This window comes from Kitasatospora sp. NPDC087315, from assembly GCF_044744345.1.
Classification (GTDB): domain Bacteria; phylum Actinomycetota; class Actinomycetes; order Streptomycetales; family Streptomycetaceae; genus Kitasatospora.
In genome coordinates this window covers 41,972-99,642 of the sequence record NZ_JBIUYD010000027.1, presented here as the reverse complement: position 1 = coordinate 99,642, position 57,671 = coordinate 41,972, and the positions used below count along the sequence as shown (strand labels likewise).

Genomic DNA, 57,671 nt, shown 5'->3' with positions numbered 1-57,671 from the left:
GCACCGGCGAGGAGGCCGGCACGATCAGCTGGAAATAGTCGTCGTAGAGCCGGGCGATGGCCCGCAGCCGCTCCTTGCCGGGGCCGGAGTACTGGGCGACGGCGTCGGCGGTGGCGATGGCGAAGTCGTCCTGGCCACCGGTCACCCGGGCGAGGTTGTCGAGCGAGCCCTGCGAGTTGTCCAGCCGCAGCCGTACCCCCGGCATCGCCTTGGCGATGTGCGTCTGCAACAGCTGCCCGTACCGGTCGTACACGCCGCGCTGCACCCCGGTGGCGAAGCCCGTCTCGCCGCGCGGATAGGAGGGCGAGCGGCCGGTCGAGAGCCACCAGCCGCCGAGCCCCGCGGCCACCAGCACCAGGACCAGCACGGTCCGCCAGAGCGGGCTGTGCGCCGCCGCGCGGACGGCGGTGCCGAGTCGGTGCGGAGAGCTGGGGGCCATGCAGGGATAGTGCCAGTCCGCCGGGGCGAACGGGAGGGGCGACCGGCGGGGAAAGCGTTTCGCGGCTGCCCGTACCCTGGTCTGGTGAGCGGTGAGAGCGGATTGAAGAGCTACAAGGTCGTCACGTACGGCTGCCAGATGAACGTCCACGACTCCGAGCGCCTGTCCGGGCTGCTGGAGGACGCCGGGTACGTGAAGGCCGGGCAGGACGGCGACCCCGACCTGGTCGTGTTCAACACCTGCGCGGTGCGCGAGAACGCCGACAACAAGCTGTACGGCAACCTCGGGCAGCTGGCGCCGGTCAAGAGCCGCCACAAGGGCATGCAGATCGCCGTCGGCGGCTGCCTGGCACAGAAGGACCGCGACACCATCGTCCGCAAGGCCCCCTGGGTGGACGTGGTGTTCGGCACCCACAACATCGGGCACCTGCCCGCGCTGCTGGAGCGGGCCGCGATCGAGCGGAAGGCCCAGGTCGAGATCCTGGAGTCGCTGGAGACCTTCCCCTCCACCCTGCCCACCCGCCGCGAGTCCGCGTACGCCGCGTGGGTCGCCATCTCGGTCGGCTGCAACAACACCTGCACCTTCTGCATCGTGCCCGCGCTGCGCGGCAAGGAGGAGGACCGCCGCCCCGGCGACGTCCTCGCCGAGATCGAGGCGCTGGTCGGCGAGGGCGTCATCGAGGTGACCCTGCTCGGCCAGAACGTCAACGCCTACGGCTCAGACCTGGGCGACCGCGAGGCCTTCTCCAAGCTGCTGCGCGCCGCCGGGCAGATCGAGGGCCTGGAGCGGATCCGCTTCACCTCGCCGCACCCGCGCGACTTCACCGACGACGTGATCGCCGCGATGGCCGAGACCCCGAACGTGATGCACCAGCTGCACATGCCGCTGCAGTCCGGCTCGGACACCGTGCTCAAGGCGATGCGCCGCTCCTACCGGCAGGAGCGCTTCCTCGGCATCATCCGGAAGGTGCGCGAGGCGATGCCGGACGCGGCCATCTCCACCGACATCATCGTGGGCTTCCCCGGCGAGACCGAGGAGGACTTCGAGCAGACCCTGCACACGGTCCGCGAGGCCCGCTTCACCAACGCCTTCACCTTCCAGTACTCCAAGCGCCCCGGCACCCCGGCCGCCGAGATGGCCGACCAGGTGCCGAAGGCCGTCGTGCAGGCCCGCTACGACCGGCTGATCGCGCTCCAGGAGGAGATCTCCTGGGAGGAGAACAAGAAGCAGGTCGGCCGCACCCTGGAGATCCTGGTCGCCGAGGGCGAGGGCAAGAAGGACGACCGGACCGACCGGCTCTCCGGCCGCGCGCCCGACAACCGGCTGGTCCACTTCACCCGGCCCGCCGAGCCGGTGCGCCCCGGCGACATGGTGACCGTCGAGATCACCTACGCCGCCCCGCACCACCTGCTCGCCGAGGGCCCGACGCTCGCGGTGCGCCGCACCCGGGCGGGGGACGCCTGGGAGAAGCGCCAGGCGGCACCCGCCGCCAAGCCCGCGGGAGTGATGCTCGGCCTGCCGACCATCGGCGCCCCCGCGGCGCCGGCCGCCGCCCCGGCGGGCGGCTGCTGCGGCGACTGACCATGGCCCAGGGCGGCCCGGCGGGATCGGTGATCCCGCCGGGCCGCTTTCGTTAGAGTGATCCGCATGCTGGTAGCCGCCGCCGTTTGCCCCTGTCCGCCGCTGCTCGTCCCGGAGGTCGCCGCCGGGGCGGCCGCCGAACTGGAGCCGCTGCGCGCCGCCTGCGACGAGGCGGTGGCGGCACTGCTCGGGGCCGGGCCGGACCTGGTCGTGGTGGTCGGCACCGGGCCGGAGGCCGAGGTGTGGACGGAGGGCGGGGCCGGCTCCTTCCACCGCTACGGGGTGCCGCTGGTGGCCAGGCTGCCGTCCGGCCGGGTCGAGGGGCCGGAGCTGGCGCCCTCGCTGACCGTCGGCGCCTGGCTGCTGGAGCGGGCCGGGGCGGCCCTGCCGACGCACGCCTGCGCCGTGCCCGCCGACGCGCCCGCCGACCGGATGCTCGGGCTGGGCCAGGGCCTGGCCGGGCTGGCCGACCGGGTCGGGCTGCTGGTGATGGGGGACGGCAGCGCCTGCCGTTCGGTGAAGGCGCCGGGCTACCTGGACGAGCGCGCCGAGGGCTTCGACGCGGCGCTCGCGGAGGCGCTGGGCTCGGCCGACCTGGCCGCGCTGGCCGCCGTGGACCAGGGGCTGGCCGCCGAGCTGCGGGCCGAGGGCCGGGCTCCCTGGCAGGTGCTGGCCGGCGCCGCGGAGGGCGCCGGCCTCAAGGCACGGCTGGGCTACCAGGACGCGCCGTACGGCGTCGGGTACGTCGTGGCGTCCTGGGGCTGAGCCGTTCCGGCCGGGCACGACCGGCCGGAACGGGGTGACCGGAACGCGGGTCAGGCCGACGGGCCGCCGTTGCCCGGCTGCGGCTTGTGGGCGAAGTCGTCCACCGCGCCCTTGGCCTTGCTGGTGCCGGTCTCGATCTTCTCCGTGTACTTGCCCTTGGTGGCTTTGTCGATCGCGCCGCCGGCCTTGTCCACCACGTTGTCGATCTGCTCGCTGTGCTTGCCCGCCAGCTCGCTCGCCTTCTCCTTGAGCTCTCCGGCCTTGCCCTTGAGGTTGTCCATCAGACCCATGGCGTTCTCACCGTTCCTTTCTGTCTTCTGCTCAACGTCCGTCGCGGTCGAACCGTTCTCAACCGCAGACCTGGCCTTAACCAGGCATATCGTCACCCAATAGGACCAGTCGGGCGGGGAGGTCAACGGCGCGGCGGCGGTTTTGCGAGACTGGTGCCGTGAGCAGCTCCCGTACCGTTCAGCCCCGTGTCGTCTCCGTGGTGGGCGCGACCGCCGCCGGCAAGTCCGACCTGGCCGTCGCCATCGCCCGCAGTCTCGACGGCGAAGTGATCAACACCGACTCGATGCAGCTCTACCGGGGCATGGACATCGGCACCGCCAAGCTCACCCGGGCCGAGCGCGATGGCGTCCCGCACCACCTGCTGGACATCTGGGACGTCACCGAGGCCGCCAGCGTCGCCGAGTACCAGCGGCTCGCCCGCGCCGAGATCGACCGGCTGCTCGCGGCCGGCCGCACCCCCGTCCTGGTCGGCGGTTCCGGGCTGTACGTCCGGGCGGCGATCGACGAGATGGACTTCCCCGGTACCGACCCGGCCGTCCGGGCCCGGCTGGAGGCCGAGCTGGAGCAGGCCGGCCCGTACGCGCTGCACCGGCGGCTGGCCGAGCTGGACCCGGCCGCCGCCGAGGCCATCCTGACCGGCAACGGCCGGCGGATCGTCCGGGCGCTGGAGGTCATCGAGATCACCGGGCAGCCGTTCACCGCCAACCTGCCGAGCAACACCGCCGTCTACGACGCGGTGCAGATCGGTGTCGCGGTGCCGCGGCCCGAACTGGACGAGCGGATCACCCTGCGGGTGGACCGGATGTGGGAGGCCGGACTGCTGGACGAGGTGCGGGCACTGGAGCGGCTCGGCCTGCGCGAGGGGCGCACGGCCTCCCGGGCGCTCGGGTACCAGCAGGTGCTGGACCACTTCGCCGGAGAGTGCACCGAGGACGAGGCCCGCGCCGAGACCGTCCGGGCGACCAAGCGGTTCGCCCGCCGCCAGGAGTCCTGGTTCCGCAGGGACGGCCGGATCCACTGGCTCTCCCGCCCGGCCGGTGCCGACCCGGCCGAGCTGCTGGCGGATTCGCTGGAGCTGATCGAACGTCAGGAAAAGGACGGCGCGTAGGCGGTATCCGGCCAATCCGGCGGTGCACCTGCGCGCGCAGGCGGGCGTGCAGAACGAACCGGCGGTTACGGCCCGATCACGTGATGGCCACGGATCACCCGATGGCCCCGGTCAGGCCCGGAACGCTCCCCTGGACATGCCATCATCGATGCCATAAGGGCCGGTCCGCGAGGGCCGGTCGCGTCCGGCCGCGAGTCCGCACTCGTGTCGAACTGTCAGGGGAGGCCGCGTGTCGACGGGTACCGGCCCCGAATCCGGGCAGAGCGGGAGCGCCACCGCCGAGGCCGACGGCCCCGACGCCTCGACCCTGCCGGACCTGCCCGTGCTGGCGGGCCTCGACGCCCCCACCTCCTACGCGGTCGCGCTGCCCGCGCTGGACACCCGCACCCCCTCCGGCGCGGTGCACGAGCGGGAGATCCGCCCGCGCCGCCGGCTGCGCTGGTGGCAGACGCTGCCGATCGCGCTGCTGGCCACCGTCGGCTCGCTGATGTTCGCCTTCCCGCTCGCCTTCGGCTCCGGCGGAACCGGCTCCGCGATGGTCGGGATGCTCGGGATGCTGCTCACCGCCGCCTCGGTCGGCTGGGGGGCGATGGCCGCCCGGCACGCCGGGTACAAGTGGCCGGGCCTGCCGCGCCGCGGCTCCGGCGAACGGGCCGGATGGAAGGCGATCGTGATCTACACCCTGATCGCGCTGGCCGCCTGCGCGCTCGCCCTGTGGCGGGTCGTCCACCTGCGCTGAGGCCTGCCGGGGCCGTCCGGCCGGTCGTCCGGTCCGCCCTACGGGCCCGGCCGGTGCCCTGCGCGGTGGCTCAGTACCATCGGGAGGGTGAGCGAATCCTCCCAGCAGCCCGTTGGCCTCCTCTTTCTCAAGGGGCACGGCACCCAGAACGACTTCGTCATCCTCCCGGACCCGGACGGCCGGCTGGCGATCGGCCCCGAGGCCGTCGCCGCGCTCTGCGACCGCCGGGCCGGTATCGGCGGTGACGGGCTGCTGCGGGTGGTGCGCTCCGCCGCCGACCCGGCCGCCGCGGACCAGGCCGACCGGGCCGAGTGGTTCATGGACTACCGCAACTCCGACGGCAGCATCGCCGAGATGTGCGGCAACGGCGTGCGGGTCTTCGCCCGCTACCTGGTCGAGGCCGGGCTGGCCGAGCCGGGCGAACTGACGGTGGCGACCCGGGCCGGCGTGCGGCGGGTCAGGGTGGCCGAGGCCGCCGAGGACGGTACGCCCGGCGACGTCACCGTGGAGATGGGGCGCGCGGTGCTGCCCGGACCGGACGGGATCGAGGTCGCGGTCGGCGAGCGGCGCTGGCCGGCCCGCAACGTCAACATGGGCAACCCGCACGCGGTGGCCTTCGTGGCGAGCCTGGACCACGCCGGCGACCTGCTGACCGCGCCGCTGACCAGCCCCGAGGGGGTCTACCCGGAGGGCGTCAACGTCGAGTTCGTGGTGGACCGCGGACCGCGCCACGTCGCGATGCGGGTGCACGAGCGCGGCTCCGGCGAGACCCGCTCGTGCGGCACCGGCGCCTGTGCCGTCGCGGTGGCCGCGGCCCGTCGGGACGGCGCCGACCCGGCGGTCACCGGAGAGACCGTCAGCTACACGGTGGATGTGCCGGGCGGCCGGCTGGTGATCGCCGAACACCCGGACGGCCGGGTGGAGATGACCGGCCCCGCGGTGATCGTGGCCAGCGGCCGGCTCGACCCGGGGTGGCTCGGCGTGCTCCGGGGCTGAGCCCTTTGGGGGCGGGCGTTTTGCCCAATTCGGGCGGTGCTGAATCCCCCCGTTCGGGTGATCCGGCTGACGGACAGGAAGCAGCGCACCGCGGAACGTGCTCTGCTCGGTAGCATGGACCACCGGGTCGGCCAAGGCTCCGGTGACCGCTGCCGGAGGTGCCGATGACCATCGAAGCCGGGCAGCCCCTGGCGGGGCAGCCGACATCCGCACGGCAGGCCGGGCCCAAGCGGCCCCTCGGCGGACTCGGCCGGGCCGCACTCGGCCGGGCCGGGCGCGCCGCCCTGCTGGCCACCGACCGCCCGCCCGTCCCCGATGCGCTCGAACCGCTGGTGCAGGCACACCGGCGCCACCATCCGCAGGCCGACCTCGGCCTGCTCGGCCGGGCCTACCGGCTCGCCGAGGCGAGCCACCGCGGCCAGAAGCGCAAGAGCGGCGAGCCGTACATCACCCACCCGCTGGCCGTCACCATGATCCTGGCCCAACTCGGCGCCGGGACAACCACCTTGGTCGCCTCGCTGCTCCACGACACGGTAGAGGACACCGAGTTGACGCTCGACCAGGTGAGCGAAGGCTTCGGCCCCGAAGTCGCCTATCTGGTCGACGGGGTGACGAAACTGGAGAAGGTCGACTTCGGTGCGGCGGCCGAGGCCGAGACCTTCCGCAAGATGCTGGTCGCCACCGGGGACGACGTCCGGGTGATGGTCGTCAAGCTCGCCGACCGGCTGCACAACATGCGCACCATCCGGCACATGAAGCCGGCCAGCCAGGTGCGGATCGCCAAGGTCACCCGGGACGTGCTGATCCCGCTGGCCGAACGGCTCGGCATCCAGGTGCTCAAGGCCGAGCTGGAGGACATCGTCTTCGCCACCCTGCACCCCGAGGAGTACGCCCGGGCCCGGGCCCTGGTGGCCGGCCACGAGGCCGAACCGGACGCCCTGCTCGCCCCGTTCGCCCGTACGCTGGCCCGTCAGCTCGCCGAGACCGGGGTGGCCGCCGAGGTCACCGTGCGCCCCCGGCACCTGGTCTCGCTGCACCGGGTGCTGCTCAAGCGGGCCGCCGCGCGGGGCCGGGACGGGCGGCCGCAGGGGGCGCAGCCCGCCGACTTCGGGCGGCTGCTGGTGGTGGTCGAGGAGAACGCGGACTGCTACGCGGTGCTCGGCGAGCTGCACACCTGCTGGACGCCGCTGCCGGGCGAGTTCAAGGACTTCGTGGCGGCGCCCAAGTTCAACCTGTACCAGTCGCTGCACACCGCCGTGGCGCTCGACGGCGGTGCGGTGGTCGAGGTGCTGGTCCGCACCCGGCGGATGCACGAGGTCGCGGAGACCGGGGTGGTGGCCCTCGGCGACCCCAAGCAGCCCGGCGCGGCGGCGGTCGGCGGGGGGCCGTCCGCTGCCGGGGCGTCCGGTGCCGGGGCGTCCGGCGTGAGGCCGTCCGGCGCCGGGGCCGGGAGCGATGAGCTGGACCGCACCGATCCGGCCCGGCCCGGCTGGCTCAGCCGGCTGCTCGAGTGGCAGCAGGAGACGCCCGACCCGGACGCCTTCTGGTCGGCGCTCACCGCCGACCTCGCCGGCGACCGCGAGATCACCGTGGTCACCGAGACCGGCGAAACGCTTCAGCTGAGGGCCGGCGCCAGCTGTGTGGACGCCGCCTACCTGCTCGGCGAGGAGACCGGCCACCGGTGCATCGGCGCCCGGGTCAACGGGCGGCTCACCGCGCTGTCCACCGTGCTGCAGGACGGCGACCTGCTCGCCGTGCTCACCGAGAACGGCCCGCGGGCCGCCGAGCCGTCCGGACCGGCGCCCGAGTGGCTGGCGCACGCCCGGACCCCCGCCGCCCGGCTGGCCATCGAACGCTGGCTGGCCGGCCACCCCACGCGCCTGCCGGTGGTGCGCACCGGGCCCTCCGCCGGGCAGCCCGCGCCGCCCGCGCACCGGGTCGCCGAGCGCGGCACCGCCCCGGTGGCGGTGGAGGGCCGGCCCGGGGCGCCGGTCCGGCTGGCCCGCTGCTGCACGCCCGTTCCGCCGGACGAGGTCAGCGGCTTCCCGATCCGGGGCGGCGCGGTCGCCGTCCACCGCACCGGCTGCCCGGCGGGGGAGCGGATGCGGGCGGCCGGGCGGGGCGTCCTGGAGATCCACTGGCAGCCCGGCGGAACCCCGGCCTCCGGGTACCGGGTCACCCTGCGGGCCGAGGCGCTGAACCGGCCCCGGCTGCTCGCCGACCTCACCGCGGCGATCTCCGGCGAGGGCGTCGGAATCGTCTCGGCCGAGGTCGAGCCGCCGCAGGAGCTGCGGGTCCGGCACACCTACACCGTCGAGCTGCCCGAGCCGGCCGTGCTGCCCGCCGTGATGCGGGCGATGCTGAGGGTCTCCGGGGTGTACGACGTCAGCCGCCCGCACGCACCCGAGGGGGGAGGCGCCGTACGTGCCCCGGCGCGCGCGCCGGAGTCGGCCAGGGCGCGTGAGGCGGGAAATAAGGATGACCCGCCCGCACCGGGCGTGCGACCATCATGGGGAATGCACGGCCGGTCCGCGGCGTTGACTGGGCACACGAGCCCCAGTGCCACCCGCGGCCCTGAGGGGTAGCTCACACCTCGCCCGAGCGGTAGACGGGGCGGCAGCTGGGCAGACTCCGAGTGCGACCGTTGCCCGCGGTCGTGCACAGGCCATCCGTACCAGCAGCCAAAGGACAGAATGACCTCCACGTTCGACACCCGCGACCACGCCGACGCCCCGCGCCGCCTGGACGGTATGCGGGCGGAAGCCCTCATGGACGAGGACCTCGCGGCCATCGACGAGGACCGCGGCCACCACTACGACGGCGACCAGTACGACCGCAGCGAGCGAGCCGCGCTGCGCCGCGTCGCCGGCCTCTCCACCGAACTCGAGGACGTCACCGAGGTCGAGTACCGCCAGCTCCGCCTGGAGCGCGTGGTGCTCGTCGGCGTCTGGACCGACGGCACGGCCGAGGAGGCGGAGAACTCGCTGGCCGAGCTCGCCGCCCTCGCCGAGACGGCCGGCTCCCAGGTGCTGGACGGCGTCATCCAGCGACGCGACAAGCCCGACGCGGCCACCTACATCGGCTCCGGCAAGGCCAAGGAGCTGCGCGACATCGTCGCGGCGACCGGCGCCGACACCGTGGTCTGCGACGGTGAGCTCACCCCGGGCCAGCTGATCCACCTGGAGGACGTGGTCAAGGTCAAGGTCGTCGACCGTACGGCCCTGATCCTGGACATCTTCGCCCAGCACGCCAAGTCCCGTGAGGGCAAGGCACAGGTCTCGCTCGCCCAGATGCAGTACATGCTGCCGAGGCTGCGTGGCTGGGGCCAGTCGCTCTCCCGGCAGATGGGTGGTGGCGGCTCCGGCTCCTCCGGCGGCGGTATGGCCACCCGCGGTCCCGGTGAGACGAAGATCGAGACCGACCGGCGCCGGATCCGCGAGAAGATGGCGAAGCTCCGCAGGGAGATCGCCGAGATGAAGAAGGGCCGCGACACCAAGCGCCAGGAGCGCAAGCGCCACCAGGTGCCGTCCGTGGCCATCGCCGGCTACACCAACGCCGGCAAGTCCTCGCTGCTCAACCGGCTCACCGGAGCGGGCGTACTGGTGGAGAACGCGCTGTTCGCCACCCTCGACCCGACCGTGCGCCGGGCCCAGACCCCGAGCGGCCGGCTCTACACCCTGGCCGACACCGTCGGCTTCGTCCGGCATCTGCCGCACCACCTGGTCGAGGCGTTCCGCTCGACCATGGAGGAGGTCGCCGACGCCGACCTCATCCTGCACGTGGTGGACGGCTCGCACCCCGAGCCGGAGACGCAGCTGGCCGCCGTCCGCGAGGTCATCGTCTCGGTCGACGCGCAGAACGTGCCGGAGATCGTGGTGATCAACAAGGCGGACGCCGCCGACCCGCACGTGCTGCAGCGCCTGCTGCGCCGCGAGCCGCACGCCATCGTGGTGTCGGCCCGCAGCGGCCAGGGCATCGACGAGCTGCTGAAGCTCATCGACGACGAGCTGCCGCGCCCCGCCATCGAGCTGCAGGCCCTGGTCCCGTACACCCGGGGGGACCTGGTCTCGCGGGTGCACGCCGAGGGCGAGCTGATCTCCACCGAGCACACCGGCGAGGGCACCCTGCTGCGCGCCAAGGTGGCGGCGGAGCTGGCCGCCGAGCTGGAGCGCTACACGGTGGCGCTGACCCAGAGCTGACCCAGGGCTGACCCAGGGCTGACCCAGGGCTGACCCAGGGCTGAGCCAGGGCTGAGCCCGGACGACACCGGACGGGCCCCGGTCTCCTTCACGGAGACCGGGGCCCGTCGGCGTTCCCGGGCTACTTCGCGTTCTTGCTGAAGTAGTCGAAGGCCTGCTTGGCCTGGTCCTGGAGGGACGGCCCGGCCAGGTACTCGGACGGGTTGCGGTTGCCGATCGCGTTGACGCTGACCAGGTTCGGCTTGCCGTCCTTGTTGATGAACCAGCCGCCGCCGCTGGAGCCCCCGGTCATCGTGCAGCCGATCACGTACATCGGCGGGTGGGCCGGGCCGAAGGACAGCCTGGCGGGCCTGGCCGCGGCGTCGCAGTGGTGGAGCTCCATGCCGTCGAACGGCCGCTCGGCGGGGTAGCCGTAGGAGAACACCGAGGTGATCTGGGACCGCGGGGCGTTGAACCAGACCGGGACGGAGCTGCCGACCGTCTCCTCCAGCGACCGGCCGGAGCCGCTCTCGTCGCGGACCCGGACGATCCCGTAGTCGTACGGGGAGCCGGGGCCGACGCCGCTCTCCTTCACCCAGGCCGGCGAGACCAGCGCGCGCACCGCCGTCCACCGCCCGTACGGGGCGACCTGCTGCTCGGTGTACGGCCTGCCCCGGACGGCCTGGCCGTCGCGGTTGTAGCCCGGCACGAAGACGATGTTCTTCAGCCAGCCGCCGCCCTTGCCGTCGTGCAGGCAGTGCGCGGCGGTGTAGACCAGGTTGCTCCGGCCCGGCTGGGCCGGATCGGAGACCACGGTGCCCGAGCACGTCGAGTCGCCCCCGGACGCCGTCATGAAGATCTTGCCGACCACGGCCGTCGCCTGGCTGTACGGGTGCGGCTGCGGGGTGGCCGGGACGGCGGCCGGCGGATCGTCCCGCTCGACGTCGCCGCCGGCCGTCCGGTACGAGAACTGCGGCGTGGCCCGGCCCTTGGCCTTCTCCATCCTGGCGGTGGACCAGAAGCCCTGGGTCACCTCGTTGCTGAAGGCGTTCTCGCGGGCGAACCTCGTCCAGTCGTCGACCTTCCAGTTCGCCGGCTCCTGCGGGCCGCCGGGCAGCGCGGCGCCCGGCAGGCCCGCGGCGACCGTCGCCGCGGGCCGGCCGGTGCCCGCCGCGCCGTCCGGCCCGCAGGCCGTCGCGGTGAACGGCAGCGCGACGAGCGACACGGCGCCGGCCAGGGCGGCCCGGCGCCGCGGCGCGCCGGCCCGGCTGGTCTTCGGCATGGTGGATCGGTTCCCGTGGACGTGGTGGAGGTAGGGGCGGCTACTGCTTCTTGGAGATCCAGTCCAGGGCCTGCTTGGCGACCGCCTCCAGATACGGGCCGCTCAGCGAGGTGTGGTCCTGGGTGCCGACCGAGGTGTTGCTGACCAGCGCCGTCTTCCCGTCCGGCATGGTGGCGAACCAGCCGCCGCCACTGGAGCCCTGGGTCATGGTGCAGCCGATGGTGAGCATCGGCGGCCGCTTCGGGTCGAACGAGAGCCGGGTCGGCCGGCCGCCCTCGCACTTGTACAGCTCCTGGCCGTCGAACGGCTTGTAGAGCGGGTAGCCGACGGCCGAGACGGCGAGCTTGTCGCGCGGCGCGTCGAACCAGACCGGGACGGCCGCGCCGACCGCCTCCTCCAGCGACTTGCCGCTGTCGTTCTGGTTGTGCACCCGCATGATGGCGAAGTCGTACTGGTTGGCGGCATCGCCGCTACCGCCGCCCTCGACCATCCACTGCGGCGAGGTCGTCACCTGGTCCGCCCACCAGGTGCCGAGCGGGGCCAGCTCGGAGAGCGGGGCCTTCTTGCCGCCGCTGGAGGCACCGGAGTTGTTGTAGGCGGGCACGAACACCAGGTCCTTGAAGAAGTTCCCGCCCTTGCCCTCGTGCACGCAGTGCCCGGCCGTCCAGACCAGGTTGCTCTTGCCCGGGTGCGCCGGGTCGGTGACCACCGTCGCCGAGCAGTTGCCCCGGCCGCCCTGGGCGCTGAAGAACACCTTCCCGGAAGGCTGCTTGGTGTACGGGCGGGCCACCGGCACCGCCTTGACCGGCGCCGGCTCGGGATCGGTGACCGCGGCGCCGTCGGCCGGCTTCGCGGTCGGCGGCGCCGGGTCGGCGGGCTTGGAGTCGCCCATCTTGTCCGGGTTCCAGAAGTCCTTCACGACCGGGTTGTTGAAGACGTGCTTGGACGCCCAGTTGTCCCAGTCCTGGAAGTTCCACTTCTTCAGGTCGTCCCAGCTCTTCGGCAGGCCCTCCAGCAGACTGGTCGGGATGCCCGAGGGCAGGGTGAGCCCGCCGATCACCCCGCCGCTCCCGGCGGCGGCCGTGGTCGCGGCGCTCGCCGAGGCGGGTGGCGGAGCGGCGGTGCCCCCGCCCGAGGGGCCGTCCGGCCCGCAGGCGCTCACGGCGAGCAACGTCCCCGCGGCCAGTGCCGCGGCCAGGGCCGACCGGTGGATCAATGGCATGGTGTTCGCTTCCCCCTGGTAGTCCGGTGCGCCGGCGGCTCGCCGCCTTGGAGTCTCCCACTGGCCACCAGGACGACACGGGCCGACCCCCGGGTTGCGGCCCCGGTCGGAGGTCATCAATCTGTGACGAACTCCCGGCGGCGTCGTTGGAACAACAGGGACTCCCCGCCGAGTGGTGAACAATCACCGCTCTTCACCCGGACGAGTGAGCCGTCCTTGTGATCACCCGTCAGGGATAGGTAACCCTTACCTGACGCGACGATGAGAGCGCCCGCCACATCCTCTCCAGCACCCCTGCGCGTCCGCACCCCCACGCGCCCCAAGGAGCAGCCTTGACCACCGCCCTCACCGGAGCCCCGCCCCACATCCCGGCCTGCCGGACCTCCCCCGACCGCCCGGCGCAGCCCGACCTGCTGCTGCACCCCGACCCCGCCGTCGCCGCCGAACAGGCCGCCCTGGAGGCGCTGTTGCGCTGCTGGACCCGCGAGACCGGCGCCGCCCCCGGCCCGGACGGGAAGCTGCGGGTCGCCGTCCTCGGCGGCGCGGCCCTGCTCTCCGCGCCCGTCCGCTACTGGTCGCCGGGTGGCTGGCACCGTTTCGGCGCCGCCACCCTCTCGGCCGGCGAGGGTACCGCCGACGCCCCCGTGGACGCCGTCACCACCGCCGCGCTGCTCGCCACCGCGGCCGCCGAGCGCCCCGACCCCGGCCAGGTCGCCGACCTCGCCGCCCGGGTCGCCGACTCGGTGGTCCGCACCGCCGACATCCTGGCCCACCGCCGCACCGCCGCCGCCCCCGGGGGGCCGGAGGGCTCGCACTTCCTCGCCGCCGAACAGTCCCTGCTGCTCGGCCACCCGCTGCACCCCACCCCCAAGAGCCGCGACGGCCTCGGCCCCGCGCAGAGCGCCGCGTACTCCCCGGAACTCCACGGCTCCTTCCAGCTCCACTGGTACGCCGTCGACCGCGAGCTGCTCGCGGCCGGCTCCGCCGTCGCCGAGAGCGCCGACCGGATCACCGCCCGACTCCTCGGCGACCGGGCCCGGCTCCCGCGCGGAACCGCCGCGCTGCCCCTGCACCCCTGGCAGGCCCGCGAGCTGGCGCTGCGCCCGGCCGTCGCCGAGCTGCTCGCCGCCGGCCTGCTGCACGACCTCGGCCCGTCCGGCGAACCCTGGCACCCCACCTCCTCGGTGCGGACCGTCTACCGGCCCGGCACCCCCTGGATGCTGAAGCTCTCGCTCGGCCTGCGGATCACCAACTCCCGCCGGGAGAACCTCCGCAAGGAACTCCACCGCGGCCTGGAGGTGCACCGGCTGCTGGAGAGCGGCCTGGCCGCCGAGTGGCGGGCCGCCCACCCCGGCTTCGACGTCGTCCGCGACCCGGCCTGGATCGGCGTGGACCACCCCGGCCTCGGCGACCCGGGCGGCCTGGACACCGTGCTGCGCGCCCAGCCCTTCGGCCCCACCGAGCGCGCCCTCTGCGTCGCCGGGCTGGTCGCCGAACAGCCGCTCGGCACCGGCTCCGTCGTGCCGTCCCGGCTCGGCGACACCCTGCGCGCGCTCGCCGCCCGCTGCGGCCGCCCGCTGCGCACGGTGGCCGCCGAATGGTTCCTGCGTTACCTGGAGACCGTCGTGCTGCCCGTCCTCTGGCTGGACGGTCAGGCCGGCATCGCGCTGGAGGCCCACCAGCAGAACAGCCTCGTCCTGCTCGACGCCGACGGCTGGCCGAACGGCGGCCGTTACCGCGACAACCAGGGCTTCTACTACCGGGAGAGCGCGGCCGAGCGGCTCGCCGCCCGGCTGCCCGGCCTCGGCGCCCGGAGCGACACCTTCCTCGCCGACGAGGTGATCGACCATCACTTCGCCTACTACCTCGGCATCAACCACATCCTCGGACTGATCGGCGCCTTCGGCTCCCAGCGGCTCGCCGGCGAGAGCGTGCTGCTGGCCGCCCTGCGCGGCTTCCTGTCCGGTCCGCGGGTCACCGCCACCGGCTCCGCGCTGCCCGGCCTGCTGCTGGACGCGCCCACCCTGCCCTGCAAGGCCAACCTGCTCACCCGGATCAACGGCATGGACGAACTCGTCGGCCCGGTCGCCACCCAGTCCGTCTACGTGGACATCCCCAACCCGGTGGCCGGCGCGTGACGCCTCCCGCCTGCCCGCTCGACGGCGTGCCCGGCCGGGGCGGCATGACCACCGCCGCCGGTGAGTTCCGGCTCCGGCCGGTCCGGCTTCCCGCCGATCTGGACCTGCTCGCCGGGTGGATGAACGACCCCGAGGTGGCCGCCTTCTGGGAGCTCGACGGCCCGCCCGCCGCCACCGAACGGCACCTGCGGGCCCAACTCGACGGCGACGGCCGCAGCGTGCCCTGTCTCGGGCTGCTGGACGGCGCCCCGATGAGCTACTGGGAGATCTACCGCGCGGACCTCGACCCGCTCGCCCGGCACTACCCGGCCCGGCCCCACGACACCGGTGTCCACCTGCTGCTCGGCCCCGCCGACCGCCGCGGCCGCGGCCTCGGCGCCACCCTGCTCGCCGCCCTCGCCGACCGGATCCTGCGGGAACGGCCGCGCTGCGAGCGGGTGGTCGCCGAACCCGACGTCCGGAACCGGCGCTCGGTGCGGGCCTTCGAACGGGCCGGCTTCGCCCATGCCGCGGACCTCGACCTGCCCGCCAAACGCGCCGCCCTGATGGTCCGCGCGCGCCGCCCTCACGCCTCCTAGGACACCCCCCACCCCATGGACACCCCCGCACCCCAGGCCGGGCCCTACGACCTGCTCGGCGTCGGCATCGGCCCGTTCAACCTCTCGCTCGCCGCGCTCGCCGAGCCCGTGCCGGGCCTGCGCACGCTCTTCTGCGACCAGCGCCCGGAGTTCCGCTGGCACCCCGGGATGCTGGTGGACGGGGCCCGGATGCAGGTGCCGTTCCTCGCCGACCTGGTCTCCCTGGTCGACCCGACCAGCCCCTGGTCCTTCCTCAACTACCTGCGCGACCAGGACCGGCTCTTCCCGTTCTACTTCGCCGAGCGCTTCCAGCTGCCCCGCCGGGAGTACGACCACTACTGCCGCTGGGCCGCCGAACGGCTCGGCAACTGCCGCTTCGGCACCGAGGTCACCGCCCTGCACTGGGTGGCCGAGGCCGGCGGCGGCCACTTCCGGGTCGAGCTGCGGTCCACCGCCACCGGCCGGCGCACCGAGGTGCAGGCCCGCAACCTCGCGCTCGGCGTCGGCACCCGGCCGGTCCGGCCCGAGGCCTTCGCCGCCCTCGACGGACACCCGCGCGTCTTCCACTCCGCCGACTACCTCGACCGCCGGGACGCCCTGGACGGCGCCCGTGACATCACCGTCGTCGGCAGCGGTCAGTCCGGTGCCGAGGTCTTCCTGGACCTGCTCCGCCGGTACGGCGATGCTCATGACGGTGCCTTCCACGGTGGTGCCGCTCGCGGCGCGGCGCCCCACGGCGACGAGGGGACCGGGCTGCGCTGGCTGACCCGGACCAGGGCGCTCGCCCCCATGGAGTACTCCAAGCTCGGCCTGGAGCACTTCACCCCCGACTACACCCGCTACTTCCACAGCCTGCCCGCGAGCGTCCGCGATCCCCTGGTCGAGGCCCAGTGGCAGCTGCACAAGGCCGCCAGCGCCGAGACCCTCGCCGAGATCCACGACCACCTGTACGAGCGGACCATCGGCCGCCCGATCGACAGCACCCCGGTCGAGATCACCCCGGGCACCGCCGTCACCGCCGCCCGGCCCGGCCCCGGCGGCGCCCTCGAACTGCACTGCCGGCACCTCGACTCCGGCACCGAGCACGTGCTGCGCACCGACGCCGTCGTCCTCGCCACCGGCTACCGCGCCGCCCGCCCCGCCGCCCTGGAACCGCTCTCCCACCTGATCGAGTGGGACGCCGCCGGCCGCTACCAGGTCGACCTCGAACACCGTGTCGCGACCCTCCCCGAACTCACCGGAGGCCTGTACGTTCAGAACGCCGAACTGCACACCCACGGCGTCGGCACCCCCGACCTGGGCCTCGGCGCCCACCGGGCCGCCGTGATCCTCAACGCCGTCACCGGCCGGACCGTCCACCGGCTGCCCACCCGTACCGCCTGGACCGGCTTCGCCCCGCCCGCACCACCCGCCCCCGCCCCCGCCCCGGGCTTCCCGCGACCCCAGGAGTGGACCCGTGCCGCAGCCGCCGGCCGCTGAACCGCAGCTGTACCTGCCACCACAGCTCACCGCCGGGCACTGGCGGCGGGCCGGCCGCACGCTGCTGGCCAAGATGCTCGGCGAGTTCGCCTACGAGGAGCTGATCACCCCGGCCCCCGACGGTCCCGTCGGCGGCTACCTGCTGCGGCTGCCCGAGGCCGAGTACCGGTTCACCGCCCGCCGCGGGGCGTACGGCGGCTGGCAGGTCGACGAGGACTCGGTGCGCTGTTCGAAGACCGACGGCCTCGACCCGCTGCGGTTCCTCCCGTACGCCCGGCACGCCCTCGGCCTGCGCGGCGACACCACCGGGCACCTGATCCGCGAACTCACCGCCACCCTGACCGCCGACGCCCACCAGCTCGCCACCGCGCTCACCGCCGCCGAACTCGCCGACCTCGGCCACACCGAGCTGGAGGGCCGGCAGGGCGGCCACCCCTGGATCGTCCCCAACAAGGGCCGGATCGGCTTCTCCGCCACCGACGCCGCCCGCTGGACCCCGGAGGCCCGTACCCCGCTGCCGCTGCCCTGGATCGCCGTCCACAAGCGCCTCGCCCAGTACCGCGGCGTTCCCGGACTCGACCGCCCCGAGCTGCTCTACCGGCGTGAACTCGACGACCCCGGCGCGCTGCTCGCGGCCCTCGGCCCGGACGCCGGGGACTACCTGCTGCTGCCCGTCCACCCCTGGCAGTGGGACGAGACCGTCGTCCCGCTGTTCGCCCCCTGGATCGCCACCGGCGAGATCGTCCCGCTGCCCTCCGACGGCGACCTACGGCTGCCCCAGCAGTCCATCCGCTCCTTCTTCAACGCCGACCACCCCGAACGCTGCACCGTCAAACTGCCGCTCGCCATCCTCAACACCCTGGTCTGGCGCGGCCTGCCCACCGAGCGCACGCTGGCCGCACCCGCCGTCACCGCCTGGATCCACGGCCTCCGGCAGGCCGACCGATTCCTGCGCGAGGAGTGCCGGGTCGTGCTGCTCGGCGAGATCGCCTCGGTCACCGTCGACCACCCGCTCTACCGCGAGCTGCCCGAGGCGCCGTACCAGTACAAGGAGCTCCTCGGCGCGATCTGGCGCGAACCGCTCGGCCCGTTCCTCGACCCCGGCGAGCGGGCCCGCACCCTGGCCGCGCTGCTGCAGACCGGCTCCGACGGCCGGGCGCTCGCCGCCGAGCTGATCGCCCGCTCCGGGCTCACCCCCGCCGCATGGACCGCCCGGCTGTTCGCCGCCATGCTGCCGCCGCTGCTGCACTTCCTCTACCACTACGGCCTGGTCTTCTCCCCGCACGGCGAGAACGCCATCCTGGTCTTCGACGAGCACGACGCCCCGGTCCGCCTCGCGGTCAAGGACTTCGTCGACGACGTCAACCTGAGCGACCAGGACCTGCCCGAACTGCGCGGCCTGCCCGCCGAGGTGGACGAGGTACTGCTGCGCGAGGACCCGCAGGGCCTCTGCCAGTTCCTCCACTCCGGCCTCTTCGTCGGCGTCTACCGCTACCTCGCCCCGCTGCTGGAGACGCAGACCGGGCTGCCCGAGGCCGAGTTCTGGGCCCTGCTGCGCGCCGAGATCCTCCGCTACCAGGCACGCTTCCCCGAGCTGGGCGAGCGCTTCGCGCTCTTCGACCTGTTCCGCCCGCGGATCGAACGGCTCTGCCTCAACCGCAACCGGCTGCTGCTCGACGGCTACGGGGACCGCCCGCACCGCCCGCACGCGGCCCGGCACGGCACCGTCCCCAACGCGCTCACCGCGGAGGCCGCGACCGTGCTGCCCGGTCAACGGGACCGGATTGTCACCCCCGCCCCGTAGGCTGGGAGGGTCATGACGAACGACTCCGAATCCCAGCTTCCCGCCGACGCCGACGACGCCGCTGACGACGTCGTCGAGGTCGCCGAGGACTCCGCCGACGGCCCGGGGGACGACTCCGGCGCCGTCCCCCGGGCCCGTATCCCCGAGCTGCTGCACGCCGCCGTCGAGGCCGTCGGCGGCGTGGAACGCCCCGGCCAGGCCAGGATGGCCGCAGCCGTCGCCGACGCCGTCGACCACGGCGAGCACCTGTTGGTACAGGCGGGCACCGGCACCGGGAAGTCCCTCGCCTACCTGGTGCCCGCCCTCGCCCACGGGGACCGCGTGGTGGTCGCCACCGCCACCCTGGCGCTCCAACGCCAGCTGGTCGAGCGGGACTTGCCGCGCACCGTCGAGGCGCTGCACCCGGTGCTGCGCCGCCGGCCGCTGTTCGCGATGCTCAAGGGCCGCTCCAACTACCTCTGCCTGCACCGGGCGAACGAGGGCACCCCGAGCGAGGAGGGCGAGGGACTGTTCGATCCGGTGGACGCGCTCGGCGGCCCCACCGGCAAGCTCGGGCAGGACGTGCTGCGGCTGCGCGACTGGGCGGACGAGACCGAGACGGGGGACCGGGACGACCTCAGCCCGGGCGTCTCCGACAAGGCCTGGGCCCAGCTGTCCGTCACCTCCAAGGAGTGCCTGGGCGCCACCCGGTGCGCCTACGGGCAGGAGTGCTTCGCGGAGAAGGCGCGCGAGCGGGCCAAGCTCGCGGACGTCGTGGTGACCAACCACGCGATGCTGGCGATCGACGCGATCGAGGGCGCGCCGGTGCTGCCCGAGCACGGGCTGCTGATCGTGGACGAGGCGCACGAGCTGGTCAACCGGGTCACCGGCGCGGCCACCGCCGAGCTGACCGTGGGCGCCGTCAACCGGGCCGTGAAGCGGGCCGCCCGGCTCGCCAACGAGAAGGCCGTGGACGCCCTGCAGGCCGCCGCGGAGAACTTCCACGGCCTGATGGAGACGGCCCAGCCCGGCCGGGTCGAGGAGCTGCCCGAGTACCTGGCGTACGCGGTCACCGCGATCCGGGACGCCAGCCGGCAGGTGATCACCTCACTGGGCGAGACCAGGGACAAGGCGCTCACCGACGAGGACGCGGTCCGCAAGCAGGCGATGGCCTCCGCCGAGGCGCTGCACGAGACGGCGGACCGGCTGCTGGAGGACTCCGAGTACGACGTGGTCTGGATCGAGCGCAGCGACCGCTTCGGGATGGGCACCGCCTCGCTGCGGGTCGCCCCGCTGAGCGTCTCCGGGCTGCTGCGCGAGGGCCTGTACAAGGAGCGCTCGGTGGTGCTCACCTCCGCCACGCTCAAGCTCGGCGGGGACTTCAACGGCGTCGCCGCCTCGGTCGGCCTGCCCTCGGAGGCCCGGCTGCCGGACGAGCGCGGGCCCGCCGACGCCCCCGAGCCGGCCTTCGGCGAGGACCCGGTGCCGCACTGGCGCGGCATCGACGTCGGCTCGCCGTTCAAGTACCCCAAGCAGGGCATCCTCTACGTGGCCCGGCACCTCGCCGACCCGGGGCGCGACCCCGAGCGGCCCGACATGCTGGACGAGCTGGCCGAGTTGATCGGTGCGTCCGGCGGGCGGACGCTGGGCCTGTTCTCCTCGATGCGCGGCGCCCAGACGGCCGCCGAGGCGATGCGCGAGCGGCTGGACAACCGGATCCTGCTCCAGGGGGAGGACACCCTGGGCGAGCTGATCCGCGAGTTCGCGTCGGACGCGTCCACCTGCCTGTTCGGCACGCTCTCGCTCTGGCAGGGCGTCGATGTGCCGGGCTCGGCCTGTCAGTTGGTGGTGATGGACCGGATCCCGTTCCCGCGTCCGGACGACCCGCTGATGAGCGCCCGGCAGAAGGACGTCGAACAGCGCGGCGGGAACGGCTTCATGGCCGTGGCGGCCACCCATGCCGCGCTGCTGATGGCGCAGGGCGCGGGCCGGCTGGTGCGCGCGGCGGACGACCGGGGCGTGGTGGCGGTCCTCGACCCGCGGGTGGAGACCAAGCGGTACGGGAGCTTCTTCCGGTCCTCGATGCCGGAGTTCTGGTACACCACCGACCGCAACCAGGTGCGCCGGTCGCTGGCGGCGATCGACGCCTCGGCGGCGCCGGTCCGCCCGGTGGTCAAGCGGGGCTGACCGGCGGCCCAGGACAGGCCGGAGGGGCTCCGCGCGGTGGTGCGTGGAGCCCCTTCCCGTCCCGGTGTCTCCGGCCCCGGGTTTCCTCGGCCCTCGGGTTTCTTCGGCCTCGGCGTTTCGGGACCCTCCGTTTTCCGGCCCCAGCGTTTCGGGCCCTCGGCGCCTTCGTTCCGGCGCCGAGGCGGCCTCTCCCGGCCCGTGCTCAGAGGCGGCGCAGGACGGCGACCACCTTGCCCAGGATGGTCGCGTTGTCGCCGTTGATCGGCTCGTACGCGGGGTTGTGCGGCATCAGCCAGATCCGGCCGTCCTCGCGCTTGAGGCGCTTCACGGTGGCCTCGCCGTCGATCATCGCGGCCACGATGTCGCCGTTCTCGGCGACCGGCTGGCGGCGGACCGTCACCCAGTCGCCGTCGCAGATGGCCGCGTCGATCATCGAGTCACCGCGCACGGTGAGCGCGAACAGCTCGCCCTCGCCCACCAGTTGGCGCGGCAGCGGGAAGACGTCCTCGACCGTCTGCTCGGCCAGGATCGGCCCGCCCGCGGCGATCCGGCCGACCAGCGGCACATACGAGGTGGACGGCCGCCCGGCCGTCTCGGCGGTGTTGGGGCGGGCCACCTCGACGCCGCGGACCTCGTAGGCGCGCGGGCGGTGCGGGTCGCGGCGGAGGAAGCCCTTGCGCTCCAGGGCCATCAGCTGGTGGGCGACCGAGGAGGTGCTGGACAGGCCGACGGCCTGGCCGATCTCGCGCATGGACGGCGGATAGCCGCGGCGCTGGACCGAATCCCGGATGACCTCGATCACCCGGCGCTGGCGCTCGGTCAGACCGGCCTCGTCGGTGCGGATCCCGGGGGGGCGCCCCGGCATCGCCCGCGTGGGGGCGGGGTGGGCCTCGTCCAGCACGGGGGCATGCTCGATCGGCTGGTCGGGAACGCGGCTCGTGCTGGAAACAGCAGGGCCGGAGAGGCGGTGTTCTTCGCTACGGTCCATGCTGACATCCACACTCTGCTGATTCGTGGTGCGCAGCCCCACCTTGAGCTGGGAGTGTTCCTGCACCGGGATGGTGTTGCTTTCGATGGTGTTCACGGCGGCCCCTCTCGACGGCTGTCCTCTCCCTTTTCCAGCCCAACGGCACCTCCTATCGAAAGGTTGCGCCAAACACACGTTCGAGTGAATTATTCGGGAGTTGGCTGACTCGATCAAGGCTTTGTTGTACATCGATTAAATGTTCGATCGATCATCGGCTCCGGCAGTCTAATCCGCGTCGACACGCCAGGGGTGTCACTTCCCCCGAAGACCTACATGTAGTGGCTACAGTCCTCACCGTGCCCAGTACTAGTGGTCACGCCTCATGATCAGCTTGCCGAGGCCCGGTCCGCATCGCATAGACTCAACCGGTCCGCACGTCCTGCCAGGGAGGGATCCTCAGGTGCACTGCCCCTTCTGCCGGCACTCCGACAGCCGCGTCGTCGACAGCCGGACCACCGAGGACGGCAGTTCGATCCGCCGTCGTCGGCAGTGCCCGGACTGCGGCCGCCGTTTCACCACGGTGGAGACGGCCGCGCTGATGGTCATCAAGCGCAGTGGCGTCACCGAGCCGTTCTCCCGGGAGAAGGTCATCTCCGGAGTCCGCAAGGCCTGTCAGGGCCGCCCGGTCACCGAGGACGCCCTCGCCCAGCTCGGCCAGCGGGTCGAGGAGTGCGTGCGGGCCACCGGCAACGCCGAGCTCACCACCCACGACGTCGGGCTGGCCATACTCGGACCGCTCAAGGAGCTCGACGTGGTCGCCTACCTGCGCTTCGCCAGCGTGTACCAGGCGTACGACGGACTGGAAGACTTCGAGGCCGCCATCGCGGAACTCCGCGCCGAACGGCCCGTCCCCGAGGCGGACGGCACCTGCGTGCCCGTCCCCGCCGCCGCGCCCTAGGAGGCCCGGCTCCAAGCACCACCGGCCCCCCGGGGCCACCAGCCACAGCGGCCCTTCGGGGCCGACGTATGCCCGAAAAAAGGGCACAGAACACCACAAACCGTGCATCGGCAGGCGAGGGCCTCGGCTGCCCGCACACCAGGAGAAGCGAACCAGCGGTGCCCGGATTTTTCGGGGCACTTTGGGCGTTTGCCCAGGAGGAGGAGCGAGAAGTGACAGACACCACGAGCGGTTCCGCACGCGGGTCGAAGTCCGACAAGGCCGCGGCCAAGGGAGCCGGCAAGGCGCCCAAGGGCGGTCTGCGGATGGAGCGCATCTACACCACCCCTGGCGTCCACCCCTATGACGAGGTCCGCTGGGAGCGCCGCGACGTCGTCATGACCAACTGGCGCGACGGCTCGATCAACTTCGAGCAGCGCGGCGTCGAGTTCCCCGACTTCTGGTCGGTCAACGCGGTGAACATCGTCACGTCCAAGTACTTCCGCGGCGCCGTCGGCACCCCGCAGCGCGAGTGGAGCCTCAAGCAGATCATCGACCGCGTGGTGCTCACCTACCGCGCCGCCGGTGAGAAGAACGGCTACTTCGCCACCCCCGGTGACGCCGAGATCTTCGAGCACGAGCTGACCCACGCCCTCCTCCACCAGGTGTTCAGCTTCAACTCGCCGGTCTGGTTCAACGTCGGCACCAAGCAGCCCCAGCAGGTCAGCGCCTGCTTCATCCTGGCCGTCGACGACTCCATGGAGTCGATCCTCGACTGGTACAAGGAAGAGGGCATGATCTTCAAGGGCGGCTCCGGCGCCGGCCTCAACCTCTCCCGGATCCGTTCCTCCAAGGAACTGCTCTCCTCCGGCGGCAACGCCTCCGGCCCGGTCTCCTTCATGCGCGGCGCCGACGCCTCCGCCGGCACCATCAAGTCCGGCGGCGCCACCCGCCGCGCGGCCAAGATGGTCGTCCTGGACGTCGACCACCCGGACGTCGAGGCCTTCATCGAGACCAAGGTGAAGGAGGAGGAGAAGATCCGCGCCCTGCGCGACGCGGGCTTCGACATGGACCTCGGCGGGGACGACATCACCTCCGTCCAGTACCAGAACGCCAACAACTCCGTCCGCGTCTCCGACGAATTCATGACCGCCGTCGAGAACGGCACCGAATTCGGTCTGCGCGCCCGGATGACCGGCGAGGTCATCGAGACCGTCGACGCGAAGAAGCTCTTCCGCAAGATGGCCGAGGCCGCCTGGGCCTGCGCCGACCCCGGTATCCAGTACGACTCCACCATCAACCACTGGCACACCTGCCCGGAGTCCGGCCGGATCAACGCGTCCAACCCGTGCAGCGAGTACATGCACCTGGACAACTCCAGCTGCAACCTCGCCTCGCTCAACCTGATGAAGTTCCTGCGCGAGGACGACTCCTTCGACGCCGTCACCTTCGCCAAGGTCGTCGAGCTGGTCATCACCGCGATGGACATCTCCATCTGCTTCGCCGACTTCCCGACCGAGAAGATCGGCGAGACCACCCGCGCCTACCGCCAGCTCGGCATCGGCTACGCCAACCTCGGCGCCCTGCTGATGGCCACCGGCCACGCCTACGACAGCGAGGGCGGCCGCGCCCTGGCCGGTGCCATCACCTCCCTGATGACCGGCACCGCCTACCGCCGCGGCGCCGAACTCGCCGGTGTCGTCGGCCCGTACGACGGCTACGCCCGCAACGCCGCCCCGCACCAGCGGGTCATGAAGCAGCACGCGGACGCCTCGCTCGCCGCCGTGTCGCTCGACGACCTGGACGCCCCGGTCTGGGCCGCCGCCACCGAGACCTGGCAGGACGTGCTGCGCCTGGGGGCGCAGAACGGCTTCCGCAACGCCCAGGCGTCGGTGCTCGCCCCGACCGGCACCATCGGCCTGATGATGGACTGCGACACCACCGGCGTCGAGCCCGACCTGGCCCTGGTCAAGTTCAAGAAGCTCGTCGGCGGCGGCTCGATGCAGATCGTCAACGGCACCGTGCCGCGCGCCCTGAAGCGCCTCGGCTACCAGGACGAGCAGATCGAGGCGGTCGTCGCCCACATCGCCGAGCACGGCAACGTGGTGGACGCGCCCGGCCTGAAGACCGAGCACTACGAGGTGTTCGACTGCGCGATGGGCGAGCGGGTCATCTCGGCCATGGGCCACGTGCGGATGATGGCGGCCATCCAGCCGTGGATCTCCGGTGCCATCTCCAAGACGGTGAACATGCCGGAGACCGCCACCGTCGAGGAGATCGAGGAGATCTACTTCGAGGCGTGGAAGATGGGCGTCAAGGCCCTGGCCATCTACCGCGACAACTGCAAGGTGGGCCAGCCCCTTTCGGCCAAGAAGAAGGACGCCGCGCCGAAGGCCGAGGAGGCCCCGGCCGCCGCGGTGGAGAAGGTCGTCGAGTACCGCCCGGTCCGCAAGCGCCTGCCCAAGGGCCGTCCGGGCATCACCACCTCCTTCACGGTCGGTGGCGCCGAGGGCTACATGACCGCCAACTCCTACCCGGACGACGGCCTCGGCGAGGTCTTCCTCAAGATGTCCAAGCAGGGCTCGACCCTCGCGGGCATGATGGACGCCTTCTCCATCGCCGTCTCGGTCGGCCTCCAGTACGGCGTGCCGCTGGAGACCTACGTCGCGAAGTTCACCAACATGCGCTTCGAGCCGGCCGGTCTGACCGACGACCCGGACGTGCGGATGGCGCAGTCGATCGTCGACTACATCTTCCGCCGGCTGGCGCTGGACTTCCTGCCGTTCGAGACCCGCTCGGCGCTCGGCATCCACTCCGTCGAGGAGCGCCAGCGTCACCTGGAGACGGGCTCCTACGAGCCGCTGGAGGCCGAGGAGCTCGACACCGAGACCCTCGCCCAGTCCGCGCCGCGCACCGCCGAGCCGGTCGTCCCGGCCAAGCCGGCCCCCGTCGCCGAGGCGCCGAAGGCCACCCCGGCCCAGGCCCACAACTCGACGGAGCTGATCGAGATCCAGCTCGGCCTCAACGCCGACGCTCCGCTCTGCTTCTCCTGCGGCACCAAGATGCGCCGCGCCGGCAGCTGCTACCTCTGCGAGGGCTGCGGCTCCACCAGCGGCTGCAGCTGACAGCGGGCGCTGAACCCCGGGGAGGTGGCCTCGCAGAGGTGACCTTCCGCTGAGGCGGGGCGAGGACTTCACGTCCTCGCCCCGCCTTTCGCGTTCCCCGGGAGACGGGGCGATGGCGTCAACCAGGGTTGACAGATGGAGGGTGTCAACCTAGGTTGACAGCATGAGCGAGAGCGGAGAACTCGCGGCGGCGGCGAGCAGTCGTGACCCCGCGGTGGGGCTTCGGGCGGTCCGTGCGCTGCGTGACCTGGCGGACCGGCTGGAGGGTCTGCAGGTGGGTGGCGCCCGTGAGCAGGGCTGGTCCTGGCAGGACATCGCGGTCTGCCTCGGGGTGACCAGGCAGGCGGTGCACAAGAAGTACGCCCGGCGCGGAGTCGGCAAGGACGAGGACGGAGGCTGAGCGATGTTCGAGCGTTTCACCGAGTCGGCGCGACAGGTGGTGGCCGGCGCGCAGCGGGAGGCGGCGGCGCTCCGGCACGGGTGCATCGGCACGGAGCACCTGCTGCTGGCGGTCCTGGCCGTGCCGGACGACCCGGCGGCGGCGGTGCTGGTCGACGCGGGGCTGGATCACGGCGCCGCGCAGCTGGCGGTCCGGCGGCTGCTGGGGCCAGGGGAGGACGCCCAGGCCCTGGCCGCGATCGGGGTGGACCTGGACGCCGTCCGGGAGGCCGTGGAGTCGGTGTTCGGGGAGGGGGCGCTGGATGCGCCGCCGGGGGAGGGGCCGCGTCGGCGTGGCTGGTTCCGGTCGGAGGCCAGGGGCGGGCGCACTCCGTTCACGGCCGGGGCGAAGAAGGCGCTGGAGCTGTCGTTGCGGGAGTCGCTGCGGCTGAAGTCCGGCCGGATCGCGGTCGGTCACCTGTTGCTCGGGGTGATCCGGGAGGGCGAGGGCGCCGGGGCCCGGGTGATCGCCGACCACGGTCTGGACCCGGCGGTGCTCCGGCGGGCGGTGGACGCCGTCCTGGGCTGAGTCCCGCGGCGGCCGGCCCGCCGCCGGTGACGCGGCGTCATGTAGCGGTCCCGTCCGGGCCGGACGGGGCCGCGGGCGTTTCCCCCGGCCCGGGGGATCGTGCCCGGACGCGCCGGGGTCACGAGTGGGGCACTTGCCGGTGAAGGTTGAACGCGGACCTTGGCGGCGGCTGGCAGCTGGGTTAACGTCTTCGAACCGGCCGTCGCCGGGTACATGTCGATCTCCGGTACAGCGCAATGTCGTTCGTCTTACTGCTGGCGTCCGCGCCCTGGCATGGAGGACCGCATTGACCCTCACCCCGACCGCATCGTCCACGAGTTCCCGCCGCCTGGCCGTCGTGCCCGCCCTGCTGGCGGCGCTGGCACTGACCGCGGCCTGTTCCAACAGTTCGAGCGGCTCGGGAGGCGGTTCGGGCGGAGGGGGCCAGAGCCTGGCCGGGGACTGTGCCAAGTACCAGTCGTACGCGGGGCATTCGGGCAAGACGGTGACGGTCTTCGCGTCGATCCTCAGCCCGGAGTCGGACAATCTGGAGAAGTCCTGGGCCGAGTTCAGCTCCTGCACCGGAATCAAGATCAGCTATGAGGGCTCCAACGACTTCGAGTCCCAGTTGCCGGTCCGGGTGACCGGCGGCAACGCGCCGGACTTCGCGATCATCCCGCAGCCCGGTCTGCTGGCCCAGATGGTCAAGAGCGGGAAGGTGGTCAAGCCGCCCGAGCAGACCGTCGCCAACCAGGACAAGTGGAGCCCGGTCTGGAAGACGTACGGTTCGGTCAACGGCACCTTCTACGCGGCGCCGATGAGCGCCAACATGAAGTCGCTGGTCTGGTACTCGCCGAAGGCCTTCAAGCAGGCCGGCTACGAGGTGCCCAGGACCTGGACCGATCTGATGGCGCTCAGCGATCGGATCGCCAAGGCCGGTGCGGGCAAGCCGTGGTGCGGCGGCATCGCCTCCGGGACGGCCACCGGCTGGCCGGCCACGGACTGGCTGGAGGAGGTGGTGCTCGGCTCGTACGGCGGCGAGGTGTACGACCAGTGGGTGAGTCACAAGGTGAAGTTCTCCGACGAGAAGATCACCACGGCGATGAAGACCCTCGCGGACTGGATGCAGAACCCGGCCTGGGTCAACGGCGGGTACGGCGACGTGAAGTCGATCGCCACCACCACCTTCCAGGACGCGGGCGCGCCGATCCTCACCGGCAAGTGCCTCATGCTCCAGCAGGCGTCGTTCTACAAGGCGCAGTGGCCCAAGGACACCAAGGTCGGCCCGGACGGTGACATCTTCGCCTTCCACCTGCCGGCCGTGAACCCGGCCGTGGCCAACCCGGTCGAGGGCGGCGGGGAGTTCCTGACGGCGTTCGCGAGCCGTCCCGAGGTGCAGGCGGTGCAGAACTACCTCTCCAGTTCGGACTGGGCGAGCAGCCGGGTGAAGACCGCCAGCGGCTGGGTCTCCGCCAACCAGGGCGTGGACAAGAGTCTGTACACCGACCCGATCGACCGGCTCTCCGCCGACGCGCTGACCGACCCGGCCGCGACCTTCAGGTTCGACGGTTCGGACCTGATGCCGGCCGCGATCGGCGCCGGGCAGGAGTGGAAGTCGCTGACCGCCTGGTTCGCCGAGGGCCAGTCCATCCAGAAGACCGCCGCCGACATCGACGCGGCCTGGCCGCAGTAACCGGCGGCCGGAGCCCGGCGGCCGGCCGCGGTGAGCGGCGGACGCCCTCCCCGCAGAACCACCTGATCAGGACCACCTGTCGAGGGCGGTGCGGGACCACCCACCCGCACTGCCCGCCCTTTCTTCTGATCGTCCGATCTTCCGATGGGAGGACGCGCAGTCATGTCCGTACCCGGCACCCTGTCGTCCGCTGCCTCGCTCGCCGACGGCGCCTGGGGCGACGCGGCCGTCAAGTTCGGCAACAGCTTCGGTGCCATCGCCGGCTTCCTCGGCATCCTGCTGCTGGTCTTCCTCGCCGCCGGCCGGGCCACCGGCCGGATCGCCCGCCCGCTGGCCGTCGCGGTCTTCCTCGGTCCGGCGGTGGTGCTGTTGCTCGTCGGCCTGGTCGCGCCGTTGGTCCGCACCGTCTATCTGAGCCTCTACAGCGACGACAGCAGCCGGTTCGTCGGCGGCGAGAACTTCGGCTGGGCGCTGACCACCGACTCGGTGCGGAAGGTGCTGGTCAACACGCTGCTCTGGCTGGTGATCGCGCCCCTGGCGGCCACCGCCCTCGGCCTGGTGCTGGCCCTGCTGGTGGACCGGATGCGCGGTCAGGCGGTGTACAAGTCACTGATCTTCATGCCGATGGCGATCTCGCTGGTCGGCGCCTCGATCATCTTCAAGTTCGTCTACGAGTCGCGCGACTCCTCGCAGCAGCAGATCGGGCTGCTCAGCCAGGTCGCCATCGCCCTGGGCTGGGAGCATCCGCCGAACTGGATGCTCTCCCAGCCGCTCAACACCTTCCTGCTGATGGCGGTGATGGTCTGGGTGCAGACCGGCTTCGCCATGGTGGTGCTCTCGGCGGCGATCAAGGCCATCCCGGACGAGGTCACCGAGGCCGCCCGGCTCGACGGCGCGGGCGGGGTACGGCTGTTCTGGTACGTCACCGTGCCGATGATCCGCACCACGGTGGTGGTGGTCCTCACCACCGTCATGATCACCACCCTCAAGGCCTTCGACATCGTCCGCACCATGACCGGCGGCAACTTCGGCACCCAGGTGCTGGCCAACGAGATGTACTCGCAGTCGTTCGTGCAGTTCAACACCGGGCGGGGCAGCGCGCTCGCGGTGATCCTCTTCCTGGCGGTGCTGCCGCTGGTGGCCTACAACATCGTCCAGCTGCGCAAGGAGCGTGGGGTCCGATGAGCGAGCGCCGCAATTCCGCCCGTGCGGTGCGGAAGACCTTCAGCAGCCCGATCGCCTCGGTCTTCGTGATCGCGGTGACGGTGCTCTGGACCATCCCCACCCTCGGCCTGCTCGCCACCTCGCTGCGTCCCAAACAGGACGTCACCGCGGACGGCTGGTGGAACGTCTTCCTCCACCCGGACCTCGGGCTCTCCAACTACCACACGGTGCTGTTCGAGGGCGGTTCCGGTGTCTCCACCGGCCTGCTGCCGTTCCTGGTGAACTCGCTGGCGATCAGCGTCCCGGCGACGCTCTTCCCGCTGGTCCTGGCGGCGATGGCCGCGTACGGGCTGGCCTGGGTGCGGTTCCGGGGCAGCGACACGGTGTTCTTCGTGGTCTTCGCCCTCCAGGTGGTGCCGATCCAGATGGCGCTGATCCCGCTGCTGCGGCTGTTCTCCGGCGGCGCGCACCTGGGCTCGGTGACGCTGATCCCGGCGGTGGACCTCAAGGGCACCTACGCGCCGGTCTGGCTGGCGCACACCATGTTCGCGCTGCCGCTGGCGATCTTCCTGCTGCACAACTTCATCGCCCAGCTGCCGCGCGACCTGATGGAGGCGGCGGTGGTGGACGGCGCCTCGCACTTCAAGATCTTCCGTTCGATCGTGCTGCCGCTCTGCACCCCGGCGCTGGCCTCGTTCGCCATCTTCCAGTTCCTCTGGGTCTGGAACGACCTGCTGGTCGCGCTGACCTTCGCGGGCGGCACCCCCGAGGTGGCGCCGATGACGGTACGGCTGGCGCAGCTGTCCGGCTCCTTCGGCGGGCGCTGGGAACTGCTCACCGCCGGGGCGTTCCTGTCGATCGTGATCCCGCTGGTCGTCTTCTTCAGCCTCCAGCGCTACTTCGTCCGCGGTCTGCTGGCCGGATCCGTCAAGGGGTAGGGCGTCTCCCGGCCGACCGCAGCGGAATGCGGCGGTTTCGTGGGCACGGTCGGCGCGGAACCTGTACACCGATAGGGGCAGCCGGCCGATGTGGCACAGGGGGCGGTCATGGCGGGTGCGGCATACGGGGGCGGAGAAGGCCGGCGGGCCTGCTGGCGGCCCTGACCACGGCGGCGGTCCTGGCGAGCAGCGCCTCCGCGACGCTCACCGCGAACAACTGGAACACCGTCCCGCTGACGGTCACCCTGGCCGCCAACACCCCGTACTGGCCGGCCTGCAACAGCAACGGCGCCGGCGCGACGGTGAACAACATGAACTACTCCACCGGCGCGACCGGGCAGGGCGCCCACAGCAACACGGTGGTGCCCTTCGGCAGCCGGCCGACGGACTTCGGACCGGCGGTGAGGGACTCGCCGGTGTACTCGCTGTACGGGTCCTACTGAGTCGACGGGCCGTCCGGGCGGTCGGGCTGCCTGGCACCCCGGGCGGCCGGCCCTTCCGGTCGCCCGGGGGCCCGGTCTCGCGAGTGCCGGGCCCGCCACGGCGTTTTTGAACCTGTTCAGAATGGTCTACAGTCGGCTCCAGTCGCGGCGCCATCGCGTCTGCCGGCGGACTGCCCCAGGGTGGCTTCCGCATGCCCACCGACCTCTGAGGGGGACTCATGTCCGGATTGTCCACGCCTGCTTCGGTCGACGCCCCGCCCGGGACCGACCCGTACCGCGCGCCGGCCGCGCCTGCCTGGCAGCCCATCGCGTGGCTGCGCCCCAGCGAGCCGGAGCGCAAGGCGGCCGCCGCCCCCCGGGCGCTCGCGGCGGCGGTGATCACCGGCCTTCTGGCGGCGTGGCTGCTGGCCGACGGGGTGGGCGTCAACCTGCTGCTCTGCGGTGTGGTGGCCGCCGTCGGCGCCGGGATCGCCGCCCGCTCGGCAGGCCGGCGGGTCCGGGTCTGGACGGTCCTGTGGAGCGTGCTCGCACTGGCCCTGCTCGCCGTGCCGGCCCTCTCCGAGGCGGGCTGGCCGGTGGCGCTGTCGACGCTCTGCGCGCTGGCCCTGGCCTCCCTCGCGCTGCACGGCGGCCGCCGCTGGGCGGGCGTCCTGCTCGCTCTGCCGGGCATCCTCTGGCAGCTCGCGCCCGGCCTGCTCTGGGCCCGGGACGGACTGCGCGGCCTCAGCCTGCCGGGCCGGGGCAAGGTGGTTCCGGTGCTCAAGGCGGTCGTGGTGGCGGCGGTGCTGCTGACCGTCTTCGGCTGGCTGTTCGCCAGCGCCGACGCGGCCATGGCGGACGTCCTGTCCGGCCTCACTCCCAGCCTGGACCTCAGCGAACTCCCGCTGCGCTTCGTGCTGTTCGTCCTCGGCCTGCTCACCGCACTGGGATTCGCCCACATCGCGGCCGGCCCGCGCCGCTGGGACCGTACGGCGGTCCGGCCGGGCCGCGAGCGCGGGCGGCTGGAATGGGCGCTGCCGCTGGTCGCGCTCAACCTGATGTTCGGCGCCTTCGCACTGATCCAGGCCGTGGTGGTGCTCGGCGGCCGGGACTCGATCACGAACACCGGGATGAGCCGCTCCGAGTACGCCCGGCAGGGCTTCTGGCAGCTGACGGCCGTCACCGTGCTGACCCTCGTCGTGGTCGCGGTGGCCAAGCGCTGGGCGCCGCGCGGCACCGCCGCCGACCGCCGGCTGGCCCGGATCCTGCTCGGTGTGCTCTGCCTGCTCACCCTGGTCGTGGTCGCCTCGGCGCTCGGCCGGATGTGGTTCTACGTCGACGCCTCCGGGCTGACCAGGCTGCGACTCTGGGTGCTGGTGGTCGAGGTCTGGCTCGGCGCCGTCTTCCTGCTGCTGATCGTGGCCGGACTGACCCGCTCGGCGGCCTGGCTCCCGCGCGCCGTGGTGCTCAGCGGCATGGTCACCGCCGCCGTGTACGGGCTGATGGGCCCGGACGCGATCATCGCGGAGCAGAACGTGGCCCGCTTCGAGCGGACCCAGCAGATCGACCTGCGCAACGTCCGCGACCTCTCGCCCGACGCCGTCCCGGCCCTGGACCGGCTGCCGGGGGACCAGCGGACCTGCGCGCTGGAGCTGATCCGGGCCGGCCTCGACGACTCCTCGCCCTGGTACGCCACCAGCCTGGCCGAGGCGCGGGCCCGGGAGATCCTGGCGGAGCGGCCGCTGTCCCAGAGCCTGTCGGCGGAGCAGAGCGCCTGTGACCGGGCGGGCCTGAGGGGCGACGACTACATCGGGCGGTACTGAGCGGCGGCGGACCGGGCGGTGACGTGGCGCGCGAGGGCCGGCGGCCGGTGACGCGCGCGGGCCGGCCGGGAGTGTGCGGCTCCCGGCCGGCCCGCGTCGTGCTTCCGGTGCCGGATCAGTGCACCGCGATGCCGGACGCGTCCGACGGCAGGTCGCCGGCCTTGGCCCTGATCACGAAGACCGCGATGAGCAGCGCGACCCCGGCGAGCACGGCGCCCACGATGAAGCCGTGCGAAATGCCCTGCGCGAGCACCTCGTTGGCCGCAACCGTGCCCTTGGGGAACTCGTGCTTCGTCAGGAACTCCGCCTGCTGCTCCGGTGTGGCCGTGGCCATGAAGCCGGGCGCCTGGAGCTTGGCCTCCGCCGTGGCGTAGTGCGCGAACACCGTGGTCAGGATCGACAGCCCCAGCGAGCCGCCGATCTGCTGCATCGAGTTGAGCAGCCCGGAGGCGGCGCCGGTGTCCTCCCCGGCGACGCCCGCGACGGCGAGCAGCATCACCGGGACGAAGATCAGGCCCATGCCGAAGCCGAACACCACCGTGGGGCCGAGCACCCCGTCCACGTACCCGCTGCCCGCGTCCATCCGGGTGAGCCAGGTGAGGCCGATGGTGACCAGCAGTGCGCCGGTGGCCATGAACGGCTTCGGGCCGTACTTGACCTGCAGTCTGGAGGCGATCTGCGCGGCGGTGATGATCGACGCGCTGATCGGCAGGAAGGCGAACCCGGCCCGCAGCGGGCTGTAGTCCAGCGGCCCCTGGATGAAGAGCGTGATGTAGAAGAAGATGCCGAACATGGCCGCGGTCAGGCAGAGCATCATCATCAGGCCGCCGGTGCGGTTGCGGTTGGCGAACAGGTGCAGCGGCGTGATCGGCTGGGCGGTGCGGTTCTCGACCACGAGGAAGGCGGCGATGAGCAGCACGCCGGCCGCGAACGAGCCCAGCGTCAGGCTGTCCGACCAACCGTCCGAGGCGGCCCGGATGAACCCGTAGACCAGGCTGATCAGACCGAGTGTGGAGGTGAACGCACCGGGCAGGTCGAAGCGGCCGTCCTGGCGCTCCGACTCGGCGATGTAGCGCGGGGCGGCGATCGCGATCAGAACCGCGATCGGCACGTTGACGAAGAAGACCCAGCGCCAGTCCAGGTACTCGGTGAGCAGGCCGCCGGCCAGCAGGCCGATCGCCGCACCTGAGCCGGCCACCGCCGAGAAGACCCCGAAGGCCTTGTTGCGCTCGGGCCCTTCCTTGAAGTTGGTGGCGATCAGGGCGAAGGCCGTCGGCGAACAGATCGCGCCGCCGACCCCCTGGAGCGCGCGGGCGGCCAGCAGCATGCCACCGTCCTGCGCGAAGCCGCCCAGCAGCGAGGCCAGGCCGAACAGCAGCGTGCCGAAGACGAACACCCGTCGGCGGCCCAGGATGTCGCCCGCGCGGCCGCCGAGCAGCAGCAGGCCGCCGAAGGTCAGCGTGTAGGCGTTGATCACCCACGACAGGTTGGTGGTGGAGAAGTTCAGCGTGTCCCTGATCTGCGGCAACGCGATGTTCACGATGGTGGCGTCGAGCACCACCATGAGCTGGGTGGCCGCGATGACGGTCAGGGTGACGCCCTTGTGCCGGTCCTGGCTGCCCTGCGGTGGAGAGGTCTTGCCGAGTGTGTCGGAGATAGCCAAGTTGATGCCCCCTGCTGGCTATTGCTTCGTATGCTGTGGACCCGAGGCCCGAAGCGCTTCTGCGGCGTCCCGCAGGCTATGAAGGAACGGAATCGTTCACTAAGGTGGACGATATCCTGGGCGATATTATGAACGCAAGCGTTCCCTAAGGTTGGTGACGATGGATCAGTTGGTGCGGCGCCAGGCGGCGGATCGTGCGGCCGGCCGGCCGGTGGAGCGGTCGGCGGAGCAGTCCGTCGAAGGGTCCGCCGACGGGTCTGTCGAGCGGCCTGCCGGGCAGCCTGTCGAGCGGTCTTCCGGGCGGTCTTCCGAGCGGGTGGAGCCAGGTTCCGAGTGGCCGGTCGAGCCGGCGCCGGGGCGGGCGGGCGCGAGGGGGTCGTCGGCGGTCCCGGGTGCGAGGTCCGCGGCCCACTGCCCGGTGAGGGTGGTGGCCGAGGTCCTGTCCCGGCCCGTGCGCCGCCGCGGGAAGGAGCTGGAGAGTGCGATCTTCGAAGCCGCGCTCGACCAGCTCATCTCCGGCGGATTCGCGCGGATGACGATGGAGGGCGTCGCCGGTGCCGCGCGGACCGGGAAGGCCGCGCTCTACCGGCGCTGGGCGTCCAAGGCCGAACTGGTCATCGACGCCCTGGACTCCACTCTGCCACGCCCCTCCGACACCCCGGACCTCGGGTCCGCCCGAAGTGAATTGCTGCTGCTCATCGGGGGGTTCGCCGACGCTCTCACCTCGAGGGCGGGTGGTGCGCTGCAGGCGCTGATGGCCGAGCTGGACCATGAACAGGCCGAGGTGTTCAAGAGGTTCATCGTGCAGCGGGTGGTCGAGCCGACCAAGGGCACGATTCTGGACATCCTCCGCCGGGGAGTCGAACGCGGCGACGTCCGGCCCGACGCGGCCACCGTGATCGTCGCCGATGTCGCCCCGGCGATGCTGATGTACCGGGTCAAGGTCTACGGCCGCGACACTGGCCCCGACTTCGCGAACCAGCTGGTGGACGAGGTGCTGCTCCCGCTGATCCGCGTCTGACGAGCGCCTGGCGGGTGTGCGGCGGGAGCCTGACGGGCGTGCGGCGGGTCGGCTCCGAGGGGGTGGGCCCGGCGGCCGGGGCGCCGCGGGGCGGGGCTTAGGCTGGAGGTTGCCCCAGCTGAACGGATTCCACGATGCCCATCGTCCCGCCGACGCACTCCGTCGAGCGTTCGCTCCGCCGGGCCGGCGCCAAGACCGTTGTCGGCCTCGACGAGGTCGGGCGCGGCGCCTGGGCCGGGCCGGTCACCGTGGGTGCGGCCGTCACCGGGCTGCGCAAGCCGCCGGACGGTCTGACCGACTCCAAGCTGCTCACCGAACTGCGGCGCGAGGCGCTCGCCCCGGTCCTCGCCGACTGGGTCACCGCGTACGCGCTCGGCCACGCCTCCGCGCTGGAGTGTGACGAGCTGGGCATGACGGCGGCGCTGCGGCTGGCCGCCGTCCGCGCGCTGGAGGCCCTGCCGGTGGAGCCCGACGCGGTGATTCTCGACGGGAAGCACGACTACCTCGGCGGCCCCTGGCGGGTGCGCACGGTCATCAAGGGCGACCAGTCCTGTATCTGCGTCTCGGCCGCCTCGGTGCTCGCCAAGGTCCATCGGGACGGGATGATGGCCGAACTGGGCGAGGCGTATCCCGGGTACGGGTTCGCCGACAACGCCGGCTACCCGTCCCCGGTCCACCGCGCCGCGCTGGAGGAATTCGGCCCGACCGATCAGCACCGGCTCTCCTGGGCCTACCTGGACGGGCTGCCCAAGTGGCGCCATCTGAAGCGGAATCGGGCCATGGCGGCGGGTGGTGCTCCCGGCTCCGCGGGCCCCGCCGACGAACAGCTGACGCTCGGTTTCTGACAGTCCGTCTGAATTGCCCCGAGTGGGGCCGGCCGGTGTGCGGTGCCCAAGGGGTGGGGCGCCCGTGCGCGTTCGATCGGCATTTGATAGATATCCGGGTATGCCTGTCTTCCCCGAGGAGCCGGAGATTCACGAGAGCCTCCCGGGCCCCGGCGTTCCCTTCCCCCGCGAGTCGGACGCACAAGCCCTCCGCACGCCTGCCACCGGCAGCGCGACCACTTCCGTACCTTCCGCCGCCGCCGCCGGCGCGGCACCGGCCCCCGGGCCGGGCCCCCGCCCCACAGCTCCTCGGCCGGCGCCGCCGCGCGCCGCCCGCCCGGGGCCGCCCCGCCCGGCCCAGACCCCCAAGCCCGGTCCCGCGCCGCGCCGCCCGGCACCCGCCGCACCGCGGGTCGCGGTCCAGCACGTCGCCGCCACCGCGGCCGAGGCACTGGAGCGTGCCGACGAAGCCGTCGACCGGCTGCTGGACTCCGGGCGCAGTCCCGGCGAGATCCTGGTGCTGACCGTCGGCGGGCCACACCCCTGGCAGCAGCACGAACTCTCCTTCGGCGAGGAGCGCTACTGGGCGCAGCTCACCGAGGGCGGCGACGTGTTCTACGCGGAGGCCGGGCTGACCCGCCCGGTCCGCCGTGAGGTGGTCGTGCTGGTCGTCAACGGGGGCTCGGCCGACCGCGCCGCCCAGGCGTACACCAAGGCGCTCGGCCACGCGGCCGCGCTGCTGGTGGTCTGCGGCGACGCGGGCCCCGCCGCCGGTGCGCCGACCGGTCGTTCGGCGTCCGCCTAGCCGTCCGGGAGTCATGGACCGTTCGAGTCCGGCGCCGTGAGGTGCCGGGCCCGAACGGTGCCGAGCCGTACCCTCCGGGCCCGGAGACCGGGTTGTGCCGTGTGCGCCCGGCGGGCGGGTCCGCGTCAGCGGGTGCCGGTGCGCCGGACCGGCTCGACGGCCGCCACCCGGGCGGGCGGCCAGGGATGCTCGGGCCGGCGGGAGTGTGATGCCCGGTCGCCGAGCTGGGGGTGTTCGGCCGGCTGGTGCGCTGGCCGCTGGCCGCGTGGCCCGTCGGCCGCCGGGCGGGGCGGCAGCTCCGTCACGGTGTGGACCGGCCCGTCCGCCCAGGATCCCGCGTGTGGATTGCGGCCGCTCCGCTCGTCGCCGAGGATCTGCCAGCCCGCCGGGGTCAACGCGATGTACGAGCCGCAGCGCAGCCCGTGCAGGGCGGCCGCGTCCCGCAGGGCCCACATCCAGGCGCCGTCCTGTTCCGTCCAGCCCGCCGGGCCCTCGCGGCAGCGCAGCAGTACGGCCGTCCGGACCGGAGCGGCGAGTCGCAGGTCGTGCGGGGTGACCTGGCGCAGGTGCGACAGGATCAGGTTGCGGTGCTGCCAGCCGTCGGTGTCGTGGGGCCAGGGTGTGAACGAGGCCGAGGCGGTCGCCCGGTGCAGCGCGTTCAGGACGGTGACCACGACCGTGCCCGGTTGCGGCAGGTGGCGCTGGTGGATTTCCAGGACGAACTCGCGCGGGTCGCGCAGCAACGGGATCCCCGAGGCGGTCCAGGTCTCCAGGTCGAGCACCCGTCTGGGCGCCGAGCTCCGGGCGAGGGGATACTGACCTCGGTCGATACCGTTGATCGCGATCCTCCTTCCCGACCCGCGAACACGCGGGCCCCCGCGTACGCCGAAGGCCGGGTCCAGCGGACCGGGTTCCGGGTACGGTCCAATTCTCAGGGCAGAGGGGGTGGGGCGGCAATGATGAAATGATGAACGCCGCCCGAAAGTCAACGCTCTGTCGGATATGTTCCACGATCGTGCGAGTGCTGCTCAGGTGGCGCCCGATCGTGAACCGGGCCGCCAGAAGGCCTCTGGCGAGCGCTTTCAGCAACTCAACCACTCCTCTCCACCACCGGTGTTCCTCGCTCCCGCGCGTGTTCCTGCCGACTCCTCGACTTCTCCCTTCGTCCATTCGGGTGAGGGGGTGAGGGCCTGACCCGGCGCGGCCACTGTGCCGCACCCGTCAGGCGCCTCTCCCCGGCGCCGCTCAGCCCTGTACGGCCAGCACCAGCGGCAGTACCGAACTCGCCCCGGCCCGCCGGAGCAGCCGGGCGGCGACGGTGACCGTCCACCCGGAGTCGACCAGGTCGTCCACCAGCAGCACCGGGCCGCCCGCCCCGGCGATCGCGGCCTCGGTCTCCGGCGGCAGGACGAGTGCCCCGGCCAGCGCGTGCAGCCGCTGCGCGCTGTTGCTGCGCGCCCCGTGCGGAGGCTGCCCGGCCGCGTACTCGATCCGGCCGAGCAGCGGCAGCCGCCCGATCTCCGCGATCCGGGCGCCGAGGCTGCCGACCAGCTGAGGGCGGCTGGACGAGGCCATGGTCACCACGCCGACCGGCCGGTCCAGCCGGGTGCCCTCGGCCGTCGCGGGCCCGGCCCAGCCGCCCGGGCCGCGAGCCCAGTCGGCCAGCACCGCGACCAGAGCGTCCACCGCCTCGCCGGGCACGGGCACGTCGGGGGCCTGGTCCGCGAGCAGGGCCCGCAGCCGGTTGCCCCAGCCGATGTCGGAGAGCCGGCCGAGGGCCCGGCCGGTCTCCGCCTGTTCGCCCGCCGGGATGCGGCCCTTGAGCTGCACGCCCAGCGACTCCATACCGGTGGGCCAGAGTCGGCGGGGCTCGAAGCTGACCCCGGGCCGACCGAGCGCCGCCCGGGCCGCGTCCAGCGCCTCGGCGGAAATTTCGGGGCCGTGCAGCGCACCGGCGCAGTTGTCGCAGCGGCCGCAGGGCCGGGCCTGCTCGTCGTCCAGCTGCCGGCGTAGGAACTCCATCCGGCAGCCGGTGCCCGTGGCGTACTCGCGCATGGCCCGCTGCTCGGCCTCACGGGAGGCCGCGACCTTGGCGTACCGGGCGGTGTCGTACTCCCAGCTCTGCCCGGTGGCCGTCCAGCCGCCCTTGACCCGCCGGACCGCGCCGTCCACGTCCAGGACCTTGAGCATGGTCTCCAACCGGGCGCGGCGCAGGTCCACCCGGGGCTCCAGCGCGGCCGTGGACAGCGGGCGGCCGGCCTCCGCGAGCGCGTTGATGGTGCGGCGCACCTGCTCCTCGGGAGGGAAGGCCAGCGAGGCGAAGTAACGCCAGATCGCCTCGTCCTCACGCCCGGGCAGCAGCAGCACCTCGGCCCGGTCGACGCCGCGGCCCGCCCGGCCGACCTGCTGGTAGTAGGCGATCGGCGAGCTGGGCGAGCCCAGGTGCACCACGAAACCGAGGTCGGGCTTGTCGAAGCCCATGCCCAGCGCGGAGGTGGCGACGAGGGCCTTGACCCGGTTGGCCAGCAGGTCGGCCTCGGCGGTCCGGCGCTCGGCGTCCTCGGTGCGGCCGGAGTAGGACGCCACCGGGAAGCCGCGCTCGCGCAGGAACGCCGTCACCTCGTCGGCCGCGGCCACCGTCAGGGTGTAGACGATGCCGGACCCCGGCAGCCGGTCGAGGTGGTCGGCCAGCCAGGCCAGGCGGTGCGCCGGATCGGACAGGGCGAGCACGCCGAGGGTGAGGCTCTCCCGGTCGAGCGGGCCGCGCAGGACGAGGGCGTGCTCGTCGGTGGCTCCGGTGCCGAGCTGCTCGGCGACGTCGGCGGTCACCCGGGCGTTGGCCGTGGCGGTGGTGGCCAGCACCGGCACGCCCGGCGAGAGCTCGGCGAGCATGGTGCGCAGCCGCCGGTAGTCGGGGCGGAAGTCGTGACCCCAGTCGGAGATGCAGTGGGCCTCGTCGACCACCAGCAGGCCGGTGGAGGCGGCGAGTTTGGGGAGCACCTGGTCGCGGAAGTCGGGGTTGTTCAGCCGCTCGGGGCTGACCAGCAGGATGTCCACCGTGCCGGCCGCGACCTCGGCCTGGATCTCGTCCCACTCGTCGGTGTTGGCCGAGTTGATGGTGCGGGCCTGGATGCCGGCCCGGGCCGCCGACTCCACCTGGTTGCGCATCAGGGCGAGCAACGGGGAGACGATCACCGTGGGCCCGGCGCCGCGGGCCCGCAGCAGCGCCGTGGCGATGAAGTAGACGGCGGACTTCCCCCAGCCGGTGCGCTGTACGACCAGGGCCCGGCGGTGGTCGACGACCAGCGCTTCGATGGCCGTCCACTGGTCGTCGCGGAGTGTGGCGCCGGGCCCGGCCAGCTCGCGCAGGACGGCCTCGGCCCGCGCCCGGACCTCGGCGCGGTCGGCGGCCGTCGCGCTGCTGGTGCCGGTGCCGGCCGTGGCGGGGGCGTCGGTGGCGGTGATGTGGGGCTGGGGCTGCTGCATGCCGTCCATGTAACCCCGAGGGGCCGACAATGGGCGAATGGCGGTGCACCATGGACGGGTGGACCAGGGGTGTATTTCATCTGCTCTTTCGCTGAACATCCGTCATATGTCCCCCGGGGGAGTGGGTCTGGATAATCCGAATGAGGGAGGTTTTATCCACAGGCGGGAGTTGTCCACAGGGAAAAAGAAAATTCCCGGGGCATTCGCGGATTGCGGCAGTCTTCCGGCCATGAACAACGAACGCATCGCGCTGTCCCTCGGCCCGGCCTCCGGCCACCGGCCGGTCACCATGCGGGGCCCGGCCGACATGGCCGAGCTGCTGCCTTATCTCCTGGGCTTCTTCCCCGACGACAGCATCGTCGCCGTCGGTCTCCAGGGCCCGGACCTCCACCAGGGCGGGGTGATCCGGCTGGACATCCCCGAATCGCCGGAGGAGTGGCAGGCCGCGGCCGAGGAGACGGCCGCCCTGCTCATCGGTCTGTCCGAGCGGCGGGACCGCCGCCCGGCCCAGGTGCTCCTCTACCTCTGCCAGGATCCCGGCACGAGCCATGGCCCGCCCGTTCTGGACGGGCTCAGACCGCTCGCGGAGGGGCTGCGGGTGTCCTTCGAGAGCAGGGGGGTGGCGGTCAAGGAGTCGCTCTGCGTCTCGGCCGGCCGCTGGTGGTCCTTCCTCTGCCGCCGTGAGGGGTGCTGTGACCCGGCGGGCAATCCGATCCGGCGCTCTCCCGACCCCGGCCCGGTGGCCGCCGCGGCCACCGTCGCCGGTTTCGCTCCCCGGGGGAGCCGTAAGGCGATCATCGCCGGGCTGGTTCCGATCGGCCCGCCCGGCGCCGATACCCAGAGCTCGGCGATCGCCCGGGTCAAGGGCGGCGGTGGAGTAGTGGGGAGCCGGCCGCCGCTGTCCCGGGAGCGGGGCGCCGAGTTGCTCGACCAGGCGGTCGCCGAGTTCTCGGCCGGCGCCCGTGAACTCGACGAGCACCGGACGGCGCTGCTGATCATCGCCCTCCAGGACAGGATCACCCGCGACCGCGCCGCCGAGTACACCCGGCCCGAGGAGATCGCCCCCGCACAGCGGCTGTGGCGTTTCCTCGCCCGGCATTGTGTCCCGCCCTACACGAGCTGTGCCGCGGCCCCGCTCACGTTGCTGGCCTGGACGTCCTGGGTCGCGGGGGACATCGCGACGGCCCGTGTGGTGCTCGCCCACACACTCCGCCTCGCCCCCTCCTACCTGCTGGCCCAGCTCCTGTACGAGTCGCTGAACGAAGGCATGTCCCCGGATGCGCTGCTGGCGAGCGTGGCGGCGGAGCGACAGCGGCGCACCGCGGTCCGTTCCGGCGGAGCGGCCGGGGAAGCGGTGGTGTCAGGCCCGGCCGCCGACGAGCCGGGCGGCCCGCCGACGGGCCCGGACGGTGAACCCGCCCCGGCGCCGGCCAGGTCCCCGCGCCGAGCTGCCTCAGGGGCGGTCGCCGAGTCCGTCGCCCCGGCGGTCCCGGGTTCGGGGGACCATCCGGCCGGTCCCCCGAACCCGGGACCGCGGGCCGCGCCGGTGGCCGGGGATCCCGGACGGTCCGAGGGCGGACCGTCCGACCCCGGGCCGGGCGCGTGCCTGCCCGCGCAGGCGCGCCGCATTCCAGGGTGCCGACCGCGGCCTCGGCCCGGTGCCGTCCGGAAGGCCCGGCTGGGCCGGGTGACACCGTGGGCGGCCCCGGCGACGGCAGCGACCGTGCGCAGCCGGTGCCGCGGTGTGCGGGGCCCGACGGCGGGAGCCCGTCATGCGCGGTGACATGCGTGGCGGCCCGCGACCGGCGGCCCGTAACCGGTGGTCCGGCCAGCCGGTCGGCCGCGGTTCCGCCGTCGGCACCGGGCTCCGCTACGCCTCGCCGTGCGCCATGGCGATCAGGCGGTCCAGCACCTTGCCGCCGCTCACCCGGAGCCCGTCGTGCTCCCACTCATTGGTGATCCACGCTCGCAGGCCGCGCACGGCGCGGGCGGTCTCCAGGGAGTCGGCGGTGTCGACATACATGTCGTCGTGGTAGACCGCCGCCACCACCGGCACCTCGTTGGCGGCCAGCCGGGCCGGGTCGTACAGGTCGGGCCAGTCGGTCCGGGCGGCGAGCAGGTCCGCGGTCTCCTTCAGCGGGCGCAGCGCCGGGTCGGTGTCGAACATCCAGGGGTAGATCATCTCTCCGGTGAACAGCACCGGCGCCCCGGACTCCAGCGCGGCCCCGGCGTCGAACTCCGTGAACTCCTTGCGGACGCGCTCGGCCGACCAGGCGGTGCCGGCCGGGTCCACCGACCGCTGGCCGTAGATCGACTCGTGCAGCACGGCGTACAGCGGGCCCTCCGCGAAGGAGAGCTTCGCCTGGACACCGGCCAGGAAGGTGTCGGAGAGCTCGGGCCCGGCGGCGCCCTCCACCCACGCCTCCTCCAGCAGGTAGTGCAGGCTGCCGGAACCGCTGCCGCCGCCGAGCATCATTCCGAGGGACTGGAACGCCTCGACGGTCAGCAGCCCGCCGCCGGGCAGGGCCGCAGGGGCTGCGGCCAGACGCGCGGTGATCCGCCGTACCGCCTCGACGTCCTGCGGGTAGCGGGCGTAGTGGTCCTCGTTCTTGCGGACGACCCGGGGGTAGGCGGCGCGGTAGACGTCGTCGGCCGAGCTGCGCAGGCCGGAGAGGCCACCGGTGATGAAGGCCTCACGCAGGCCGTCGGGCGCGATCGAGAGGTAGGTGAGGGCGCAGAAGCCGCCGAAGCTCTGGCCGAGCACGCTCCAGCGGTGGTCGTCGCCGAGCAGCCGGCGGCGGATCAGCTCGGCGTCCCGGACGATCGAGTCCGCGCGGAAGTGCGCCAGGTAGTCCGCCTGTTCCCGCGCGCCGCCGCGCCGGGCGAGGGTCTGCCGGGTCGCGGGCGTGGACCGCCCGGTGCCGCGCTGGTCGAGCAGGAGCACCCGGTACTCGTCGAGGGCGCGCTCCAGCCAGCCGTCCCGGCCGAGCGGTCGGCCGGCCTTGCCACCGGGGCCACCCTGGAGGAAGAGCAGCCAGGGCAGGTCGTCCGTTTCGCGGCCCGCGGCCACCACCTCGCGGGCGTACACCTCGATCTGCTCGCCCTGTGGGGCGGCGTGGTCGAGGGGCGACTGGAAGACGTGGTCGGTCGTGACAATCCCGGGCAGCCGGCTGGCGGTGGACATACAACTCCTCGGTATGCGCTGGTCGCAGCAGTCACGTTGCCGCTCACGGTGTTACCGGTGCGGGTGCCGTGACCCCCGCACCGTATCCTGGCGGCGGCCGGGCACCGGTTGGGCGGTCGCTGCCCAGACCGTCCGCCCGGTGGTTCGTACAAAACGGCAGACAGCCTCGGCCCGTGCGGTTCGACCCGGAACGGCACCGGAGTGGGGCGGCAACGGTCCGGTGACGGCGGCGGCACGACCGCCTGCCGCGTCCGGGCCTGCTGGTCGAAGTGACAGAACGGGCGTTACCTGCGGCCGGTGAGCGGCGTTCACCCCGGGGGACCGCGCCCGGGTGACCACCGGGCCGGCCGGAGACGGACGGTTTCCCGGGCGTGCCGGGTGCCGGAAGTGAGGCTGCGGGCTGTCGGAAGCCGGGCGAGGGCGGCCGAGGCGTCGGCCCGTCAGACCCCGGTGTGGGCACGCCCGTACCCGGGCCGTCCGAGTCGGTCGCGGCGCGGTGCGAGCGCCCCGCAGACGCCTCCTGCCCCACGGCAGGTACCGGACGCCGCAGGCGACCATGTGCCGGGCACCAGGGGGTGTCCGGCGCGAGGCGGTGCGGGGTACCGCAGCGGTACCCCGCACCGCATGGCACGGCCCGGCGCCGGGTACGGCCAGACACGGCACACACGCCGACGGGAACCCCCGCCGGTCCGACATCATCAGCACGCGATCGAGCATGCTCGCGGCCCACCGGCCTCACCGGCCACCGGACCGCCGAGGGGAGGAGAGTCCGGTGACCGCCATGAGGCCACCACAGGCCATGCCGGCCGAGAGCGTGGTCGGCGCACCCGCGGGCACGCCCGCCGGCCAGGCCCGACCTGCGGCTCCGCCCCGTCCGCAGCCCGCCGCCGTCCACCACGCGGTGCTCTGCGTCAACGCGCCCGCCATGGCCGCCTCCGGACCGGACGGGCAACTGCGCGGTCACGGGCTCCATGGCTTCTACCGCTCCGGCGTCCGGGTCCTGGCCCGGATGGAGCTGCGGCTCGGCGGTATGGAACCGCTGCCGCTCCAGGGCACCCTGACCACCGCGGCGCAGGCCCGCTTCCTCGGCGCGGTCCGGCTCCCCGGCGATCTGGACCCCGACCCGGCGCTCACCGTGGAGCGGCTGCGCCACGCCGACGGCGTCGAGACCGTCACCGTGCGGAACACGGGCAGCCGCCCGGCCCGGCTGCCGCTGGAGATCGCCGTCGGAACGGACCTCGGCCCGGTCGGCGAGATCGCCGCCGGACATCGCCCGCCGGACCTGCCCGGCCAGGTGCAGTCCGCCGGGTTGCGCTGGGCGGGCCCGGCCCACAGCGCCACCGTCAGTGCCAAGCCGTCGCCGCACGCCGTCCTCGCGGGAGCCGGTGTGCTCCGCTGGGACCTGGACGTGCAGCCCGGCGCCCGCTGGTCGGTCGAGCTGCGCACCGAGCTGGAGAGCACCGTCCCCGGCCCGCGGCCACCGGGCGGGCGCGGCCCCGGTGTGCCGCTGCCCTGGTCCGAGCCGGAGATCCGCTGCGACGACCCCCGGGTCGAACTGCTGGTGGCGCGTTCACTGGACACCCTGGGCCGGCTGCTGTTCGTCGACCCGGACCGCCCCACCGACCTCTACCCGGCCTCCGGTGCGCCCTGGCGGTTCGGGCTGGCCCCGGCCGACGCGCTGTGGGCGGCGCGGTTGACGCTTCCATTGGGTACCCGGCTGGCCGCCGGCACCCTCCGGGCCCTGGCCCGCCGTCAGCAGCTCGCCCCCGTTCCGGGCCAGGGCGGACCGGGTCAGCCGGGCCCACGCCCCGAAGGGCTGCTGCCCGGCGCCCTGCGGCACGGCGGGCCGGAGCTCCCGCCCAGCTGCACCGCCACCGAGGCGACGCTGCTGTTCGTCACGGTGCTGGCCGAGGCCTGGCGCTGGGGCCTGCCCCGGCACGAGGTCGCCGAACTGCTCCCGGCCGCCGAGCGGGCGCTCGGGGCGCTGCGCGGCGGTCTGGTCGACGGCTTCGTCACCGACCTGAGCCGCCCGGTGGAGGACCGCGCCGCCCATCCCGTGGCGGTGCGGGCCGAGGTCCAGGCCCAGGCGCACCGGGCCGCTCTGCACGGCGCCGAACTGCTGGAGGAGTTCGGACGCCCCGGTGCCGAGGAGTGGCGCGACTGGGCGGCCGCGCTGCGCGGGCGCTTCCGCGACCGTTTCTGGATCGACGACCTCTCCGGCGGGCGCCCGGCGGCCGGGCTCGCCCCGGGCGGCCAGCCACTGCCCGCGGTGGCCTCCTCGCTCGTCCACCTCCTCGACCCGGGGCTCTGCGCCGACGGCGGCCGGCACCAGAGCCTGCTGGACCGTGAGCAGACCAGGCTGCTCGCCCAGCGCCTGGCCGCGCCGGAGCTGGACAGCGGCTGGGGGCTGCGCACACTCAGCGCCAAGTCGCCCCGCTTCAACCCGCTGGGCCACCGTGGTGGCGCGGTACGTGTCCACGAGACCGCGCTGGCGATCGCCGGGCTGGCCGAGGCCGGCCACGAGAACGAGGCCGGCGCGCTGCTGGAGGGCCTGCTCGGCGCGGCCGCGCACTTCGAGGGGCGGCTGCCCGAGATGTACGCGGGGGAGCAGCGCACGCCCGGCTGCCCGCCCGTACCGCACCCGGCCGCCTGCCGCCCGGCGGCGGTCTCGGCGGCCGGCGCGGTGCACGCCGTGTTCGCGCTCGCCGGGGTCCGGCCCGATGTCCCGGGCGGGCGGGTGCTGGTCCGGGCGGCCAGTACCGCGCCGCTCGGCGAGCTGCAGCTGACCGGTCTGCGGGTCGCGGGCGAACCGTTCTCGGTGCGGGTGAGCCGGATCGGCGTGGCGATGGTCGAGGAGGCGTCCGCCGAGCTGCAACTGGTCGCCCGCTGACATCCCCCGCCACCCGGGGGCGGACCTCGCCGGTCCGCCCTCGCCCGCCCCAGACCGGGGCATCCGGCAGCCGGGCCACCTGCGGGGCACAGCACGGTCCGTGCGCAGGCCTGTGCTTATCGTCAAAGAGACGACTATGATCGTCGCCATGTCGCGTTATGACCCGTCGGCCTTCCCCCCGTTCGCTGTCACGGTTGACCTGGTGGTGCTGACGGTGCGGGACCACGCCCTGTGCGCCCTGCTGGTACGACGGGGCGAGCCGCCCTTCCAGGGGTACTGGGCCCTGCCCGGAGGATTCGTCCGCCCGGACGAGGGCCTGGCCGAGGCGGCCTCCCGGGAACTGGCCGAGGAGACCGGTCTGCGCGCGCATTCCGCCCCCGGCCACGACGTGGCCGGCCCCGGCACGGCCGGCGCCCATCTGGAACAGCTCGCGACCTACGGACACCCTCAGCGCGACCCCCGGATGCGGGTGGTCAGCGTGGCCTACCTGGTCCTGGCACCGGACCTGCCGACGCCCCGCGCCGGCGGCGACGCCAGCGGCGCCCGCTGGGCCCCGGTCGCCGAACTGCTCGGACAGAGCCCGGCCGACGGCGTTCCGCTCGCCTTCGACCACGGCCTGATCCTGGCCGACGGCGTGGAGCGTGCCCGCTCGAAGATCGAGTACTCCTCCCTGGCGACGGCCTTCTGCCCGACCGAGTTCACCGTCGGCGAGCTGCGCCGGGTCTACGAGGCCGTCTGGGGCGTGGTCCTCGACCCCAGGAACTTCCACCGCAAGGTGACCGGCACCCCCGGCTTCCTGCTGCCCTCCGGTGGCACGACGACACGTCAGGGAGGCCGCCCCGCACAGCTGTTCACCGCGGGCGGGGCCACCGTCCTCAACCCGCCCATGCTGCGCCCGGAGTCCTGACCCGCCGTCGGCCCCACCCCGTACCCGGGCCCCGCCCCGTACCTCGCCCGGACCAGTTCGCACCCCTCGCCCCTACCGCCTGCGAGCCCCCTGCCCCGTCGCAGGATCGGATTTTCCCCTGATCGGGTGAGGTGTGCAGGCGGCGGCCCCGTGCCGCTCCCGCAATGCCCGGAATCCCCGGCCCGGCCCCCTAATGTGCTGGCGCGGGCCCGTGCGGGCACGGCCCCGCGCCGCGCCTGTCAGGCCGGCCAAGGGCATGGGAGCAGCCAGCGATGATCCAGATCACCGGACTGACCAAGGTCTACCGCACGGGTGGGCCGCCGGCGGTGCTCGACCTCACCTTCGACGCCCGGCCCGGCGTGGTGACGGCACTGCTGGGTTCCGAGGGCGCGGGCAAGTCCACCGCCCTGCGCCTGATGCTCGAACTCGAACGCGGCCAGGGCGTCACGCTCTTCGACGGTCGCACCTACCGTCGGCTGCGCCACCCCGAACGCGAGGTCGGCGTGCTGCTGCCCGGTCCGGGCGGAGCCGCCGGATCGGTGGCCGGACACCCCGGCCGGAAGGCGCGCAGCCATCTCAGGATGCTGGCGGCGGCCGCCGGTGTCCCCGCCCGGCGGGCCGACGAACTGCTGGAGCAGACCAGGCTGGCCGCCGTCGCCGGACAGCGGCTGCGCGCCTTCTCGCCCGGTATGCACGGGCGGCTCGCCCTCGCCGCCGCCCTGCTGGGGGACCCTGGGACCCTGCTCCTGGACGCGCCCACCGAGGGCCTTTCGCCGCGCAATGTGGAGTGGTTCCACTCCTTTCTGCGCTCGTTCGGAGCCGCGGGCGGGACGGTCCTGGTGACCACCCGCACGCCGCGGGAGGCCGCGCAGCTCGCGGACCGCGTCATCACGCTGGACCAGGGCCGGCTGGTGGCCGACCAGCCGGTGGCGGACTTTCGCCGGACCCGGCTCAGCCCGGAGGTGGCCGTGCGCGGGCCCCAGATGGCCCGGCTCGCCGATCTGCTGGTGAGCCAGGGTGCCGAGGTGCGCCGCGACGGCGGGGCCGGTCTCGCGGTGGCGGGCATCGGCCGCACCGAGATCGGTGAACTCGCCTACCGCCACGGCATCCTGCTGCACGAGCTCGCCGACCGGGTGGTCGAACAGCCCGCTCCCCGCGCCGCCCTGCCCGTCGCCTCGGGCCGCTCGGGCGAGCTCCGGATCCGGTCGGCGCCCGCCCGGTCGGCGCCCGCTCGGCCGGACCCCGCCCGGACGGAGCCGACGGCGGAGGTGAGGGAAACGGCGGAAGCGGTGACGCCGGAGCGCGCTTTGACCACCGGCGCGCTGCCCGCTCTCGCGCTTCCGGCCTCGCCGGCCGCCGCCTCGGCCACGACCGCGCTGTCGGCGGTCACCCCACGATCGGGAGCGCCGACCCGCCCCGCCGGGCCGACACCGTCCGCCCAGCCTGGCCGTCCCGCACGAGCCACCCCGCCCGCGCGCCGGCAGGACGACCCGGCCGGGCCGGCCGAGGCCTCCCCGACGGTCGCCGTGGACCGGCTCTTCCGGGACGGTCTCAACGGTCTGGCCCGGCAGGCCGGCGGCGGCCCCGTCTCCCGGGAGCACCGCGAGGACGCCACCGACCTGCTGACCGCCGACACCGTCCGCCTCGGCCGCCCCGGCGGTGCCCCCGCCCCCGGCGCGGGCACCCCCGCTCCCACCTCCGCCCCCGCGACCACCTCCGTCCCCGACCACCGGAGCGAGTGAACCGTGCACGCCCTGGCCTATGAGCTGCGCCGCCTGCGCGGCCTCCGTTCCACCTGGCTGCTCCTCGCCGCCGTCCTCCTCGGCGACGCCGGGGTGGCGGCCCTGCTGGCCGCCCAGACGCCCACCGGACCGCTGACCGGTCCGGCGGGCGTGCGGCTGCTGACGGCGGCCGTCCCGCTGGTCCCGCTGCCGTTCGCGGCCCTCGGCGCCGGGGTGCTGGGCGCCCTCTCGTACGGACACGAGGTGCGGCACCCGGGTCTGCCGGCCTCGCAGGTGTCGTATCTGCGCCGGGTGCGGCTGCTGCTGGCCAAGCTGGCCGTGATCGGCCCGGTGGCGGGCCTGCTGGCGCTGGTCACCCTGGTGGTCGACGCGGTGGCCGTGCACCTCGCGCTGCCGGGCGGGGTGACGGCGGCCGCCTGGTCGGACCCGGCCGTGCTCTCGGACCGGGTGTCGGAGGCACTGGCCTCGGTCGGCCTGACCGGGCTCGCCGAGCTGCCGGGGGCGCTCGCCCCGGTGGCGCTCGGGGCCGGCCAGGGCGCGCCGGCCGCGCTGCTCGCCTTCGTCCTGCTGGTGGTCGTGGCGGGCTGGACCGGTGTGCTGACGGCGGCGGTGACCCGCAGTGCCTCGGCCGGGGTCCTGTTGCTGTGCGCGCTGCCGCCGCTGCTGGAGACCGGGGTGGCCCTGCTGCTGCGGCAGACCGGTGCGGTCCGGCCCACCCATGCGGCCGAGCTGCTGCCGTTCCAGTCCGGCGCCGAGTGGGCGTACGGATGGGTGTACGGCGGGGGCCACCGGGTTGCGCGGAGCGGGGCGGCGCTGACCGATCCGGCTCTGCTGGCGGCGGTGACGGCGCCCGCGTTCGTCCTGCTGCTCGTGGCCCTGCTGGTCCAGGTCCGCCGCCGCGCGCTCTGAACGGCGGCTGTTCCGGGCGGCCGCTGACGGTCTGCCAAGATCGACCAGCAGTGACCGTAATGCGCGGTTCTTCCTGATAAGAAGTCAATTATCCAGTCGCGGCCGATCACCCTTTCGTGTGCTTTTCACGAGAATTCTCAAGCTGCGCCCGCCGATCGCCGACAAAGGACCTGTGAGTACCCTTGCGCACCCCACCATGACCCCTGCCCGTTCCGCCGACGGCGCCATCCACGGCCCCGGCGATCTGGACCGCTTCTCGTACGCCGACCGGCCGACCCCGCCGGCGCCCCGCTGGGAGGGCGCCGAGTCGGACCTGGCCCGGGTCGGTCGCAAGACCACCAGCAGCCGCGGCCGCGGCCTGCACGGCCAGCTCGTCCAGCAGCTCGGCCAGATGATCGTCTCGGGTGATCTCGGCGCCGACCGCCCGCTCGTCCCCGAGGAGATCGGCCAGCGGTTCGAGGTGTCCCGCACCGTCGTCCGCGAGTCGCTGCGCGTGCTGGAGGCCAAGGGCCTGGTCAGCGCCCGGCCGAACGTCGGCACCCGGGTCCGCCCGGTCGGCGACTGGAACCTGCTCGACCCGGACATCATCGAGTGGCGCGCCTTCGGTCCGCAGCGCGACGAGCAGCGCCGGGAGCTGTTCGAGCTGCGCTGGGCGATCGAGCCGCTGGCGGCCCGGCTCGCGGCCGGCCACGGCCGGGAGGACGTCCAGCAGCGGCTGGTCGAGCTGATCGAGATCATGGGCCACGCCGCCGCCCAGGCCGATCTCTCCACCTACTCGCGGGCCGACGCGGAGCTGCACGCCCTGGTTCTGCAGATGGCGGGCAACCGGATGCTGGAGCACCTCTCCGGGATCGTCTCCTGCGCGCTCCAGGTGTCGGGCGGCCCGGCCATCTCCTGCGAGCGGCCCTCGGAGGCCTCGGTCAGCCTGCACTCCCGGCTGGTCGACGCGCTCGGCACCGGTGACGGCACCGCGGGCGAGGCCGCGATGCGGGCGCTGCTCACCGTGCACCCGGAGGTCGAGCCGTCCGTTCCCGCTCCCCGGGAGCACTGAGCCGTCCATCCGGCGACCGATCGAACCCCGTGAACCCACGGCCCTCCGACTGCACCGCCTGGCGCAGTCGGAGGGCCCTTTTCCTGGGAAAGCCCCTTGACGCCCTGTCCATGCCAAAGGCTTGGGCGCGAATGCGGGATGATGGAAGTCGGCCCCGGGGTCGCGGGCGCCGATCGGTGTGACCCGCGACACCAAGGCCATGCGTAACACTTGACGAGTAGCAGCGATGTGTCCTGAGCGGAAGCAGCTCCGGAATAGCCCAACATGTCAGAATGCTGTGTTGGTCCGCGGCGCTGCTGCCGTCCTGCAAACCCAGTCCTCAAGCCCGAGTCGGTCGGAATCGACACCGCGCGTCCGACGCGCGATTTCCTTCCCCGCCCGCTCGGGCGGCCGGTACGGGTTCGAGTCCACTCATCGTCCGAGAGGTTGTTCGTGTCGGCCAGCACATCCCGTTCGCTTCCCCCCGAGATCGCCGAGTCCGCGGCTCTGCTGGCGCTCATCGAGCGGGGCAAGGCCCAGGGGCAGATCGCCGGTGACGACGTACGCCAGGCGTTCGAGGCGGACCAGATCCCGGTCACCAAGTGGAAGAACGTCATGCGCAGCCTCAACCAGGTACTGATTGAGGAAGGGGTGGATCTCATGGTCAGCGCGGCCGAACCGGCCGGCGCCAAGCGCAAGAGCGTCGCGGCCAAGAGCCCCACCAAGCGCACCGCCACCAAGGCGGTCACCACTCGGACCCCGTCCGCCTCGGCGGCCCCCACCAAGCCCCCGGTGCGCATCGCGCCCGGCGCCACCATCTCCGCTCCGGCGGTCGCGGCCGCCACGGCCTCGGTCAGCACGGTGTCCGCGGAGATCACCACCGCGGGGACGGCCGCCGGCGTCGCCGAGGCGAAGGCGGCCCCGGCGAAGAAGGCCGCGTCGGCCAAGAAGGCCGCCGCCAAGAAGACCGCCGCGCCGGCCAAGAAGGCCGCCGCCAAGAAGACCACCACCGCCAAGGCCGGTAAGGGCGACGAGGAGCTGCTCGGCGACGAGGAGCTCATCGAGGACGTGGCGCTGCCCGGCGACAAGGCCGGTGCCGAGGGCGACGCTCCGGAGGAGGAGTCGGAGGGCTTCGTCCTCTCCGACGACGACGAGGACGACGCGCCGGCCCAGCAGGTCGCCGTCGCGGGTGCCACCGCCGACCCGGTCAAGGACTACCTGAAGCAGATCGGCAAGGTCCCGCTGCTCAACGCCGAGCAGGAGGTCGAGCTCGCCAAGCGCATCGAGGCCGGCCTGTTCGCCGAGGACAAGCTCTCGGCGGCCGACAAGCTCGCCCCGAAGCTCAAGCGCGAGCTGGAGATCATCGCCGAGGACGGCCGCCGCGCCAAGAACCACCTGCTGGAGGCCAACCTCCGGCTGGTCGTCTCGCTGGCCAAGCGCTACACCGGCCGCGGCATGCTCTTCCTGGACCTGATCCAGGAGGGCAACCTCGGTCTGATCCGCGCGGTCGAGAAGTTCGACTACACCAAGGGCTACAAGTTCTCCACCTACGCGACGTGGTGGATCCGCCAGGCGATCACCCGCGCGATGGCCGACCAGGCCCGCACCATCCGTATCCCGGTGCACATGGTCGAGGTCATCAACAAGCTGGCCCGCGTCCAGCGCCAGATGCTCCAGGACCTGGGCCGCGAGCCCACCCCGGAGGAGCTGGCCAAGGAACTCGACATGACCCCGGAGAAGGTCATCGAGGTCCAGAAGTACGGCCGCGAGCCCATCTCGCTGCACACCCCGCTGGGCGAGGACGGCGACAGCGAGTTCGGTGACCTGATCGAGGACTCCGAGGCGGTCGTCCCGGCCGACGCGGTCTCCTTCACCCTGCTCCAGGAGCAGCTGCACTCGGTGCTGGACACCCTGTCCGAGCGCGAGGCGGGCGTGGTCTCGATGCGCTTCGGCCTGACGGACGGTCAGCCGAAGACGCTCGACGAGATCGGCAAGGTGTACGGGGTCACCCGTGAGCGCATCCGCCAGATCGAGTCCAAGACCATGTCGAAGCTGCGCCACCCGTCGCGTTCCCAGGTGCTGCGCGACTACCTGGACTGATCTGTTCGGCGGTTCGTACCGTCGGAGGGCCCGGAGCGTATCGCTCCGGGCCCTCCGGCATGTCCGGCGGAGGGCGTCCGCGACATCCGGGCGCGTCAACGTCCGGACGGTTGTCATCGCTCGTACGGGTGGATGCGAGGTGCCGCACGGTCTCGTTATGTAGCTGACCGCCTACGCTGTGTCGGTTGCCTGCCGTCGAGCCAACCTGGAGACACGGTGCTGCCCAATCCGGACCGCACGGACCTGTCGACCGCCGTCCCGTCCCCGGCACGTCCGGCCGCCCGGCCGGTACGCCGCCGCCGGGTGGTCGCCCTGGCCCTGCTGGCGGCGCTGCCCGCGCCGGCGCTCGCGCTCGGTCCGGCCGGTCCGGCCGAGGCGCAGCGCAGGATCGTCGGCGGTGTCGCGGTGAGCACCTCGGACCACCCGTGGGCGGTGGCGCTCGCCAGCCGCCAGCAGTTCGGCAACGGCCGCTCGGGACAGTTCTGCGGTGGCGCGCTGGTCACCGCGACGAAGGTGGTGACGGCCGCGCACTGCTTCTACGACGAGTCCAAGGGCCAGCGGGTGGAGCGGCCGGGCCTGAAGGTCGTGGTCGGGCGGGACGACCTGCGCGGCTCGATCGGTCGTGAGGTGGCCGTCCAGTCGGTCTGGATCCACCCCGACTACGCCTTCGCCGCCAACATGAACGACGTGGCGGTGCTGACCCTCACCGAGTCACAGGGCACCCGGCCGGTGATCGGCATGGTCGGCCAGGGGGAGGCCGAGCCGTATGCGCCGGGGACCAGGGCGCAGGTCTTCGGCTGGGGGGACACCAGCGGAACGGGTAACTACTCGCCGACGCTCCGTGGTGTCGATGTGCCGATCATCGCGGACCAGACCTGTGCGCACGCCTACCCCGGCGGCCCGGACGGGCGTTTCGACGCCCGCGGCATGGTCTGCGCGGGCGAGGAGAAGGGTGGCAAGGATGCCTGTCAGGGGGACAGTGGCGGCCCGCTGATCGTCGCGGGCCGACTGGTCGGACTGGTCTCCTGGGGAACGGGTTGCGCGGAGGCCGTCCACCCCGGCGTCTACACCCGGCTCGGCGCGGTCTCGAACGCGGTGCGCTCGGTACTGTGAGCAGCCGGTTACGCTCTGACGTCGCGTTGCCCGGTGCGGGTGGTGTGACCGGCGTCGGCGAAAACAGCGGAGCCGGGGGGGGGGGGGGCCCCCCCCGGGGGGGGGGGGGCCCCCCCCCCCGGGGGGGGGGCCCCCCCCCCCGGCTCACCGGTCGCGCAGGGTGTGCGGCCGGACACAGCTCGTCGCCGGGTGCCGATGAAGTGCTGGGAATCAGCGCTCTTCTTCGGTGGCCGTGTTGGTGGTGGTGCTGGTGAGACGGCCGCTCTCGTCCTGTATCTCCACGGCGATCTTCTTGAGCTCGGGCTCGAACTTCCGGCCGTGGTGGGCGCAGAAGAGCAGCTCTCCGCCGCTGGCGAGTACGACGCGCAGATATGCCTGGGCGCCGCAGCGGTCGCAGCGGTCAGCCGCGGTCAGCGGGCTCGCAGGTGTCAGAACAGTAGTCACGTCGCCTCTTCTCTAGCTCGACGAGCTGTCGTACCAGGGTCAACATCCAACCAGGCCGAAAACGTTCCCGCTCGTGGCTTTTCTTCTTTGAGGATTCTGCTGTGTTGATGAGGACGTGCCCCGGGGGCCGGTGGTTCATGCGTACCGATTCCCAGGATCCGCCCGTCGCTCGAACGCCCGATCGGGACCGGGGTCGAGGTCCGCGTAGCATAATCCTCTGCTGGGTTGGAGCATAAGCCCCGTCCTGGGCCCCGGTAGCCTGCATAACGGCAGTTCCGGAGCCTGCGCCCGGCCCCACGGTCCGCCAGGACCGCTGGTACCGGGAGGAGATGGCGCCCCGGCGCCCCGAATCCTGCACAGTTCTTGTTCGCGCAGCGCGTACAAGCTGCGCGGGACCGGCCCGCCGTGCTGCGTACCGAGCGGAGGGGTGCGCACACGCAGGGGAACGGCTGTCGGTGCGCTGTGCTGCACTGGCGGGCGATTCGGATGGACCCGGATGTGACCGATGAGACAGAACTTCACCGAGGAGAGTGCCGCGTGAGTGCCGAAACGACCGTGCCGTCCGCACTGCTGGCCGGCGACGACGGTTCCAACTACACCGCTCGGCACCTGCTCGTCCTGGAGGGCCTGGAGGCGGTCCGCAAGCGCCCCGGCATGTACATCGGCTCGACCGACAGCCGCGGCCTGATGCACTGCCTCTGGGAGATCATCGACAACTCCGTGGACGAGGCGCTCGGTGGCCACTGCGACCGTATCGAGGTCGTCCTGCACGAGGACTCCTCGGTCGAGGTGCGCGACAACGGCCGTGGCATCCCGGTGGACGTCGAGCCCAAGACCGGGCTCTCCGGCGTCGAGGTGGTGCTGACCAAGCTGCACGCCGGCGGCAAGTTCGGTGGCGGTTCCTACGCGGCCTCCGGCGGTCTGCACGGCGTCGGCGCCTCCGTCGTCAACGCCCTCTCCGCCCGGCTGGACGTCGAGGTGGACCGCAGCGGCCACACCCATGCGATCAGCTTCCGCCGCGGTACCCCCGGCATCTTCACCGAGGGCGGCCCGGACGCCCCGTTCGAGCCCGCCAACGGCCTCACCAGGGCCCGCAAGGTGCCCAAGGCCCGCACCGGCACCAGGATCCGCTACTGGGCCGACCGGCAGATCTTCCTCAAGGACGCCCGGCTCTCGCTGGAGAACCTGCACAACCGGGCCCGGCAGACGGCCTTCCTGGTCCCCGGCCTGACCATCCTGGTCCGTGACGAGCGGCTGACCGAGAGCGACAAGGTCGAGGAGTCGACCTTCCACTACGACGGCGGCATCGCCGAGTTCTGCGAGTTCCTCGCCCCCGACAAGGCGATCTCCGACGTCGTGCGGCTGCACGGCGAGGGCACCTTCAAGGAGACCGTCCCCGTCCTGGACGACCTCGGCCACATGACGCCCACCGAGGTCACCCGTCACCTCGGCGTCGACATCGCGCTGCGCTGGGGCGCCGGCTACGACACCACCCTGCGCTCCTTCGTCAACATCATCGCCACCCCCAAGGGCGGCACCCATGTGACCGGGTTCGAGCGCTCGCTCGCCAAGACCGTCAACGAGGTGCTGCGCTCCAGCAAGCTGCTGCGCGTCGCCGAGGACGACATCACCAAGGACGACGCCACCGAGGGTCTCACCGCGGTGGTCACCGTCCGGCTCGCCGAGCCGCAGTTCGAGGGGCAGACCAAGGAGGTGCTGGGCACCTCGGCGGCCAACCGGATCGTCGCCGCGGTGGTCGCCAAGGAGCTCAAGTCCTTCCTGACCTCCGCCAAGAAGGACGAGAAGCTCCAGGCCCGGGCCGTGCTGGAGAAGATCGTGGCCGCCGCCCGCACCCGGGTCGCCGCCCGCCAGCACAAGGAGGCGCAGCGCCGGAAGACCGCGCTGGAGACCAGCTCGCTGCCGGCCAAGCTGGCCGACTGCCGCAGCGACGACGTCGAGCGCAGCGAACTCTTCATCGTCGAGGGGGACTCCGCGCTCGGCACCGCCAAGCTGGCCCGCAACTCCGAGTTCCAGGCGCTGCTGCCGATCCGCGGCAAGATCCTCAATGTGCAGAAGGCGTCCGTGAGCGACATGCTCAAGAACACCGAGTGTGCCGCGATCATCCAGGTGATAGGGGCCGGTTCGGGCCGCACCTTCGACATCGACCAGGCCCGTTACGGCCGGGTCATCTTCATGGCCGACGCCGACGTCGACGGTTCGCACATCCGTTGCCTGCTGCTGACGCTCTTTCAGCGCTACATGCGGCCCATGGTCGAGCAGGGCCGGGTCTTCGCCGCGGTGCCGCCGCTGCACCGGATCGAGCTCACCAACCCCAAGCGCGGCCAGGAGAAGTACCACTACACCTACTCCGACGCCGAGCTGCGCTCCACCCTGCTGGAGTTCCAGCGCAAGAGCATGCGCTGGAAGGAGCCGGTGCAGCGGTACAAGGGCCTCGGCGAGATGGACGCCGACCAGTTGGCCGAGACCACCATGGACCCGCGCCACCGCACCCTGCGCCGGATCAACCTCGGGGACCTGGAGCAGGCCGAGAAGATCTTCGACCTGCTGATGGGCAACGACGTCGCCCCGCGCAAGGAGTTCATCGTGGACTCGGCGGCCACCCTGGACCGTTCCCGCATCGACGCCTGAGCGGCGGCTTCGCGGGGGGGGGCGCCCCCCCCCCGGGGGGGGGCCCCGCGCGGCCCGGTGCCCCCCCCCGCCACCCCCCCCGCCCTAACCCGGGGGGGCCCGGGCCCACGCGGGGGGGAGGTG

The 57,671-nt window shown here is 73.0% G+C and carries 44 protein-coding genes (1 of these 44 cut by a window edge); 33 read left to right on the top strand and 11 right to left on the bottom strand.

Translation table 11 applies throughout. From position 1 onward, the window contains the following. A protein-coding gene (locus ACIO5D_RS31715) for a TAXI family TRAP transporter solute-binding subunit (protein ID WP_363609582.1) crosses the window boundary here: on the bottom strand, positions 1-439 show its 5' end (the start). 581 nt of this gene lie to the left of the window's left edge; the window shows 439 of its 1,020 coding nt (coding positions 1-439); the start codon lies at positions 437-439; its stop codon lies beyond the left edge, outside the window. Positions 440-523: 84 nt separating this feature from the next. Here ACIO5D_RS31715 and miaB point away from each other — a divergent pair, with 84 nt between their 5' ends. Continuing rightward, the gene (gene miaB, locus ACIO5D_RS31710) at positions 524-2,020 is read left to right on the top strand and encodes a tRNA (N6-isopentenyl adenosine(37)-C2)-methylthiotransferase MiaB (protein ID WP_363609580.1); all 1,497 of its coding nucleotides are present in this window, start codon (positions 524-526) and stop codon (positions 2,018-2,020) included. A 66-nt stretch (positions 2,021-2,086) separates the two neighbouring features. Next, complete coding sequence (locus ACIO5D_RS31705) at positions 2,087-2,785, top strand: class III extradiol dioxygenase subunit B-like domain-containing protein (RefSeq protein ID WP_363609578.1); 699 nt, start codon at positions 2,087-2,089, stop codon at positions 2,783-2,785. A gap of 50 nt (positions 2,786-2,835) precedes the next feature. Here ACIO5D_RS31705 and ACIO5D_RS31700 read toward each other — a convergent pair whose 3' ends face one another. Then, complete coding sequence (locus ACIO5D_RS31700) at positions 2,836-3,075, bottom strand: antitoxin (RefSeq protein WP_363609576.1); 240 nt, start codon at positions 3,073-3,075, stop codon at positions 2,836-2,838. 158 nt (positions 3,076-3,233) lie between these two features. Between ACIO5D_RS31700 and miaA the strand changes: the two genes are divergently transcribed. The 5 genes from miaA to hflX all read left to right on the top strand — a co-directional run bounded on the left by miaA (position 3,234) and on the right by hflX (position 10,118). Continuing rightward, positions 3,234-4,184 carry a tRNA (adenosine(37)-N6)-dimethylallyltransferase MiaA gene (gene miaA / locus ACIO5D_RS31695; protein ID WP_363609574.1) on the top strand — a complete coding sequence of 317 codons (951 nt, stop codon included), beginning with the start codon at positions 3,234-3,236 and terminating at the stop codon, positions 4,182-4,184. A 229-nt stretch (positions 4,185-4,413) separates the two neighbouring features. After that, positions 4,414-4,923: a hypothetical protein gene (locus ACIO5D_RS31690; RefSeq protein ID WP_363609572.1), complete on the top strand. Its 510-nt coding sequence runs from the start codon at positions 4,414-4,416 to the stop codon at positions 4,921-4,923. An 87-nt stretch (positions 4,924-5,010) separates the two neighbouring features. Continuing rightward, positions 5,011-5,919 (top strand): diaminopimelate epimerase, encoded by a 909-nt coding sequence (dapF, locus tag ACIO5D_RS31685; protein WP_363609570.1) that lies wholly within the window; start codon positions 5,011-5,013, stop codon positions 5,917-5,919. 164 nt (positions 5,920-6,083) lie between these two features. After that, positions 6,084-8,504, top strand: coding sequence for a RelA/SpoT family protein (locus ACIO5D_RS31680; protein ID WP_400799365.1), 2,421 nt, complete (start codon positions 6,084-6,086; stop codon positions 8,502-8,504). Between the two features lie 108 nt (positions 8,505-8,612). Further along, positions 8,613-10,118 carry a GTPase HflX gene (gene hflX, locus ACIO5D_RS31675; RefSeq protein WP_400799362.1) on the top strand — a complete coding sequence of 502 codons (1,506 nt, stop codon included), beginning with the start codon at positions 8,613-8,615 and terminating at the stop codon, positions 10,116-10,118. A gap of 121 nt (positions 10,119-10,239) precedes the next feature. Here hflX and ACIO5D_RS31670 read toward each other — a convergent pair whose 3' ends face one another. Next, the gene (locus ACIO5D_RS31670; RefSeq protein WP_363609564.1) at positions 10,240-11,379 is read right to left on the bottom strand and encodes a hypothetical protein; all 1,140 of its coding nucleotides are present in this window, start codon (positions 11,377-11,379) and stop codon (positions 10,240-10,242) included. 40 nt (positions 11,380-11,419) lie between these two features. After that, positions 11,420-12,601 carry a hypothetical protein gene (locus ACIO5D_RS31665; protein ID WP_363609562.1) on the bottom strand — a complete coding sequence of 394 codons (1,182 nt, stop codon included), beginning with the start codon at positions 12,599-12,601 and terminating at the stop codon, positions 11,420-11,422. 332 nt (positions 12,602-12,933) lie between these two features. Here ACIO5D_RS31665 and ACIO5D_RS31660 point away from each other — a divergent pair, with 332 nt between their 5' ends. Genes ACIO5D_RS31660 through ACIO5D_RS31640 form a run of 5 tightly spaced genes read left to right on the top strand, consistent with a single transcriptional unit; the run spans position 12,934 to position 20,766 of the window. After that, entirely contained in the window at positions 12,934-14,739 is a 1,806-nt protein-coding gene (locus tag ACIO5D_RS31660) for an IucA/IucC family protein (RefSeq protein ID WP_400799360.1), read from the top strand. Further along, positions 14,736-15,317 carry a GNAT family N-acetyltransferase gene (locus ACIO5D_RS31655; RefSeq protein ID WP_363609560.1) on the top strand — a complete coding sequence of 194 codons (582 nt, stop codon included), beginning with the start codon at positions 14,736-14,738 and terminating at the stop codon, positions 15,315-15,317. Before ACIO5D_RS31660 ends, ACIO5D_RS31655 begins: the two co-directional genes overlap by 4 nt. Positions 15,318-15,332: 15 nt before the next feature. Continuing rightward, a complete protein-coding gene (locus tag ACIO5D_RS31650; protein ID WP_400799357.1) occupies positions 15,333-16,796 on the top strand; it encodes a lysine N(6)-hydroxylase/L-ornithine N(5)-oxygenase family protein in 1,464 nt (487 codons plus the stop codon). Beyond that, entirely contained in the window at positions 16,774-18,600 is a 1,827-nt protein-coding gene (locus tag ACIO5D_RS31645; RefSeq protein ID WP_363609556.1) for an IucA/IucC family siderophore biosynthesis protein, read from the top strand. Before ACIO5D_RS31650 ends, ACIO5D_RS31645 begins: the two co-directional genes overlap by 23 nt. Positions 18,601-18,612: 12 nt before the next feature. Continuing rightward, positions 18,613-20,766 (top strand): ATP-dependent DNA helicase, encoded by a 2,154-nt coding sequence (locus ACIO5D_RS31640; protein ID WP_363609554.1) that lies wholly within the window; start codon positions 18,613-18,615, stop codon positions 20,764-20,766. Between the two features lie 202 nt (positions 20,767-20,968). Here the strand turns inward: ACIO5D_RS31640 and lexA are convergent, their stop codons facing one another. Further along, the gene (lexA, locus tag ACIO5D_RS31635; RefSeq protein ID WP_400657444.1) at positions 20,969-21,631 is read right to left on the bottom strand and encodes a transcriptional repressor LexA; all 663 of its coding nucleotides are present in this window, start codon (positions 21,629-21,631) and stop codon (positions 20,969-20,971) included. 562 nt (positions 21,632-22,193) lie between these two features. On the opposite strand from lexA, the gene nrdR reads away from it, so the two are divergent. From nrdR to ACIO5D_RS31600, 7 genes are all read left to right on the top strand, one after another. Next, entirely contained in the window at positions 22,194-22,691 is a 498-nt protein-coding gene (nrdR, locus tag ACIO5D_RS31630; RefSeq protein WP_363609550.1) for a transcriptional regulator NrdR, read from the top strand. 212 nt (positions 22,692-22,903) lie between these two features. Beyond that, positions 22,904-25,795 carry a vitamin B12-dependent ribonucleotide reductase gene (locus ACIO5D_RS31625; protein WP_363609548.1) on the top strand — a complete coding sequence of 964 codons (2,892 nt, stop codon included), beginning with the start codon at positions 22,904-22,906 and terminating at the stop codon, positions 25,793-25,795. Positions 25,796-25,958: 163 nt separating this feature from the next. Further along, entirely contained in the window at positions 25,959-26,195 is a 237-nt protein-coding gene (locus ACIO5D_RS31620) for an RNA polymerase subunit sigma-70 (RefSeq protein ID WP_363609546.1), read from the top strand. A gap of 3 nt (positions 26,196-26,198) precedes the next feature. Continuing rightward, positions 26,199-26,762, top strand: a complete 564-nt coding sequence (locus ACIO5D_RS31615) for a Clp protease N-terminal domain-containing protein (RefSeq protein WP_400657392.1) — start codon at positions 26,199-26,201, stop codon at positions 26,760-26,762. 286 nt (positions 26,763-27,048) lie between these two features. Further along, on the top strand, positions 27,049-28,434 hold the full coding sequence (locus ACIO5D_RS31610) for an ABC transporter substrate-binding protein (protein WP_363609542.1): 1,386 nt from the start codon (positions 27,049-27,051) through the stop codon (positions 28,432-28,434). A 162-nt stretch (positions 28,435-28,596) separates the two neighbouring features. After that, entirely contained in the window at positions 28,597-29,619 is a 1,023-nt protein-coding gene (locus ACIO5D_RS31605; RefSeq protein WP_363609540.1) for a sugar ABC transporter permease, read from the top strand. Further along, complete coding sequence (locus ACIO5D_RS31600) at positions 29,616-30,536, top strand: carbohydrate ABC transporter permease (RefSeq protein ID WP_400799354.1); 921 nt, start codon at positions 29,616-29,618, stop codon at positions 30,534-30,536. The genes ACIO5D_RS31605 and ACIO5D_RS31600 overlap by 4 nt, the downstream gene beginning before the upstream one ends. Before the next feature lie 106 nt (positions 30,537-30,642). Here ACIO5D_RS31600 and ACIO5D_RS31595 read toward each other — a convergent pair whose 3' ends face one another. Next, on the bottom strand, positions 30,643-30,849 hold the full coding sequence (locus ACIO5D_RS31595; RefSeq protein ID WP_400799351.1) for a hypothetical protein: 207 nt from the start codon (positions 30,847-30,849) through the stop codon (positions 30,643-30,645). Here ACIO5D_RS31595 and ACIO5D_RS31590 point away from each other — a divergent pair. Together ACIO5D_RS31590 and ACIO5D_RS31585 are read left to right on the top strand one after the other, a co-directional pair. Next, the gene (locus tag ACIO5D_RS31590) at positions 30,848-30,979 is read left to right on the top strand and encodes a hypothetical protein (protein ID WP_400799348.1); all 132 of its coding nucleotides are present in this window, start codon (positions 30,848-30,850) and stop codon (positions 30,977-30,979) included. The genes ACIO5D_RS31595 and ACIO5D_RS31590 overlap by 2 nt on opposite strands. A gap of 218 nt (positions 30,980-31,197) precedes the next feature. Continuing rightward, a complete protein-coding gene (locus ACIO5D_RS31585; protein ID WP_400657387.1) occupies positions 31,198-32,781 on the top strand; it encodes a DUF4153 domain-containing protein in 1,584 nt (527 codons plus the stop codon). A 115-nt stretch (positions 32,782-32,896) separates the two neighbouring features. On the opposite strand, the gene ACIO5D_RS31580 is transcribed toward ACIO5D_RS31585, so the two are convergent. Further along, positions 32,897-34,444: an MFS transporter gene (locus tag ACIO5D_RS31580; RefSeq protein WP_400657385.1), complete on the bottom strand. Its 1,548-nt coding sequence runs from the start codon at positions 34,442-34,444 to the stop codon at positions 32,897-32,899. Positions 34,445-34,871: 427 nt separating this feature from the next. Here ACIO5D_RS31580 and ACIO5D_RS31575 point away from each other — a divergent pair, with 427 nt between their 5' ends. The 3 genes from ACIO5D_RS31575 (at position 34,872) to ACIO5D_RS31565 (ending at position 37,094) form a co-directional block, all read left to right on the top strand. Next, positions 34,872-35,465: a TetR/AcrR family transcriptional regulator gene (locus ACIO5D_RS31575; RefSeq protein ID WP_363609532.1), complete on the top strand. Its 594-nt coding sequence runs from the start codon at positions 34,872-34,874 to the stop codon at positions 35,463-35,465. Between the two features lie 134 nt (positions 35,466-35,599). Beyond that, complete coding sequence (locus ACIO5D_RS31570; RefSeq protein ID WP_363609530.1) at positions 35,600-36,310, top strand: ribonuclease HII; 711 nt, start codon at positions 35,600-35,602, stop codon at positions 36,308-36,310. Positions 36,311-36,410: 100 nt separating this feature from the next. Further along, positions 36,411-37,094: a hypothetical protein gene (locus tag ACIO5D_RS31565; RefSeq protein ID WP_400657382.1), complete on the top strand. Its 684-nt coding sequence runs from the start codon at positions 36,411-36,413 to the stop codon at positions 37,092-37,094. A 125-nt stretch (positions 37,095-37,219) separates the two neighbouring features. Here the strand turns inward: ACIO5D_RS31565 and ACIO5D_RS31560 are convergent, their stop codons facing one another. Together ACIO5D_RS31560 and ACIO5D_RS31555 are read right to left on the bottom strand one after the other, a co-directional pair. Beyond that, positions 37,220-37,876, bottom strand: a complete 657-nt coding sequence (locus ACIO5D_RS31560) for a hypothetical protein (protein WP_400657379.1) — start codon at positions 37,874-37,876, stop codon at positions 37,220-37,222. A gap of 463 nt (positions 37,877-38,339) precedes the next feature. After that, positions 38,340-40,580 (bottom strand): RecQ family ATP-dependent DNA helicase, encoded by a 2,241-nt coding sequence (locus ACIO5D_RS31555; RefSeq protein WP_400799344.1) that lies wholly within the window; start codon positions 40,578-40,580, stop codon positions 38,340-38,342. 229 nt (positions 40,581-40,809) lie between these two features. Between ACIO5D_RS31555 and ACIO5D_RS31550 the strand changes: the two genes are divergently transcribed. Next, positions 40,810-42,363: a DUF4192 family protein gene (locus tag ACIO5D_RS31550; protein WP_400799342.1), complete on the top strand. Its 1,554-nt coding sequence runs from the start codon at positions 40,810-40,812 to the stop codon at positions 42,361-42,363. A gap of 87 nt (positions 42,364-42,450) precedes the next feature. Here the strand turns inward: ACIO5D_RS31550 and ACIO5D_RS31545 are convergent, their stop codons facing one another. Next, positions 42,451-43,764, bottom strand: a complete 1,314-nt coding sequence (locus ACIO5D_RS31545; RefSeq protein WP_400799339.1) for an alpha/beta fold hydrolase — start codon at positions 43,762-43,764, stop codon at positions 42,451-42,453. A 781-nt stretch (positions 43,765-44,545) separates the two neighbouring features. Here ACIO5D_RS31545 and ACIO5D_RS31540 point away from each other — a divergent pair. The 7 genes from ACIO5D_RS31540 (at position 44,546) to ACIO5D_RS31510 (ending at position 54,455) form a co-directional block, all read left to right on the top strand. Continuing rightward, positions 44,546-46,654 (top strand): glycogen debranching N-terminal domain-containing protein, encoded by a 2,109-nt coding sequence (locus tag ACIO5D_RS31540; RefSeq protein ID WP_400657442.1) that lies wholly within the window; start codon positions 44,546-44,548, stop codon positions 46,652-46,654. Positions 46,655-46,802: 148 nt separating this feature from the next. Beyond that, the gene (locus ACIO5D_RS31535) at positions 46,803-47,561 is read left to right on the top strand and encodes an NUDIX domain-containing protein (RefSeq protein ID WP_363609516.1); all 759 of its coding nucleotides are present in this window, start codon (positions 46,803-46,805) and stop codon (positions 47,559-47,561) included. A gap of 272 nt (positions 47,562-47,833) precedes the next feature. Continuing rightward, positions 47,834-49,303, top strand: a complete 1,470-nt coding sequence (locus tag ACIO5D_RS31530) for an ATP-binding cassette domain-containing protein (RefSeq protein WP_400657369.1) — start codon at positions 47,834-47,836, stop codon at positions 49,301-49,303. Between the two features lie 3 nt (positions 49,304-49,306). Next, positions 49,307-50,212: a hypothetical protein gene (locus tag ACIO5D_RS31525; protein ID WP_400657367.1), complete on the top strand. Its 906-nt coding sequence runs from the start codon at positions 49,307-49,309 to the stop codon at positions 50,210-50,212. Positions 50,213-50,330: 118 nt separating this feature from the next. Beyond that, entirely contained in the window at positions 50,331-51,263 is a 933-nt protein-coding gene (locus ACIO5D_RS31520; protein WP_363609510.1) for a FadR/GntR family transcriptional regulator, read from the top strand. Between the two features lie 432 nt (positions 51,264-51,695). After that, positions 51,696-53,342 carry an RNA polymerase sigma factor gene (locus ACIO5D_RS31515; protein ID WP_400657360.1) on the top strand — a complete coding sequence of 549 codons (1,647 nt, stop codon included), beginning with the start codon at positions 51,696-51,698 and terminating at the stop codon, positions 53,340-53,342. A 216-nt stretch (positions 53,343-53,558) separates the two neighbouring features. Beyond that, on the top strand, positions 53,559-54,455 hold the full coding sequence (locus ACIO5D_RS31510; protein WP_400657358.1) for a S1 family peptidase: 897 nt from the start codon (positions 53,559-53,561) through the stop codon (positions 54,453-54,455). A 210-nt stretch (positions 54,456-54,665) separates the two neighbouring features. Here the strand turns inward: ACIO5D_RS31510 and ACIO5D_RS31505 are convergent, their stop codons facing one another. Beyond that, on the bottom strand, positions 54,666-54,899 hold the full coding sequence (locus ACIO5D_RS31505; protein ID WP_363615334.1) for a hypothetical protein: 234 nt from the start codon (positions 54,897-54,899) through the stop codon (positions 54,666-54,668). A 537-nt stretch (positions 54,900-55,436) separates the two neighbouring features. Here ACIO5D_RS31505 and ACIO5D_RS31500 point away from each other — a divergent pair. Next, positions 55,437-57,548, top strand: coding sequence for a DNA topoisomerase IV subunit B (locus tag ACIO5D_RS31500; protein WP_363615332.1), 2,112 nt, complete (start codon positions 55,437-55,439; stop codon positions 57,546-57,548). Positions 57,549-57,671: the final 123 nt, after the last annotated feature.

Excerpts from the sequence above, each read along its gene's own strand:
- ACIO5D_RS31595 (WP_400799351.1), bottom strand. The coding sequence starts at position 30,849 with ATGTTGTTCACCGTCGCGCCGGCGCCGTTGCTGTTGCAGGCCGGCCAG.
- hflX (WP_400799362.1), top strand. The coding sequence starts at position 8,613 with ATGACCTCCACGTTCGACACCCGCGACCACGCCGACGCCCCGCGCCGC.
- ACIO5D_RS31640 (WP_363609554.1), top strand. The coding sequence starts at position 18,613 with ATGACGAACGACTCCGAATCCCAGCTTCCCGCCGACGCCGACGACGCC.
- ACIO5D_RS31620 (WP_363609546.1), top strand. The coding sequence starts at position 25,959 with ATGAGCGAGAGCGGAGAACTCGCGGCGGCGGCGAGCAGTCGTGACCCC.
- ACIO5D_RS31705 (WP_363609578.1), top strand. The coding sequence starts at position 2,087 with ATGCTGGTAGCCGCCGCCGTTTGCCCCTGTCCGCCGCTGCTCGTCCCG.
- ACIO5D_RS31530 (WP_400657369.1), top strand. The coding sequence starts at position 47,834 with ATGATCCAGATCACCGGACTGACCAAGGTCTACCGCACGGGTGGGCCG.
- ACIO5D_RS31590 (WP_400799348.1), top strand. The coding sequence starts at position 30,848 with ATGAACTACTCCACCGGCGCGACCGGGCAGGGCGCCCACAGCAACACG.
- ACIO5D_RS31615 (WP_400657392.1), top strand. The coding sequence starts at position 26,199 with ATGTTCGAGCGTTTCACCGAGTCGGCGCGACAGGTGGTGGCCGGCGCG.
- ACIO5D_RS31555 (WP_400799344.1), bottom strand. The coding sequence starts at position 40,580 with ATGCAGCAGCCCCAGCCCCACATCACCGCCACCGACGCCCCCGCCACG.
- ACIO5D_RS31565 (WP_400657382.1), top strand. The coding sequence starts at position 36,411 with ATGCCTGTCTTCCCCGAGGAGCCGGAGATTCACGAGAGCCTCCCGGGC.
- ACIO5D_RS31535 (WP_363609516.1), top strand. The coding sequence starts at position 46,803 with ATGTCGCGTTATGACCCGTCGGCCTTCCCCCCGTTCGCTGTCACGGTT.
- ACIO5D_RS31540 (WP_400657442.1), top strand. The coding sequence starts at position 44,546 with ATGAGGCCACCACAGGCCATGCCGGCCGAGAGCGTGGTCGGCGCACCC.
- ACIO5D_RS31570 (WP_363609530.1), top strand. The coding sequence starts at position 35,600 with ATGCCCATCGTCCCGCCGACGCACTCCGTCGAGCGTTCGCTCCGCCGG.
- ACIO5D_RS31545 (WP_400799339.1), bottom strand. The coding sequence starts at position 43,764 with ATGTCCACCGCCAGCCGGCTGCCCGGGATTGTCACGACCGACCACGTC.
- ACIO5D_RS31600 (WP_400799354.1), top strand. The coding sequence starts at position 29,616 with ATGAGCGAGCGCCGCAATTCCGCCCGTGCGGTGCGGAAGACCTTCAGC.
- ACIO5D_RS31680 (WP_400799365.1), top strand. The coding sequence starts at position 6,084 with ATGACCATCGAAGCCGGGCAGCCCCTGGCGGGGCAGCCGACATCCGCA.
- ACIO5D_RS31670 (WP_363609564.1), bottom strand. The coding sequence starts at position 11,379 with ATGCCGAAGACCAGCCGGGCCGGCGCGCCGCGGCGCCGGGCCGCCCTG.
- ACIO5D_RS31585 (WP_400657387.1), top strand. The coding sequence starts at position 31,198 with ATGTCCGGATTGTCCACGCCTGCTTCGGTCGACGCCCCGCCCGGGACC.
- lexA (WP_400657444.1), bottom strand. The coding sequence starts at position 21,631 with ATGCCGGGGCGCCCCCCCGGGATCCGCACCGACGAGGCCGGTCTGACC.
- ACIO5D_RS31550 (WP_400799342.1), top strand. The coding sequence starts at position 40,810 with ATGAACAACGAACGCATCGCGCTGTCCCTCGGCCCGGCCTCCGGCCAC.
- ACIO5D_RS31700 (WP_363609576.1), bottom strand. The coding sequence starts at position 3,075 with ATGGGTCTGATGGACAACCTCAAGGGCAAGGCCGGAGAGCTCAAGGAG.
- ACIO5D_RS31665 (WP_363609562.1), bottom strand. The coding sequence starts at position 12,601 with ATGCCATTGATCCACCGGTCGGCCCTGGCCGCGGCACTGGCCGCGGGG.
- ACIO5D_RS31605 (WP_363609540.1), top strand. The coding sequence starts at position 28,597 with ATGTCCGTACCCGGCACCCTGTCGTCCGCTGCCTCGCTCGCCGACGGC.
- ACIO5D_RS31650 (WP_400799357.1), top strand. The coding sequence starts at position 15,333 with ATGGACACCCCCGCACCCCAGGCCGGGCCCTACGACCTGCTCGGCGTC.